The sequence below is a fragment of the Amycolatopsis sp. H20-H5 genome (assembly GCF_035828755.1).
In the GTDB taxonomy this organism is placed as follows: Bacteria; Actinomycetota; Actinomycetes; order Mycobacteriales; family Pseudonocardiaceae; genus Amycolatopsis.
This window is the reverse complement of the sequence record NZ_JAYMZS010000052.1, coordinates 1-57671: the sequence shown is the minus strand read 5'-3', so window position 1 is coordinate 57671 and position 57671 is coordinate 1. Positions and strand designations below refer to the sequence as shown.

At 65.9% G+C, this 57671-nt stretch carries 54 protein-coding genes and 1 tRNA gene (1 of these 55 running past the window's edge); 27 read left to right on the top strand and 28 right to left on the bottom strand.

Translation table 11 applies throughout. From position 1 onward, the window contains the following. The 4 genes from QMK34_RS26160 to QMK34_RS26145 form a co-directional block, all read right to left on the bottom strand. On the bottom strand, positions 1-346 hold the 5' portion of the coding sequence (locus QMK34_RS26160) for a phage tail assembly protein (RefSeq protein ID WP_326417040.1). It extends 89 nt beyond the left edge of the window; 346 of the gene's 435 nt are visible here — the first part of the coding sequence; its start codon is at positions 344-346; its stop codon lies beyond the left edge, outside the window. A gap of 32 nt (positions 347-378) precedes the next feature. Then, complete coding sequence (locus QMK34_RS26155) at positions 379-864, bottom strand: phage tail protein (protein ID WP_326417039.1); 486 nt, start codon at positions 862-864, stop codon at positions 379-381. Between the two features lie 108 nt (positions 865-972). Then, complete coding sequence (locus tag QMK34_RS26150) at positions 973-1398, bottom strand: phage tail protein (RefSeq protein ID WP_326417038.1); 426 nt, start codon at positions 1396-1398, stop codon at positions 973-975. A gap of 70 nt (positions 1399-1468) precedes the next feature. Next, positions 1469-3031 carry a phage tail sheath family protein gene (locus QMK34_RS26145; protein WP_326417036.1) on the bottom strand — a complete coding sequence of 521 codons (1563 nt, stop codon included), beginning with the start codon at positions 3029-3031 and terminating at the stop codon, positions 1469-1471. Between the two features lie 181 nt (positions 3032-3212). Here QMK34_RS26145 and QMK34_RS26140 point away from each other — a divergent pair, with 181 nt between their 5' ends. Both QMK34_RS26140 and QMK34_RS26135 read left to right on the top strand, forming a co-directional pair. Beyond that, positions 3213-3908, top strand: a complete 696-nt coding sequence (locus QMK34_RS26140) for a DUF4255 domain-containing protein (protein WP_326417035.1) — start codon at positions 3213-3215, stop codon at positions 3906-3908. Positions 3909-4262: 354 nt separating this feature from the next. Continuing rightward, positions 4263-7055: a helix-turn-helix transcriptional regulator gene (locus tag QMK34_RS26135; protein ID WP_326417034.1), complete on the top strand. Its 2793-nt coding sequence runs from the start codon at positions 4263-4265 to the stop codon at positions 7053-7055. Here the strand turns inward: QMK34_RS26135 and QMK34_RS26130 are convergent, their stop codons facing one another. Then, on the bottom strand, positions 7056-8369 hold the full coding sequence (locus tag QMK34_RS26130) for a COG1470 family protein (RefSeq protein WP_326417033.1): 1314 nt from the start codon (positions 8367-8369) through the stop codon (positions 7056-7058). A 313-nt stretch (positions 8370-8682) separates the two neighbouring features. Here QMK34_RS26130 and QMK34_RS26125 point away from each other — a divergent pair, with 313 nt between their 5' ends. Further along, the gene (locus tag QMK34_RS26125; protein ID WP_326417032.1) at positions 8683-9159 is read left to right on the top strand and encodes an NUDIX domain-containing protein; all 477 of its coding nucleotides are present in this window, start codon (positions 8683-8685) and stop codon (positions 9157-9159) included. 34 nt (positions 9160-9193) lie between these two features. Here QMK34_RS26125 and QMK34_RS26120 read toward each other — a convergent pair whose 3' ends face one another. From QMK34_RS26120 to QMK34_RS26105, 4 genes are all read right to left on the bottom strand, one after another. Next, positions 9194-9487 (bottom strand): hypothetical protein, encoded by a 294-nt coding sequence (locus QMK34_RS26120; RefSeq protein ID WP_326417030.1) that lies wholly within the window; start codon positions 9485-9487, stop codon positions 9194-9196. 85 nt (positions 9488-9572) lie between these two features. Continuing rightward, a complete protein-coding gene (locus QMK34_RS26115) occupies positions 9573-9962 on the bottom strand; it encodes a PAAR domain-containing protein (protein ID WP_442785218.1) in 390 nt (129 codons plus the stop codon). A gap of 16 nt (positions 9963-9978) precedes the next feature. After that, positions 9979-10881 carry a hypothetical protein gene (locus QMK34_RS26110; protein WP_326417028.1) on the bottom strand — a complete coding sequence of 301 codons (903 nt, stop codon included), beginning with the start codon at positions 10879-10881 and terminating at the stop codon, positions 9979-9981. Between the two features lie 108 nt (positions 10882-10989). After that, positions 10990-13692, bottom strand: a complete 2703-nt coding sequence (locus tag QMK34_RS26105) for a choice-of-anchor D domain-containing protein (RefSeq protein WP_326417027.1) — start codon at positions 13690-13692, stop codon at positions 10990-10992. Between the two features lie 289 nt (positions 13693-13981). Between QMK34_RS26105 and QMK34_RS26100 the strand changes: the two genes are divergently transcribed. Next, positions 13982-14185, top strand: coding sequence for an EF-hand domain-containing protein (locus QMK34_RS26100; RefSeq protein WP_326417026.1), 204 nt, complete (start codon positions 13982-13984; stop codon positions 14183-14185). Between the two features lie 153 nt (positions 14186-14338). Next, positions 14339-15424, top strand: a complete 1086-nt coding sequence (locus tag QMK34_RS26095) for a hypothetical protein (protein ID WP_326417025.1) — start codon at positions 14339-14341, stop codon at positions 15422-15424. 27 nt (positions 15425-15451) lie between these two features. Here QMK34_RS26095 and QMK34_RS26090 read toward each other — a convergent pair whose 3' ends face one another. The 4 genes from QMK34_RS26090 to QMK34_RS26075 all read right to left on the bottom strand — a co-directional run bounded on the left by QMK34_RS26090 (position 15452) and on the right by QMK34_RS26075 (position 23869). Further along, a complete protein-coding gene (locus QMK34_RS26090) occupies positions 15452-17008 on the bottom strand; it encodes a hypothetical protein (RefSeq protein ID WP_326417024.1) in 1557 nt (518 codons plus the stop codon). Positions 17009-17495: 487 nt separating this feature from the next. Further along, on the bottom strand, positions 17496-18983 hold the full coding sequence (locus QMK34_RS26085; protein ID WP_326417023.1) for a Vps62-related protein: 1488 nt from the start codon (positions 18981-18983) through the stop codon (positions 17496-17498). A gap of 346 nt (positions 18984-19329) precedes the next feature. Then, positions 19330-20778 carry a hypothetical protein gene (locus tag QMK34_RS26080; RefSeq protein ID WP_326417021.1) on the bottom strand — a complete coding sequence of 483 codons (1449 nt, stop codon included), beginning with the start codon at positions 20776-20778 and terminating at the stop codon, positions 19330-19332. 268 nt (positions 20779-21046) lie between these two features. Further along, complete coding sequence (locus tag QMK34_RS26075; protein WP_326417020.1) at positions 21047-23869, bottom strand: helix-turn-helix transcriptional regulator; 2823 nt, start codon at positions 23867-23869, stop codon at positions 21047-21049. 342 nt (positions 23870-24211) lie between these two features. Here QMK34_RS26075 and QMK34_RS26070 point away from each other — a divergent pair, with 342 nt between their 5' ends. The 10 genes from QMK34_RS26070 (at position 24212) to QMK34_RS26025 (ending at position 36600) form a co-directional block, all read left to right on the top strand. After that, the gene (locus tag QMK34_RS26070; RefSeq protein ID WP_326417018.1) at positions 24212-25486 is read left to right on the top strand and encodes a hypothetical protein; all 1275 of its coding nucleotides are present in this window, start codon (positions 24212-24214) and stop codon (positions 25484-25486) included. A 394-nt stretch (positions 25487-25880) separates the two neighbouring features. Beyond that, the gene (locus QMK34_RS26065; RefSeq protein ID WP_326417016.1) at positions 25881-26111 is read left to right on the top strand and encodes a hypothetical protein; all 231 of its coding nucleotides are present in this window, start codon (positions 25881-25883) and stop codon (positions 26109-26111) included. Positions 26112-26190: 79 nt separating this feature from the next. Further along, entirely contained in the window at positions 26191-27150 is a 960-nt protein-coding gene (locus tag QMK34_RS26060) for a DEAD/DEAH box helicase (protein WP_326417015.1), read from the top strand. Positions 27151-28013: 863 nt separating this feature from the next. Then, a complete protein-coding gene (locus tag QMK34_RS26055; protein ID WP_326417014.1) occupies positions 28014-28385 on the top strand; it encodes a hypothetical protein in 372 nt (123 codons plus the stop codon). Beyond that, positions 28382-29548: a hypothetical protein gene (locus QMK34_RS26050; RefSeq protein ID WP_326417013.1), complete on the top strand. Its 1167-nt coding sequence runs from the start codon at positions 28382-28384 to the stop codon at positions 29546-29548. Before QMK34_RS26055 ends, QMK34_RS26050 begins: the two co-directional genes overlap by 4 nt. A gap of 23 nt (positions 29549-29571) precedes the next feature. After that, the gene (locus QMK34_RS26045) at positions 29572-31986 is read left to right on the top strand and encodes a TOTE conflict system archaeo-eukaryotic primase domain-containing protein (RefSeq protein ID WP_326417012.1); all 2415 of its coding nucleotides are present in this window, start codon (positions 29572-29574) and stop codon (positions 31984-31986) included. Between the two features lie 448 nt (positions 31987-32434). After that, entirely contained in the window at positions 32435-32719 is a 285-nt protein-coding gene (locus tag QMK34_RS26040; protein ID WP_326417043.1) for a helix-turn-helix domain-containing protein, read from the top strand. Between the two features lie 121 nt (positions 32720-32840). After that, on the top strand, positions 32841-34427 hold the full coding sequence (locus tag QMK34_RS26035) for a plasmid pRiA4b ORF-3 family protein (RefSeq protein WP_326417011.1): 1587 nt from the start codon (positions 32841-32843) through the stop codon (positions 34425-34427). Between the two features lie 3 nt (positions 34428-34430). After that, positions 34431-35228, top strand: coding sequence for a hypothetical protein (locus QMK34_RS26030; protein WP_326417010.1), 798 nt, complete (start codon positions 34431-34433; stop codon positions 35226-35228). A 100-nt stretch (positions 35229-35328) separates the two neighbouring features. Further along, complete coding sequence (locus QMK34_RS26025; RefSeq protein WP_326417009.1) at positions 35329-36600, top strand: plasmid pRiA4b ORF-3 family protein; 1272 nt, start codon at positions 35329-35331, stop codon at positions 36598-36600. 17 nt (positions 36601-36617) lie between these two features. Here the strand turns inward: QMK34_RS26025 and QMK34_RS26020 are convergent, their stop codons facing one another. The 3 genes from QMK34_RS26020 to QMK34_RS26010 all read right to left on the bottom strand — a co-directional run bounded on the left by QMK34_RS26020 (position 36618) and on the right by QMK34_RS26010 (position 38050). Beyond that, the gene (locus QMK34_RS26020; RefSeq protein ID WP_326417008.1) at positions 36618-37055 is read right to left on the bottom strand and encodes a hypothetical protein; all 438 of its coding nucleotides are present in this window, start codon (positions 37053-37055) and stop codon (positions 36618-36620) included. Further along, positions 37004-37249 carry a hypothetical protein gene (locus QMK34_RS26015; protein ID WP_326417007.1) on the bottom strand — a complete coding sequence of 82 codons (246 nt, stop codon included), beginning with the start codon at positions 37247-37249 and terminating at the stop codon, positions 37004-37006. Before QMK34_RS26015 ends, QMK34_RS26020 begins: the two co-directional genes overlap by 52 nt. A gap of 246 nt (positions 37250-37495) precedes the next feature. Continuing rightward, a complete protein-coding gene (locus tag QMK34_RS26010) occupies positions 37496-38050 on the bottom strand; it encodes a hypothetical protein (RefSeq protein ID WP_326417006.1) in 555 nt (184 codons plus the stop codon). A 437-nt stretch (positions 38051-38487) separates the two neighbouring features. Between QMK34_RS26010 and QMK34_RS26005 the strand changes: the two genes are divergently transcribed. Both QMK34_RS26005 and QMK34_RS26000 read left to right on the top strand, forming a co-directional pair. Further along, positions 38488-38940, top strand: a complete 453-nt coding sequence (locus QMK34_RS26005) for a helix-turn-helix domain containing protein (RefSeq protein WP_326417005.1) — start codon at positions 38488-38490, stop codon at positions 38938-38940. After that, complete coding sequence (locus tag QMK34_RS26000) at positions 38937-39719, top strand: hypothetical protein (RefSeq protein WP_326417004.1); 783 nt, start codon at positions 38937-38939, stop codon at positions 39717-39719. Before QMK34_RS26005 ends, QMK34_RS26000 begins: the two co-directional genes overlap by 4 nt. On the opposite strand, the gene QMK34_RS25995 is transcribed toward QMK34_RS26000, so the two are convergent. Next, entirely contained in the window at positions 39701-39886 is a 186-nt protein-coding gene (locus tag QMK34_RS25995; RefSeq protein WP_326417003.1) for a hypothetical protein, read from the bottom strand. The two genes, QMK34_RS26000 and QMK34_RS25995, sit on opposite strands and share 19 nt — an antisense overlap. 561 nt (positions 39887-40447) lie before the next feature. Between QMK34_RS25995 and QMK34_RS25990 the strand changes: the two genes are divergently transcribed. Beyond that, a complete protein-coding gene (locus QMK34_RS25990) occupies positions 40448-41236 on the top strand; it encodes a hypothetical protein (RefSeq protein ID WP_326417001.1) in 789 nt (262 codons plus the stop codon). A gap of 32 nt (positions 41237-41268) precedes the next feature. On the opposite strand, the gene QMK34_RS25985 is transcribed toward QMK34_RS25990, so the two are convergent. Genes QMK34_RS25985 through QMK34_RS25970 form a run of 4 tightly spaced genes read right to left on the bottom strand, consistent with a single transcriptional unit; the run spans position 41269 to position 45794 of the window. Continuing rightward, positions 41269-43041 carry an AAA family ATPase gene (locus QMK34_RS25985; RefSeq protein WP_326417000.1) on the bottom strand — a complete coding sequence of 591 codons (1773 nt, stop codon included), beginning with the start codon at positions 43039-43041 and terminating at the stop codon, positions 41269-41271. Further along, the gene (locus QMK34_RS25980) at positions 43038-44447 is read right to left on the bottom strand and encodes a hypothetical protein (protein WP_326416999.1); all 1410 of its coding nucleotides are present in this window, start codon (positions 44445-44447) and stop codon (positions 43038-43040) included. The genes QMK34_RS25985 and QMK34_RS25980 overlap by 4 nt, the downstream gene beginning before the upstream one ends. Then, positions 44440-45411 (bottom strand): hypothetical protein, encoded by a 972-nt coding sequence (locus QMK34_RS25975; RefSeq protein WP_326416997.1) that lies wholly within the window; start codon positions 45409-45411, stop codon positions 44440-44442. The genes QMK34_RS25980 and QMK34_RS25975 overlap by 8 nt, the downstream gene beginning before the upstream one ends. Continuing rightward, on the bottom strand, positions 45408-45794 hold the full coding sequence (locus QMK34_RS25970) for a hypothetical protein (protein WP_326416996.1): 387 nt from the start codon (positions 45792-45794) through the stop codon (positions 45408-45410). Before QMK34_RS25970 ends, QMK34_RS25975 begins: the two co-directional genes overlap by 4 nt. A gap of 227 nt (positions 45795-46021) precedes the next feature. On the opposite strand from QMK34_RS25970, the gene QMK34_RS25965 reads away from it, so the two are divergent. From QMK34_RS25965 to QMK34_RS25950, 4 genes are all read left to right on the top strand, one after another. Further along, positions 46022-46276 (top strand): multiubiquitin domain-containing protein, encoded by a 255-nt coding sequence (locus QMK34_RS25965; RefSeq protein WP_326416995.1) that lies wholly within the window; start codon positions 46022-46024, stop codon positions 46274-46276. A gap of 17 nt (positions 46277-46293) precedes the next feature. Continuing rightward, on the top strand, positions 46294-46638 hold the full coding sequence (locus QMK34_RS25960; protein ID WP_326416993.1) for a hypothetical protein: 345 nt from the start codon (positions 46294-46296) through the stop codon (positions 46636-46638). A gap of 17 nt (positions 46639-46655) precedes the next feature. Next, positions 46656-48125, top strand: a complete 1470-nt coding sequence (locus QMK34_RS25955) for a ThiF family adenylyltransferase (protein ID WP_326416992.1) — start codon at positions 46656-46658, stop codon at positions 48123-48125. Between the two features lie 260 nt (positions 48126-48385). Beyond that, positions 48386-48967: a hypothetical protein gene (locus QMK34_RS25950; RefSeq protein WP_326416991.1), complete on the top strand. Its 582-nt coding sequence runs from the start codon at positions 48386-48388 to the stop codon at positions 48965-48967. Between the two features lie 276 nt (positions 48968-49243). On the opposite strand, the gene QMK34_RS25945 is transcribed toward QMK34_RS25950, so the two are convergent. From QMK34_RS25945 to QMK34_RS25925, 5 genes are all read right to left on the bottom strand, one after another. Beyond that, a tRNA-Ala gene (locus tag QMK34_RS25945) sits at positions 49244-49316 on the bottom strand. A gap of 50 nt (positions 49317-49366) precedes the next feature. Next, entirely contained in the window at positions 49367-50173 is an 807-nt protein-coding gene (sepX, locus tag QMK34_RS25940; RefSeq protein WP_326416990.1) for a divisome protein SepX/GlpR, read from the bottom strand. 178 nt (positions 50174-50351) lie between these two features. Beyond that, positions 50352-51020, bottom strand: coding sequence for a GNAT family N-acetyltransferase (locus QMK34_RS25935; RefSeq protein WP_326416989.1), 669 nt, complete (start codon positions 51018-51020; stop codon positions 50352-50354). A gap of 9 nt (positions 51021-51029) precedes the next feature. Then, positions 51030-52292, bottom strand: a complete 1263-nt coding sequence (glp, locus tag QMK34_RS25930; RefSeq protein ID WP_326417042.1) for a molybdotransferase-like divisome protein Glp — start codon at positions 52290-52292, stop codon at positions 51030-51032. Between the two features lie 32 nt (positions 52293-52324). Beyond that, the gene (locus tag QMK34_RS25925) at positions 52325-53230 is read right to left on the bottom strand and encodes a UTP--glucose-1-phosphate uridylyltransferase (RefSeq protein WP_326416988.1); all 906 of its coding nucleotides are present in this window, start codon (positions 53228-53230) and stop codon (positions 52325-52327) included. Positions 53231-53254: 24 nt separating this feature from the next. Between QMK34_RS25925 and QMK34_RS25920 the strand changes: the two genes are divergently transcribed. The 4 genes from QMK34_RS25920 to mscL all read left to right on the top strand — a co-directional run bounded on the left by QMK34_RS25920 (position 53255) and on the right by mscL (position 55591). Continuing rightward, the gene (locus QMK34_RS25920; RefSeq protein WP_326416987.1) at positions 53255-53857 is read left to right on the top strand and encodes a 5-formyltetrahydrofolate cyclo-ligase; all 603 of its coding nucleotides are present in this window, start codon (positions 53255-53257) and stop codon (positions 53855-53857) included. 91 nt (positions 53858-53948) lie between these two features. Continuing rightward, on the top strand, positions 53949-54320 hold the full coding sequence (locus tag QMK34_RS25915; protein ID WP_326416986.1) for an FmdB family zinc ribbon protein: 372 nt from the start codon (positions 53949-53951) through the stop codon (positions 54318-54320). Between the two features lie 138 nt (positions 54321-54458). Continuing rightward, on the top strand, positions 54459-55109 hold the full coding sequence (locus QMK34_RS25910; RefSeq protein WP_326416985.1) for an SAF domain-containing protein: 651 nt from the start codon (positions 54459-54461) through the stop codon (positions 55107-55109). Positions 55110-55186: 77 nt separating this feature from the next. After that, positions 55187-55591 (top strand): large conductance mechanosensitive channel protein MscL, encoded by a 405-nt coding sequence (mscL, locus tag QMK34_RS25905; RefSeq protein WP_326416984.1) that lies wholly within the window; start codon positions 55187-55189, stop codon positions 55589-55591. On the opposite strand, the gene QMK34_RS25900 is transcribed toward mscL, so the two are convergent. Next, entirely contained in the window at positions 55588-55764 is a 177-nt protein-coding gene (locus QMK34_RS25900) for a hypothetical protein (RefSeq protein ID WP_326416983.1), read from the bottom strand. The genes mscL and QMK34_RS25900 overlap by 4 nt on opposite strands. A 70-nt stretch (positions 55765-55834) precedes the next feature. Further along, the gene (locus QMK34_RS25895; RefSeq protein WP_326416982.1) at positions 55835-56335 is read right to left on the bottom strand and encodes a MogA/MoaB family molybdenum cofactor biosynthesis protein; all 501 of its coding nucleotides are present in this window, start codon (positions 56333-56335) and stop codon (positions 55835-55837) included. A 122-nt stretch (positions 56336-56457) separates the two neighbouring features. Here QMK34_RS25895 and QMK34_RS25890 point away from each other — a divergent pair, with 122 nt between their 5' ends. Further along, positions 56458-57519 carry an NAD-dependent epimerase/dehydratase family protein gene (locus QMK34_RS25890; RefSeq protein WP_326416981.1) on the top strand — a complete coding sequence of 354 codons (1062 nt, stop codon included), beginning with the start codon at positions 56458-56460 and terminating at the stop codon, positions 57517-57519. Positions 57520-57671: the final 152 nt, after the last annotated feature.

Sequence of the window (57671 nt, the reverse complement as noted above, 5' to 3'; positions counted from 1 at the left end):
CCTGGTTGATCCGGCGATAGAGGTCCTGCAGGAACGCCAGATCGGAGGCGAAGAGACTCTCGATGACGTAGGTGTCGACCGAGCGCGCGGAGCCCAATCTGGTCACCGTACTGGCCAGCAGCAGCACGGTCAGGAACGCCGGGTTCTCCCGCACCCGTGGATCCGACTGCGGTGCTATCTCGTCGCGGGCGGTGGCCAGTCGCATCACGCCGTCGCGGTGGACGACGCCGTCTTCGTCAACGTATCCGCGGGGTAGCACGAACGGATACTCCGTGGGCATTTCCCCGGCCGGTTTAGCCGGTGGCGGCGCCTGCGAGCCCGCGGTCACCAGCGATGCTTGCCTCATCGATGCAACCCTCCTCACTGTTCAATCGCGGATCACGACGACTTGAACTGGACACTGCCGGACAGAATCCGATCGCAGGTGATCTTGGCCTCGATGTAGGACACCTGCCCGTCGCCGGCTTTCATGGGGCTCACGGTCAGTTCCTGGCACCAGGCGTTCTCCAGCAGGTAGGTCACCTCGCTTGCCGCAGCGCCCGAGGCGTCCGAGATCACCAGGCTGACGGACTGGATGACAGCCTTTAGCCGGTCACCGTCCCTGGCGAACCCGTGCCACCTCAGCAACACGTCGTTTCCCTCCAAGTCCAAACCGCGCTTCACCGTCACGGAGGGGGGATCGGTCTTGCCGAACTGCTTCGTGTGCCGGGTTTGGCCCTTGTCGTCGTTGTAGATGTACTCGATCGTGCCGACTGTGGATTTGATGCCGCTGACCTCGGACAGGGCCAGCGCGCCATGTCCTGGCAACTCGAGACGGAATCTCGCCGCACTGATGACCTGACCCTGTTCGTTCGGACCGGGCATGGCGGTCCTCCCTTCCGTTTCGATCCAATTTTCTCGCGGCTCGGTTGGCTTCAGCAATTCTCCGCGAGGCCGTTCACGGGGAACACTTGCTTTCCCTATCGGGCACGGTCACGTCGGTCGTATCGCGTCACATTCGATCGTCGCCCGCATGGAGACCACGGTTCCGCCGCCCGCCTGCGCCGGATCCAGTTCGAGTTTCGAACACCACGCGTTGTCCAGCATGCAGGCGATCATTGTCCCGCCACCGGCGTCCATGATCTCGAAGGTCGCGATCATTTTCGCCGCCGGTGAGTTCTGCCGGGCGAGCGCGTGCCAGGAGAACAGCTGCAGGAACCCGGCGCGGTCCAGCGCCCGCTCCAGCGTGAGCGAAGGCGGTTTGGTGCGACCGAACTGTTTTGAATGGTTGTTACCGAGGAAACTGTTGTAGGAATACTCCTGAGTCTCCACCGTCGAGTTGAAACCGCTCAGTTTGGAAAATCCGATGCCAGTCGACCAGATGGGAACGAAGATCATGAACCGCACGGCACTGGCCACCACCATGGTCTGGCCGAGAGGTTCACCTGGCGAGTGCGACATCAGGTGCTCCGATTCATCTTGCTGGCGATCATTCGGCGAGCTCAGCCCCCTCGGAGAACTGGGAAAGCCGGAAGACCACGAACTCGGCAGGCTTGACCGGTGCGATTCCGATGTCGATCGTGAGAATACCCGCGTCCCGGTTCTCCTCGGGATTGTTGTCCGCGTCGCACTTCACGAAGAAAGCCTGCGCCGGTGACTCGCCGAACAGGGCTCCACTACGCCAGATCCGCCGCAGGAACGCCTCGATCGTACGGCGCACCGAATCCCAGAGGAATCGGTCGTTCGGCTCGAAGACCACCCAGTTCGTGCTCGTCAGGATGGACTTCTCGACGAAGTTGAACAGCCGCCGTACGTTGAGGTAGCGCCATTCCGGATCACTGGACAGCGTCCGCGCCCCCCACACCCGGATGCCCTGGCCGGGGAAGGTGCGGATGCAGTTGACCCCGATCGGGTTGAGCTGGTCGTGCTCGCCGCGCGTCAGACCGGACTGCAGGTCGATCACACCACGGACCACTTCGTTCGCCGGTGCTTTGTAGACACCGCGGGTGCTGTCGTTGCGCGCCCAGACGCCCGCGATGTGGCCGCTCGGCGGGATGAACACCGGTTTGCCGCTGCGCGGGTCCATCACCTTGACCCAGGGCCAGTACACCGTGGCGTACTTGGAGTCGTAGCCCGCGATGTCGTTGCGCCACTCCTTCATCCGCTGTGGCCGCAGGTTCGGTGGCGGGTCCAGGATCGCGACGCGGTCGGCCATCAGCTCGCAGTGCGCGATCATCGCCAGCTGCACGGCTTTGAGGCCGTCGTCGTCGATCATCTTCGACTCGTACGCCGCCATCAGGTCGGGGACGCACACCATCGTGACGTCGTCGATCGCCTCCAGCCCGGAGAAACCGGTGCGGTCGGCCGCGTCACCGACGTAGTCCTCCGGCGAGATCCGGCGCGGCGCGGGATCGGCGCCCCCGCTGAGGAGGACCTCGCCCTTCACCGGCGCGGTGAGCGTGCCGGTCTTGGCGTCGTCACCGCGCACTTCCTCGAGCGCGATCAGCTTGGACTGCTTCACCGCGGTGAGGACATTGGACTGCCCACGTTTCGTCGTGACGTTGTCGTAGACCTCTTCCTGGTCGTCCTTGCTGACCACGAGCTTGAAGACGTCCGGCCCAGGTTCGGAGGCGTCCCGCACCTCGACCCGCACGGCGTTGCCCGCAGAGCCCGCTTCGAGAGCGCGCACCACGATCGGCTTGCCGGAGCCCGCCACGGGCAGTTCGGCCCGCGCCGCGGGCACGGTGCCGTTGTCCAGTGCCTTACCCGACTTGACTTCGGCAGAGCCGTCGGCGCCGACCCGCACCACGTAGGCCGAGCCGCCTCCGTTGAGGAAGTACCCGTACACCGAGTGCGCGAGGTACCCGCCATCGACCGGCCCGCCGAAGGTCGCGACGAACTGCTCCCAGTTCGTCACCAGGACCGGATCGTTGACCGGCCCGTTCTCGGCGAATCCCACAAAGGCGGCCAGCGCCGTTCCCGCGCCCTCGATGGGCTTGGACCCCGACGAGACTTCCTCCATGTAGACGCCGGGTGACAGGTATGTCGGCATGTGCCCTCCCAGCAGTGATGAATAGAGAAGTCCTCACTGTCGCATTAGCGCGAGGCCGGGGAGACGGCCCGACGGCCGAGACGACGCGCACACCCGGGTGCCCCATCAGGCAGCGTCAAGGCCTCAGGTCTTGTCCGCCGCGCCCTGTCTCGGTGCCGGCCACGGCACCGAGACTGACACTGTGTTCCATCACCTCGATTCGGCCCTGCGCTCGTTGCTGATCTCGTCGATGCCGGCCGGCACCGAGATCAGTTTCGACACGCCGTCGCCGGCTTGGGCACGGCACGAGCGCACGGCACCGGCCCTCAACTTGTTCCTGCACCAGATAAGGGACGACGCGAAAGTCCGGCTGGGCAGCTGGATCGAGCGTCGCGACGGCGCGGGCCGTCTGGTCGCCCGCGAACAGGCGCCCCGCGAGTATCGAAGCTGCTATCTGCTGACCGCCTGGGCCACGGACATCGATCAGGAACACAGCCTGCTGGGCTCGGCGTTGGCGATACTGGCGGCCCACGAGACGATCCAGGCGCCGTATCTGCCCGAGGCACTCGCATCGACCGGCTTTCCCGTTACCGTCGCGGTGGCGAATCCCGCGTTGCCGTGCGCCGGAACCGATCTCTGGTCCGCATTGGACATACCGCCGCGGGCCGGGGTGGATCTTGTCATCACCGTGGCGGTCGTGCCGTCGGTGATCACGGACCTCACGCCGCCCGCCCGCCGGATCGAGCTCGGCGTCGCCGGCACGGTTCCCGCGCCCGCGAACGCGCCGGCGAGCGGCCCCATCGACACACAGGTTCGCGAACACGTGAACAGTGACGCCCGCAAGCTTCCGTCAGACGGTCGGGCCGAGCGACCCGACTCGGGGAGTGATGGTCACTGAGAAGGCGTCCGGAACTTGCCGTATGCCCTGATGGGAGCCTTCACGGCGTCTAACGCTGTCATGGTGGCCTTCAGGGGCACGCACGAAACGACCACGGCTTGGTCGCGTCGAGGTCATCGTGTCACGCAGCGCTATCGACCGTGCGCCCGAAATGGCACTCTTTGTAAGGTCCCGTCCATTGACCTTGGGCCAGCATCGAAGCAATACTCCATTTGTCCGACACACTGGTCCAAATGCTGCGACAGATCGACGAACAGGAACGAAAAGTGGTCACCGATTGACGAGAACCGACTTTAGATGGGAGGCCAAGGCGTCCGGACGTGATCGGGGATGAGGGAGCGGAGGCGACACCCCGTGCGTGTCATCGAGGCCAGTCAACCTGCCAATCGCGAAGGGATCGTCGGACGAACCGCCGAGACCGGGCAACTCAACGCGAGTGCGGAGAAGGCCGTCGCGGGCAGTCCCCAACTCGTCCGAGTCGAGGGCGAGGCAGGAATCGGCAAGACCTACCTGGTCAAACACTTCCTGGCAGGCCTTGACAACTTCCAGGTACTCGTGGCGAGCGGCGATCCGGGTGAATCGACGCTCAACTATGGTTTGATCGACCAGCTGCTGTCGCGCGTAGATCGGCAGCTCATCCGCACTTTCAAGCTCCTCGACCGGAGCCGGCCCCAGACGGCCATTCCCTTCGCGATCGGCACCGAGCTGCTGGACCTGATCAGCACGCTCCAGGCGGACCGGCCACTGGCCATCGTGGTGGACGACGCGCAGTGGACGGACCGCTCGTCGGCGCAGGCGTTGGGCTTCGAGCTTCGCAGGCTCTGGGCGGATCAGGTGCTGACTGTCCTGATCGTGCGCACGCCGATCGTCGAGGACGAACCGAACGTCGTCGACCAGTACCTGAGCAGACCCACCATCGAATCGGCGACGATTCACCTGCACGGCTTAACCACCCAGGACATCGTGGCGCTCTCCGCGACCTCGGCGACCGGCAGCAGGCTGCCCCTTCCCGCAGCGGCACGCCTGCGCGACCACACCGGCGGGAACCCGTTGTACGTTCGAGCGCTGCTGGCCGAGACGACTCCTCGCGACCTGATCGCCACGGGGAAGAGCCTGCCGGTACCCCAGTCACTGGCCGCGGCGCTCGGCCGGATCCTCCACCAGCTGCCCGATCCCACCCGCCGGTTGGTGGAAGCCCTCGCCGTGCTCAACACCCGTTGTTCCCTGGCCCGCGTCGCGCAGCTCGCGTCCGTCGACAACCCGAACGAAGCTCTGGCGCCCGCGCTGGAGGTGGGTATCGTCCAATGGTGGCCCAACGAGGCGGCGAACCCAGTGGCCATGCGCCACAGCCTGCACCGCGACGCCGTGTACGAAGCACTCGACCCCGTTCGCCGCGCCGAGCTGCACGCCACCGCGGCGCACCTGGTCGACAGCGGCACGGCGTGGGCGCACCGGGTAGCCGCGGCGCAGACCACCGATGGACCGCTCGCGCGAAAGCTCGAACTGGCCGCCGCCGAGGCAACCGGATCCGGAACACACGATGTGGCCGCGAGGTACCTGTACTGGGCCGCCGAGTTGTCCGAGTCCCGCGACGACTACGAGCCCAGGTTGCTGACCGCCTGTGTTCAGTCGTTGCTGACGTCTCTTCCCGGCTGGGCCGTGAGCATCCAGCCCGAGATGCGGCGGTGCAGTGACACACCGCTGCGCGACTGTGCCCTCGGGCTGACCGCCCTGCTCGGCACCGGCGAGTTGCCGGTCGCCGAAGAACGGCTGCTTCGCGCCGCGGCAGGGACAAGGGTGCCGGACTGGATCACGAGCACGGCGTCAGGCGCGCTGGCCGCGCTACATGTGTGGAGCGGCCGCGACGAAGAGGCGCTTCGGGCAGCTTCGATCGCACTGTCGACGGGCGCGCTCCACGCCAGAATGGAGGATTTCGTGCGCATGATCCGTGCGGTCGCACGAAGCCGCCTGGACGGGATGTCCGCCGGCCTGGCCGAGCTGGACTACCTTCCAGCACTGGGGTCCGCGGTATCCAGGGAGGACGTGGAGGGCCTGGCTTGCCGTGGCTCCCTGCACGTCATGCTCGGTCACTACGGCTCGGGGGTGGACGACCTGACCAACGCCATCGTCCATCAGCGGGCCGGTGCGAGCACGCTGTTCGGGCCGACGCCGCATTCCTACCTCGCCGCGGCACAGCACGCACTCGGCAACTGGAACGACGCCGCGATCACCGTGCACCAGGCGCTGTCCATCCAGTCGACGTTCGAGCAGCCGCAGACCTACACCCTGACACACATGGCCGCCACCCTGGTCCCCGCCGGGCGTGGTGACTGGCAGGTGGCCTCCGGCCATGTGACGGCCGCGCGTCGCTGGGCAGTGAAGATCGGCACTCCGCAGGACGTTCGCTACGCCGCGATCGCCGGTGCGGTACTCGCCCAAGCTCGTGGGGACCATGCCGAGATGGCGAATTCATTGAGGCCGCTGCTGGCCACCGACCAGGACACGGCCGATTCGACCCACACTTGGTGGCTGACCTGGTGGCGACCACTCGCTGTCGAGGCACTCATCGGCGTGGGCGACCTGGATGCGGCCGAGCAGCAGCTGCTCCGGCTACAGAACGCGACACGCGATACCGAACACTTCGAAGACACGCTGAGCAGGCTCCAGGCAGCACTGGCCCGCGAGCACGGGAACCTCGATGACGCGCTGGCCATCTACCGGCGACGTCTGGAAAGTGGCGACCAGCCGGTACTGCCCTTCGCCAGGGCAATGCTCGAACACGAGTTCGGCTTGCTGCTGTCGGCGACCGGAAATCGCCGCGAGGCGGTTCGCTGGCTGCGCCGGGCCCGGGATCGATACGGCCTGCTTTCCGCACATCCGTTCATTCGCCGGGTGGACCACAGCCTCGGCATATCGAACGTCCGGCAAACCAAGAAGCGCTCCGCAAGGCACCTGCCCGATCTCACCGAACGGGAGGAACAGGTCTGTCACCTGGTGTGCCGGGAACTGACCAACAGTGAGATCGCCAAGGAGCTTTACGTGACCTCGAAAACGGTCGAATACCACCTGAGCAACGTCTACGCGAAACTCGGCATCGCGTCCCGTCTCGAGCTTCGCAAGACCTGGAACCCCGGGAGGGCGGACTGACTACTTCTTCGTCAACCTGCCGGAGAACGAGGCGGACGGCGTGCATTGCGCCGAGCCTGATCCAGGAGTCACGCAGTTGACCAGCAGGACGAGCGGCTTGCCCGGCTGAAGACCCAGCGGGACGAGGTAGTGGTAGTCGAGATCCCTGAAGTTGGCGAGACCCACCTCGAGGATCACTGAGTCGTTGAGCGCGATACGGAGAAATCCGGAGTCTCCGCGCGGGTTCTGCAGAACGAGATCGGTGATGTCGAGTGCCTGGCCGTCAGGTGCGATGTAGCTGAAGGGCTTGAAGAAGCCGTCGCTCACCGCGTTCGCCGACGCTTCGATGCGGAAGCTCGTCGGAGTCGGCGCGGGCGCGCTCGGTTGGGGAGCAGGCGAACCTTGACCCGTTGTCTTGCTCTGGCCGCCGTTCGCGCTGTCGGAGGCACCGGTACTCGCCGGATTCTTGGCGCCGCCCGGCGCTCCCCCGGAAGCCTCGCCCGCAGCCTTGTTGGCGCGATCAGCCGCTTGGTCAGCGCGCGACGCCGCCGCGGCCGCTTGTTCACTGGCGACAGTCTGCACGGTCGGTTTGAGCAGCGCGAACCACAGGACGGCGAGCGCCACGATGGCGGCGGTCGCGATCAGCGCCGCCTTGAGCAACCCCTTGGGCAGTAGCTGCGTTTGGATCATCACCCCGTCGACGGTGACGGGCGGCGGGGCCTCGGAGTGCTCGGTAACGGGCTGAACGAACAACTGGAACGGGTGAGTCTTGGCCTCGCCGCGAAGAAAACGCTTGTACGGAGCCACCTTGGCCTTGACGATCGTCGCGGTCCCAGGTTTGGTGCGCAGGGTCGGCGAATCCAGGAGGATCCGCAGCTGGTCCTCCTGGTCGATGCCGACGATCTCGATGGGCTGGTCGTGGTTTCCGTTGTTGTCCACAACGAGCTTGTATCTCGCACGGCGGCGGCCACGTCGGATGGCGGGCACCAGCTCGGCCACCACCTCGGTGAAAGCACCAACCTCGATCTCGCCCTCTTCGACCGCGGACGCGTGCGGGTCCTCGCGAGACTCGGCCCGAACGGCGAACGGCACTCGCCCGGCGAGGACCTCCGATGAGCGGGGCGGCCGGAACGTCACGCGGGCCGTGCTCTCGTCACCCGGCAAGAGGTTGACAATCGGCGGGTCGACCACCGCCCAGTCATGGACCTCCCCGATCACGTGCAGGGTGAACTGATCGACCACCTCACCGGAGTTGACGACCAGAACATCACACGAGGCCGTTTCGCCCGGCTCGACCACGAGGTCATGCACGTCAAAGACAATCTCTGCACCCATAGCGCGAGTATGTTCCGTGCGGTGGATCCTGGAATACCGACAACGGGGAACGGCCCAGGACACGGACATTTGCCCTGTTGGCCCTGCTGTCCACGCCCGCGCCTGCCCGTCTGGGCCAACCCCGTGCCGTCGATGGCCCGCTGGGGCAAAACAGCGGTCAACACGGCGTTTCGGTCGCTTCCAGGCTTGAGATCGCGCGACGGTGGAGAGCAGACTTCCAGGAATGGAACCGGCGACGCCCTGCGCTGGCACAGTGCGGCAGGCGGGTGCCTGAACACAGTCTCAAGAAGGTAGACATGGGAGTGGAATCCGCATGAGTGAGCACCTGGTGATCGGCGCGGCCATCATCAATGACGGCAGACTGCTGCTCGCCAAACGGATATCGTCGTCGTATGCCCCGGCACGGTGGGAAATTCCCGGCGACGAGATGGCGCCTGACGAGGACGAGCAGGCGACCCTGCGGCGCGTGTTCGCCGTCGAGTTCAGCATGTTCCTTGGTTTTCGGGCGGAACGCATCCTCAATGATCGGTGGATGAGCACCTGGCGGGTGGAGAACGGCGAGTCCGTTCCGGCGAACATTCGCCTGCTGCGGTGCGGGATCGACAACGGGACCACCATCAACATGGAGGCCGGGGAGCCCCGCCCGAACCGACTGGTCTACGACGAGTCCAGGTGGGTACCGCTCGACGAGCTGCATGACGTCTACCCGTGGTGCAACCAGCACGACATTCTGGCGGACGAACTCGCGAACCTCTACAACTACAACCGCGAAATGTACTTCCCCTCCTGAAAACAGCCGAATTCGCGCCGCTCTTCTCGACAAATCACGGGCGCCTTGGCGCGAAAACCATTCTTAACCAAGCCTCCTCCTCGGCCGAAGGCGCGCTCTCGTCGTCTGACGATGTGTCGTCATCGTAGTCCGATCCCGTGCCGTCGGTGTCGGTGTCAGTGTCGGTGTCGGTGTCGGTGTCGGTGTCGGTGTCGCCATTCGCCGGTGCCACCGCCGGATGTGGCTGTGGCTGTGGCTGTGGCTGCCAGCCTTGGTCGCCACTGTCATCTTCGCCAGTGAGATATTTGCGCATTACGCCCGAGCTCAGAGGTTCTCCGTAGGTAGCCATGGCACGACACCTTTCTTTCCAGCAATTTCTTGCACATCCGTGGGCATCTCTCAGGTCACTACCAGGTTCTTACCGGTAGCACCCGTCAGCCGCCGATCATCACCGTGCAGGCAGGCACGACGATCATCCCGTTGGGCGCAGGTGCGGGATCGTTGCAGGTGAGCACCTTGTCATCGGCACGTGCGGCCGGGCGGCCCCCGATGAGGACAGTGCCGCTGCCCATCATCACCATGCCCTGATTCGTCGGCGGCGTCTGGAAGTTTCCGCCGGTCGGCACGTGTGGCGGAGTGTTCACCGCGACGCTGCCCACCACCGCCGCCGCTTTGCCGCAGATCAGGACCGTAGCAACGCACCCCGTCATGATCACACCATCGAACACCATCGACGTGGGCCTTGGGACGGTGCCACTGCCCGCCTGGACAAGAACGACGTGAACGTCCGTGCCGCGAACCCGATCGCCCAACTTGGCTGCCAATTTTCCCATCAGACACCTATTCAGTCGTCACACCGTCAAGACAAATAAGATAGAGTCCGAAGTACTTTTCTGTAAGAGCATCCACAGTGTACAGACTCCTGCGGGCACTGACCTCAATCTCACCCTTGTCATCGATCACCCTACTCATTTCGCCTAAGACTAGGAAAATCAGACCGCTAAATCTCCATCGGATAGTGCACAACGACCCAGGAGCTACGTGCACAGATAGTTCCAGGCGTATCTGGTCAGCCTTAAAACGCTTGTATTCCTTCTTCAGCACAAGTGAGAGGTTGTCGAATCGCTTGACTCCGTCAAGGACCCGATAGACAAGATCACCATGATTCGCCCGCTCGACGATGCAGTCCTCAAGTTCGTACTGCAATTCGAAATCGACACGTACCAATTCGACCAGCTCAGACTGACCTACGTGCATAACAACACGGAAGTTCAGGGGGTGATTGATTACAATCTTCGATTCCGAATAGCCGCGAGCCATGCAGGTGTATCGGCCGCCGGGTGCGTCGTACTCAATCGGAATCTGTCTCGGCGAACTGACGGAGTTGAACCCCAAGATCTGGAAATTCGCGTCTCCGGAAAGTAAAAATCCTCCTGCGGTTCCACTGACCGCCTGGTCGCGCGATACCAAAACTGAATCCATAATACTGGGGATCATTTCCCTGTTGGCAAGAGCCATGATCTCGCCCGGCGGATGGACACGCTCAGGTTCGAGATCCGGGTCGCCATCAGGTTCACCCTCCTCGGTCTCCTTTTCCTTCTCCTCCAAGTGCCGATCGGAATTCGAACCACGACGCCGCAGCGACTCGACGGTGCGAGCCACGGCCACCTTCGCCCTATCGTCGAGTTCGTCCGGCCCCGCCGGAACATCTGGCCGAACAAGCTGTTCAAGCAGCATTTCCACGACGCCCACCGAGTTCACGCAGCCGCTCGCCAACCCCGGAGTCCAAACCGCCTATGGAAGACTCTGATTCAGCCTTCCCACTATTTCCCGAATACATTGACTACCCTCCTATCTTCGCTGAGTGAAGTCCGGCGGCGCCACCGACCCGGGAACAACCAGGATCTCCGCGCCCGCGGCGATCGGCGGACTCACGCCCGCGAAGCTCGCGTCGACCCGGCGGATGCCGGACTCCGCGTTCGGAAAAACGACGTACGCCACGGCGAACGTGCCCTGACCGTCGGTGGTGACGGTGTAGCCACCGGCCACGCCGACGGCGCTCACCATGATCACCTGCGCCGGCGGAAAGCCCTTGCCCCTGATCGTGGTGACACCGCCATCCCGCACCACTGTGGGGTTGACCTCAAGGATTGGGGCCGTCCCGCTGCCGTCCAGGCGGATGAGCCTGGCGCCAGTGCTCGCGTTGCTGGTCACGACGAGGACAGCGGGCCGGCTACCGGTTCCCCGCGGCGTTTGGGAGACCGTGATGACACACGAGGTGCCAACGGCCAGCGTGCGCCCCCGGCAGCCGGCGGCCGAGATTGTGTAGTCGCCGGGAAAGGTCACGGCCGGAATGCCTGGATCAGCCTGAAGCCCGACGTCCGCGACGGTCAACGGTGCCGTGCCGAGGTTGCGCACCACCACCGCCTGCGACGGGCTGGTCGTCAGTGCCGCGCGATCGCCGAAGGACAACACGTCCTGATCGACGCCGATGTCAAAGACCGGCAGCACTGTCTTCTCGATGTCACCAGCGCCGGTGAGCGACGCGGCGGCGAGGAGAATTCCGGCGGGGGTGGTCAGCTGCAGCAACGCCGTGCGCACCCCAGTGCCAGTGGGCTTGAAGCGAACCGACACCACGCAGGTGCCGGTGACGTGGAACGTCCTCCCCGCGCAGGTCTCACCGGGAAACACGTCGAAATCCTGCGCGGCCGGTCCGGTGATCGACACCGTTCCGACAGCCAGCGGGCCGAATCCCCCGTGATCGAAGGCCACGGTTGCCAGCTGCTCCTTATCCAGGTTCACCGTGCCGAAGTCGACCGAAGTGGGCGCGGAGGTCATCGTGGGGCTGAACTGACGCACGAAGACGTCGCTCACCTGGTTGTTGTCCGCGGTCACCAGGTCGGCCGCGGCAGAGGCGTAGGCCACGGCATCGCCTGAGGCCGAGAGCGCGGGCCCAGCGCTGTCAGCCCCCGCTTCGCACACCGAGTCGGCAGGCAGTTGCGGTGCGCAGTCGTGACGAAGGCTCGGCGAAGCGAGTTCCGCGGGCAGGCGGTCGAGTCCGAGCCGCTCGCGATCACCATCAGTGACGAGATCCCGGACGACGATGTCGCACACGGAAGTCGAATTCGGGGCCACACAGCCACCACGGTTGTCCGTGGCGTCAATCCCGTTGTGCATCGACCGGCCAAAGGTGACGAACGCCAGGTAGCGGCCGTCCGCCGAGAGCGCGGGTGACAGCCCGCCACCCGGTTGCCCCAGCACGTTTCTGGACGCGACCCGCAGGGAAGACGGCTCGGCGCTACCGGCCGCACTGAGCCTGCCATTTCCGTCCGGGTCGCGGTCGACGACGAGCACCTCGGGCTGGGCCGTCGCCGGGTTGAACCACTTGAAGGCGATCATGCGGCCGTTGCCCGACACTGCCGGCTCGCCAACCGGACCCGATACCGGCGAGCCGTCAGCCATGACGTCCACCCTCGACGCCCGTCGGTCCGGCACCGTCACCGCGATGATGGCGAGGTCGGTGGCCACAGCGCCGTTCGCGCGCAGTTGGGCGGTGGCCACCACCGTCCGGCCGTCCGCGGAAACCGCCGGTTCGCCTGAACTCAGGACGTCGTACCCAGGTGGTCCGACGGTGACGTCGAGATATTGTTGATCGACTCCAGGCTGGTCGAGCCGACCGCCGTCACCTTTGCGGAGCACGGTCGCGACCACCGTCCCCGCCAGCGCGACACCGTCCTGGGCCACGGGCGCCTGTCGTCGCGCCTGCCGGAACGTCGGCTTCTCGAGGACCTGAACCCAGGACACAACCGTGCCGTCAGCGGAGATGCTGGGGTGAGTACCGGTGAACAACCGTGTCCCAAGAGGGGTGTAGTCCCGGCGTCCCACGGTCACGTAGCTGTAGTCGACGAAACCCGCGGGGGTCCGCTCGTCGAAGACGCCGTCGCCGTTGGGGTCCCGGTCCACCACGATGACGTCATCGGAGGGGTCCCGGTCAGCCGTCGTGATGTTCGAGGCCTTCGTCTGAAACGCCACGTAACGTCCGTCAGCCGAGATCGACGGGCTGTGCGATTCGCCATCCGGCTGTATCTCGCTGAGCTTGGTGACAACCAGTGCCCCGGGTGCCGGCCGCGCTCGGCCGAACGGCTGCTCGCGACGCGAGACACCGGGCGCGAACGAGGCGACGTGCAGGGACGCCGCCGGGCCGCCGACGCCGTGGGCGAGGATCTCGTCGGTCACCTGGCCGCGGGAAAGCATGACGGTCTTTCCGGTGACCCGGTCCCGTACATAGACATCCAGGTCCGTGTCGTTGCCATCCAACGGGTCCAGCGATGCGGCGGTCGTGAAAGCGACATAGCGTCCATTGGCCGAAACCGATGGCTCGAACGAGCCCTGGGCCGCCTCGGCTCCGGTGTCGGTAACGGAAATCCGTTCAGTTCGGCCCAGTACCAGCTGCGCCGACACCGGAGCCCCCACGACCACCAGCAGGCCCGACACGAGCACGACGACGAGGCCGAGCACCCACCATCGTCCGCGTACGCGAGATCGCCTGCCCATCGGCCCTCCTTTGGTACACCGGTCGCGCTCGTTGGTTCGATCTCCGGAAGTCAGCAGTCGACTGATTACCTGCACCATCTGCCCCGACCAGACAACGGACAAGGTACGTGCCAGCCACGAATTCGGGCAGGCGCTCTTGCCCAAAGAGGCATTGGTACTACTCGGCTAATTCCCGGTCCGCGGCGTAAAATTGGAAACGCTAGAAGCCGGCCGCCTCGGTGGCTTGCGGACACACGGACGATCAGTCCGCGAGTTCTTGGTACACCCACCCGCGAGCAAAGGGACACTCATGAGGGACAAAGAAGCAACCGAACGCAATTTCAAAGAGCTCGACAGCGACAACGACGGCTACATCACTGCAGCCGAACTGAAGGCAAACCTCCAGAAGAACCCCAAGGTCAGCGCAGAAAACGTGGCCAAGATCGTCCAGCTGGCGGACGAGAACGGGGACAAGAGGATCGACTACAAGGAATACGCGAAATACCTCGGGTAAATATTCCCGTGATCATCTTGGAGTTGTCGTCCGCACGTCGCGCCGGTGCCACACCTGCGCGACGTGCGGACGAGACCATCCACACCTGGCCAATCCGGGCACATATTCAACCTTCACCGGCTCTACCGTACTCAAGAAAGAGAGGACAAGCCAATGAATGGCCGCAATACCGATAACAGCGAACCAGCCACCATCCAGCGTGAGAACGCCACCGAACTCGAGGCGCGGCTCACCGCTTTCCTCCAACGGGTGCTCAGCACCTGGCAGGACCACCCTGGGCTCAATTTAGTTGACGTCCTGGCGATCGTGCAGAATCCCACCGCTCAGGAGCGGCCGGACCAGGCCACCAGCCTACTGCTCGGCAGGCTCACCACAAGAACTGCGCCAACCTCACCGGAGGAGCTGGCCGAGCGCGCCGAGGCGGCCGTGGGCGAGACAATCCAGAGGTTGCTCGCCCACGGTCCGCCAGCGGGCCGGCGCCCGAAGGAAAAGGGTACTGAGGATGAGCGAGAATCTCACGAAGAACAGGGTGAACCCGAATTACCCAGCCGATCGGATATTGTCCTCCCTGCCGCCGAAAAGAGGTTCATCCGTGAAATCCTGCTGAGCATTCGAGCACCACAGGAGCAGCCGCTCAGCGGCACAACAGAGGGTGTCACGCTTGGTGACGGGGACCGCTTCTTCGTCTACGGTTTCAACTCTGTCAGTCCGCCGGAGCAGATTCCGATCGAATACCTGGCCTTCAATGAAAGATACACGGGCACCGCCGCAGCAGATCAGGCGTCGGCCCTGCATATCGCCATCAATCTGACCTTCGAGGTAAAAAAATGGGTCCGTTCCTACATCCTCACTCCCATACCAAGACATGAGATCACTCTCATCAAGGCAGATTTCACGCTGACTTTCGATCGACAGGCCTACTACGTAATGCTGGCCGACCACGTCGATATCAGGCAACTCGAACTCGTGTCGCCAAGGCGATTCGCGGACATCAGCCTCACGCTGGGAACGCAATTCAAGAAGATTCCCGGCGACGTGGCAAACCTTCGTCTTTCCCTACATATTCGACGTGACACGGATGGCGCAATTATCTACTTCATCCGCTGGAGCTGCGTCGGCCAGCTCTTGAATTCCGACCAGATCGCCACGAACGGCCAGATCAGGATCAACACCAACGGGCGACTGGTGGCCGAAGACAAGGCGACTGAAACCTACTTTGGCCTGCCGCGTCCATCCTGATTGAAGATGCCTGATTGCCGTATGACGTTACGCACCGCTTCGAGTCACCGTGAAGTAGGCCGTGGACCGCTCGTCAAGGGAAAGCCCGGTTGTCTGAGGATTCAGCGTGAAGTTTCCGCTTTTCCCTGACGGTTCATCCTGCCCGACCATCGTCTTCTGCGAGTCCCAGGCAATGTCCACGGTCTGCGTCTGCGTCTCGGTCATCTGAGAATCGAACGTCAGCGTGAGCGACTGCAGAAACTTGGACGCTTGGATGACTCTGGTCGCGACGACCGCGACCCTCAGATCACTCAGGCCGAAATACTGCACGCCACTCGCGGCGAACAGGTACTGCCCAATCTCGGGAATCCAGTACGTACAACGCAGGAACGACACTGTGCAGTTGAGGTCGACCAGCGTGTAACGGGAAATCGCCGACAGGTCGAACCTACTACTCCGAGCACGCCCATGCCGCCGATAGCGCAACGCGTATTGGATCGAGGAGTCCCTGATCACCCGACATTCGGCTCGAACTCTCTCGCCAGTGACCAGCTCTACGTGCATCTTCTCCGGTGAGTCAAGCAGAGCCGCAGGGCAGACCCGAACCACACCGTTGTCGAATCCGACCTGGCCGGTGCCACCCTGCCTGCCTCCGGCGCAGCCGAGCACCTGCTTCAACTCGGCTTTTACTCCCGCGCTGGCCAAGTCGATCCATCGCGACCGAAGATCGCCCCTGAGCCGTCGTTTCGGTGGCACCGAGGGTGGTGCCTGCGGGGGCCTCGGTGGCCAGTAGGGGACCGGTGGTGGAACAATCGGCTCAAAACCGCCGAGGGGTTCCCTCTCTTTGCCCTTATCCTCTCCACGCCGTTTCGGTGGCACCGAGGGTGGTGCCTGCACGGGCCTCGGCGGCCAGTAGGGGACCGGTGGCGGAACAATCGGCTCAAAACCGCCGAGGGGTTCCCTATCTTTGCCCTTATCCAGATCCCGTCGCGGTGGGCGCTGGGGCGGCACGAGGCCACCCGGGGCCCCCTGCCCGCCGGCCGAAATATTCTCTCCACGCCGTTCCGCATCCTTGCCAATCCTTGACGGTGGCTCAGGAGGCGGCCGCCGGGGTCGTCGCGGCGATTTCACCGCGAGCACCTCCTGGACCAGCGACTCGATCTGGTTCTCGAGGTCGTTAGGCGTAGGGGGAGCGGCCACTCGACCCCGGAGGAGGTTCAAGAACCTGGCGTGATTCTCGTCCGACCAAATGGCCGATTCCACTGAAAGAACGTCGACGAGTGTCGGGGGCCCGGCGTCGCGCAAATCCGCCCGAAAAGCGACGTATTTCCGACGTAAGTCGTCGTCGACGTCCGTGAGCCTGTTCTGAAGCCAGGTTTCCACAACGATCGTGCCGCTATTACCCTCTTGTCCCCGCTCGTGGTGCCAGCCTTTACCAATCTCCGGATTCACTTCACTTTGCTGCTCTAGGAAGCCCTGAAGAAGCCCCGCTTGATAATTTCGAACCCGCTGCTTCCAGTTTTCCAGCAGCCGCAGCGCATCCTGACGCAAAGCATCCTTTCGGACGTCGACTTGCGAGTCTGGCCGTTCCGGTCCACCCATCATCGGTCATCCACCTGCCTGCCCATCATGGCGCTCCGACGCGGAGTTCGCCCACACCAACAAAGTGTGCCGCTAAGACTGAGGCCAATGCTATCGGCAGCGAATTCACCGGCGGAAGCCGAACGAGATAAGAGATTGGGTAGGAAGACGTTGGGTACGCCGCGACAAGACTGCCCAAAAATTGCACCCCAAGCTCCTTGCCAGCGGCACCATGCCTCTGCTACTCGTGCACACCACAGAGCTTGGCTCTGGGAGTCCACTCCAGCATCAGCCACAGCGTTGTCCCGGCGGCAGCCGCCGCCACTGGTGGCGGAAGGCCGAATCCCCTGCAGCCCCAAGGTTTCCACCCAGCAGGACCGGGTTCGGTCGCCTCCCACGCCGACTGAACCCGGTCCCGCTGTGCAAGATTTCCTTCGCGAGCCGGACTCAGCCCGCGTGGCCGCGAGCCGGTCGCGGCGTCATCGGCCGACCCGCCAGCGGCGGGACAGCCTCATTCCAGCTGCCGGAGAGGCGGTTGCGAGTAGTCCTTGAGCATGGGCCCCTCAGGCCCGTCATCGAGCACGCATTCCCCGGAGATCGGTCCCGAGATCTCGCAACCTGACTTCGGATTGCCCCAGCGACTGGTCAGATTGAGCCAGGACAGCGGCCCGGCGTAGGTGCCCCGGGGCTGCCAAGCGAACGGGACCAGCGCCGGAGCTGTGTCCCAGGCGATCCCGGCCCCTGTGACATCGCTGAGGTTGTCGCCGTTGGGCAGTTCGCGGTACACGTGCACGCCCGTCCCTGGATAGGAACCGTGCGAACCCTTCGCCGAATAGACCTCCGGGCGCCAACCCGCGAGACGCACATGCTTGTCGCCGAAAGTGAACTCCTGCCCGCCGTCGTGCTGACTGTAGAAGATCTTCGCCGGTAGGTTTCCAACGAATCTGAGGGTGACGTGTTCCCAGTCGCCGACATGGTTTCCGAAGGTGCTGTAGCCGCCGACGCAACCCCAACGCGACATCAACCCGACGCAGACCCGTTTACCGCTGTTGTACGGGTAGAACATCCAGTAGACGACGTCGGTGACCTCGGTCGGCCTGCCCTTGTCGGTGCGGTGGACGACTTCGGCATACGCGCTGACGGCCGCGGAGCCCGGGCGCATGCCGTTCAGAAAGGCCGGGTCGGTGCACGAATCGCAACCCAGTGCCTGGTTGGTGACCAGATAGCCATTCGATTGGTGCACGTTGCCGAGATGAAACTCGGCCGTGGAAGGAAAGTAGTACTCAGCCGGATGCAACCGCACTCGCGGCGCGAACTCACCGGCGGTGGCCAAGGTTACCGGCTGCCCGGACAGGGCAGGCACGTCGGTGCGGGTCTTGTCGATCACTCGGTAACGCTGGCCGCCGCCGTTGTCATCGTGCCCCCCACGAGCCACGAAGGTCGACGGGGACAGGCCGAGGTGATCCACGGGGTTGGCCTGCCAGAAACTGACGTCGTGGTGGGCGCCGGATCCGCTGTCGTCCCACTCCTTGCCGGGAGCACCATCGGTCGTATAAGAGGACTGGAGGCAGCGTACGACATCGGTGGACGGCGGGGTGTCGTATCCGTGCTCCGCGACGCTGCCCAGGCAGGTGTAACCCGCCGGAGCCACCGGTTCCCACAGGGACACGTCGTGGTCACCGCCGGAGCCCCGGTCATCCCAGATCAAACGGTAACCGACCGGACGGGCGGCAACACCGGCGTCGTCGCGAACCAGGAAAGTGTTGGACGGCGCACCGTACCCCTTCATGACAACGTCACCAAGAGAACGATAGCCAGAATACCGGCTAACATCCGGACGCCAGATGGACACATCGTGGTCGGCGCCGCTTCCCCCGTCATCCCAGATTCGCTGGAATTGATCAGCTGGTCGCACCGATACAACTTCCGGTCGACCCGTCAACGGTGATGAACGAGCATGGGGCAACGTCCCCGCCGACGTCACTACCAACAGCGACACCAACGCTATTATTGTTTTCATCAGACGAACATGGCACGACGAATCAAATCCGTCAATCCAGCAATTCGCCCATCTTCGAGTACTTCACGATCCAGAAAACGATCGCCCCGCTCGTAGGCAAGAAGGCAAGACCACTGGATGCCTGTTTCTGGGCATTGTTCTAATTCGTCGCTGCCGCCGCACGGAAGGAACATGCCTCTTCAGTCCACTGGGCACGGTGGCGGCCACGATCGCCGCAAGCGCGAAGAAAAGTACGCTGCCCACGTAGACATAGCCGAACGCGCGGTGCGGGGCAGCCGCGGCCGGGGCGCGGCGCTTTCGAGTCTGGTGATGATCAGGCAGTCCATCACCTCCGGATGGTGAAGAAGCCCGGCGTCGCGCCTGTGTAGTCGAGTATCTTGCCTTGGGGACCGCCGATGGCGATCGTGCCGGAGGAATCATCTTTCTTGCCCCCGGCCTCGTCGCGTATCGTATACCGCAGGATCCAGCCCACATCAGCGAAACTGGCCCCGTTCTCGGACGCCTTCATGTCGACACTGAAGGACAGGCTCACCTCTTTGAAAATGGATGAGCAGAAGGTGTTGTCGACGGCAACAGTGAACGCTCGCATCATCTCGAGGTCGGTGCCGCGGACCGAGACGCGGCCTCCGGTGCGAGTGGCGAATCGCTGAGTGATGTAAGTGAACTTCACGTTGGCCGACATGAGGGGGAGTTTGTCACCGTCGATGTACGCACACTTGCTGAATCGAATCGGCACCTCCAGTGTGTCCACCCCCTCCGCCGCGGTCGCCTCATCGGGCTTCCCGCGGCGCGCGTCGTCAAGCTTTTCGCGGTCCGCGTCGTCAAGCTTTTCGCCATCCGAGTCGTCAAGTCCTTCGCCATCCGAGTCGTAGTGCACCAGCCGGACCCTGGACGGGTGTGCGGCACCGTCGAAGCCGTAAATGGTGAGGACCGGACCCGACGCCACCAACTTCCTGGCAGGTACCCGCACCGAAACTGAAGCGGCACCGGGGGCAGCACCGAATCGGATCGCCGCCACCTCTTCGACCTGCGGGGCGACCGCTTCATGATCGAAGTACACCCGATCATCGTCATCCAGCGCCGCCACGTCGTCGGCGATCACGGGAGTGTACTTGTCGAGGAAAGCGAGCGCCGCCGGCAGATTCGCCGGACCAGACGGGGCGAACTCGTCGAGCAGCTGCTTCGCCGCCATCATGACCACGGGTCGTTCGCGCAGCTCTTGCTCCAGGTTTTCCCAGACAACGCTCCAGGGATCCGAGGCATTCGCCCACCCGGTCTCGAGTGCCCGCCGAAGGTCACCAAGCGCCGCCAGGGCGGCTCGCCTCGTGCGCGACCCGGCCGCGCCACCGGGAGACCCGGCCGGTCGGTCATCCGACTCGCCGTGGTCCTCCTTTTCCTTGCCTTTCCCTACCGCCCGCTCGCCTCTGCCAGCCTGCTGGATCGGTACCGGGCGAGACTCGTGAATAGTCTGTTCGATGGCTGCGCTGATTCGGTCGTCGAGTATCTCGTCGTTTTTCGGAGTGCCGTCCTTGGCAAGGGTGGCGAGCAGTGTGTCGATGTCCTCATCATGCTCCCACTGCGGCACGAACTTCTGGGTCGCGGCCCGCATGAGCTGGTCCCAGACGACTGCCTGCCGCGCTGGCCAACTGTCCGCCAAGGAGCGCGCCTGCTGTTCTGACCAAGTGCTCGCCAACCAGCGGGCGACCACCCGCAGTCGAGTTTCCAGGGCATCGCCTTGGTCGGAACCGGTGGAAGCGGAGTCGCCGGATTGCATCGTTCCCCCTGGCTAGGATCGACAGTGGAGGTCAGTGGCCGACTCTAGCTCCGCCCTTCGTACGGAAGAACGTCTCGCGGGGCCAGTCCACAGCGCCACGAACGTCGCCCACAAGGGCATTCCATCGTGCCCTTTGTACTCGCCAGCAGAACGACCGGCACCAGGTCAGGCAAGTGGCGCTGAGCGGTGGAAGCGTCCTACTGGCGCAAGAGCCCCCGCCTGGCGGCGTTTCGACTGTGGACGCAACCAAAACGGCCGGTGTGCTCTCCTACCGCGGTGATCCTCCTGGCCCGGCCCCCTCGGCAGCGGCAAGCTTCTTCGCAAGGTCTGAACGGTTGGTGACACCGAGCTTGGCGTACGCGTTACCAATGTGGTACTCGATGGTCTTGACGCTGACATACAATTCTTTTGCGGCCGACCGGTAGAGAAACCCCCGCGAAATGAGAGTAACTACCTCGCGTTCACGGTCAGTCAGCCCCGATAAGGGATCTGTGGGTTGCGAGTCAATCTGTATGCCGCGAGCACTCAGTTCTTTGGATGAGATTTCCAGAAACGGGCGCGCCCCCATCGCCGCGAAACGCTCTTGGGCACTCCGAAGCCAGCCGATTCCCGCGCGCCGCGTCCCAGGCCGACGAACGAGGAGTCGGCCATAAGCCTGCTCAAGACGAGCGAGGTACAATTGCGAGTTGTCCTTGGGCATGGGAGCTGCCACACCAGTCTGATAGCACGACAGGGCGGTCACGGAATCGCCGCTCTTCTCCGCCAGACGGCCGGACAGCCAAGCCAGCCCGGTCCGCAGGTAGGGCACGTCGGTGGCGAACTCCTTCATCCTGCCGAGAGCCGTCTGCGCCTCGTCGAGCCGCTCAGCGCCGATCAACGCCTCGGCCCTGAGCGGCAACCACCAGGGCTCGAACGCCGCCGTCCAGCCGCTCACGTTCACCGGCAGGGTGACTGGCTGAAGGGCCAGCAACATAGCCACATAGTCGCCACGCGCTTGCGCCAGCATGGCCGCGGCGAGGACGGGAAAGACCAGGAACTGAGGTGGGCCAATGGTCCGGAAGTGCTGTTCAGAGGCGTGAGCGTGCTGCTCCGCGTGGTGCCAGTTCCCGCGGCCTGCCGCGATCATCGCCGCCGCGGAATACGCTGGCGCATACTCCCACGGTGCGCCCGTCGTCTCGGCCAGCACGACAGCGCGGTCCGCGAAAACGGCGGAGTCGTCCCAGCTGCCGAGCACATAGTGCGCGCAAGCGAGCAGTTGATAGGCGTGAGTTTCCAGGTTGACGAGCGCACCGTCACGCGACATCTGCAAGACCACGGTGAGATCATCGATCGCCGCCGTGATACTTCCGGACAGCAGATGGGTGGTCGACCGGTGCACCAGCAGGTCGACCTGGCTCCGCTCAACCTTCCGGCCGGTTTCACCGAGCGAGGTGAGCTCGGCGAAACGTCGAAGTGCCGCCGCCGGTCCCTCCTCGAAGAGAACACAGGCCGCCACATTGCCCTTGGCAATAGCTTGTATCGATGGCGGCATGATCCGCAAGGTCGTCGATCCCAGCTCAATCGCCTCTCGACTTCGGCCCTGCCAGGTGAACAGGCCGAGGAGCTCACCGGCGACCGCGCCGGCGATGTTCGTCAATCCTGGTTGATCGCGTGATGCCTCGTACGCCTCCGAGAGGAGTGACTCAGAGGTGACAAGATCGCCCTTCACCATGGCCAGCCTGCCCAGCAGATAGGTGCGCAGCGCGGACGGAGCGCATTGCGCGATCGCAGGCTCCAGCGTCAGGGCACGGCCTACCAGGCTGAGATTTTGCGCGAGGACCTTGGCGGCGTCGAGCAGCCGGCGCTCGTGCTCGGCGCGGGTCGCCGACAGGTCAGCGGCCCAGCGCAGCATCGTGGCGGCACGGCCCGCTTGACCGAAGTCGAGCAAACCGGTGGCGGCAACCTCGAGTTCGGTGGCCAAGCCGGCGTCGACAGTGTCAGCGGCAGCGACTCGGTGGAGCCAGGCGGAGTTCGGGTCGGCCAAGGCAACAGCGGCCGCATGGAGCTTTCGCCGGGTGACCGGGCCCATCGCTTCGTATACCGCCTCGCGCTGCAGCCGGTGGCGAATCTCGATGGGACTGACAGGTTCGGCAGGCCACCACCGGACCAGGCCGGAGGCCAGGAGTGGTTCAAGAGCGCTCGCCGCGTCCGGTACAGCGGCGACCCTGGCAGCGGTGGCCAACGCCACCCTGGCGTCCAATACCGCCAGGGCGCCGAGCAGACTACGGCTGTCCGGCTGGAGCTTGGTCAACTTTCCCCGTACGGCTTCTGCCATCGTGCGCGGCAACGGCACAGCGGCGGTGAACGGCAGGCCCGACTCCGGGACCTCGGCCAGGACCTCATGGACGTAGAGCGGGTTGCCCTCCGTATGCGCGACTATCCGCGAAGCCGCCGCCGGGCTCAGCGTCTTCCCACTGTGCTTGCCAAGGGCAAGCACGTCCTCCACCGAGAAGCTGGCAAGACTGAGTCGAGTCACCCGGTTCAGCGCCGTCAGCCAGCGGCGCCAGGCTCCCCCGCCCGCGTCGACACCCTCGTAGTCCTCGGTGCGTGCGGTGACCACCACGAGAACGCGGTCCGCGTCCAGCCGGCGCAGCAGAAAGCCGAGCGCCTCGACCGAAGCCGAGTCCGCCCATGGCAGGTCCTCCAGGACCAGGCACACCGGCCCCGCCTCTTGGGCCTCGCCAATCAACTGCAGCAACTGTGCACCGACAGTGGAGGGCGGCGTCTGCGGATGCGGCCCCGACTCCAGCGTGCGAACGCCGCCAAGCCAAGCACGGTCAGCGTGCGCGACAAGCTGCGAGACGGCACCGAATCGGAGGTCACCTTCACTCGGATCCGCCCTAGCCGACCACACTGTCCATTCGGTCAGCGCGGCGGTGAATCTGGTGACCAGCCACGACTTGCCGACTCCTGGCGGACCCTCCAGCAACGCGAACCACAACTGGCCCGCGGCCGCGCCTTCAGCGCACTCATGGAGCAGGTGAAGCTCGCGCTCCCGGCCCACGAATATCTCTGAGGTCGACGCCGCTCCCGGGAGTTCAGAACTGTCCACGGTAATTCACTCCCATCGAATAGCTCGACAATGACGCGCGGAGGTATCCGGCTGGCACCGTTAGTGCCGGTGTGGTCTGGTTCCACCGCCAAAGTTCGCCTGGCGACTGATGAGCCTAACGACACGTTGACAGCCGCAGCACACGTCATAGGCCACTCCGGGGTGTCGCCTACGTGACCCCTTGGGGCATTCCCCGCACCCGAACTGCCCGGCCTCCATCGCCGCCAAGATCAACAACTGCCCCTAGGGGCAAGTGACGGGAGTCAAAATCTTGCCCGCCGGGCCCTCGGTTCTCGCGACCGAGGTCGCTGTACTCAGCAGGTCAATCAATCGAGCCAGTAGGTGAGTGCGCCGATGATCCCGTTGAGCATGCTGAACTTCCACACTAGTGGTCCTCGCGAGAGAATGCTGCGCGACGTCGTCGCCACGCTGACACGGCTCTGGCAGGCGACCAAGAACGGGACGACCTGGGGCGATCTCCTGGAGTACGCGGAAGTGTGCGCCATCCCGGGTTGGCACGACGACGCCACCCGCGTCCTGCTCACTGTGTTGGGCGAGGCATCAGCTCCCAAGGACGTCAACGACCTGACCTATCGGGCACCGGTCGCCCTGGCGACGACCATTCGCCGGTTCGGACCGGACAACGAACCGCAGGGCAAGCGCGTCTATCTGAAAGGCGACCTGCATGAGTCGAAGGACGCCGCCCTCAGCGCCCTTGACCTTTTCCTGAACGAAGTGGTGCACGGCTGGGCTGAGGATCCCCGGTTCGCCTGGCGCACTGTCCTGTACGAAATCTCGGACTCCGTGTACCACGAGCCGATCAACCGCCTGGTCATGACGAAGGTGGTCGATCACTACAAGCGCGACCCGGTGAGCGCGATCGAGGTGCTCACGTATGCGAACAGTTGGCGTGATTCGCTGGCTGCCGAGACGACCAAGCCGCCGGGGACGACCGTTTCGGCCCCTCTCGAGCGGGTTATCCCGACGGGCGTGCGGTTCGGCCCGCACCTTGACACCGACAACCACACGGAGACTTTCGACGCCGACCTCCAGGTGGCCGCGGATGTCCGCGATGTCTTCCTCGTGACCGCACCCGAGCAGGCCGCGCATCCACCCAAGGTGTGGCTTCCCCGACCTGACGGGGCGGGGGGACACACATTCGACGTGGCGACCGCAGCGGAGCGAGGAACGACGAAGCGGGTGCCAGTCAGGTTCCGGCCGCGGACAATGTTCGTGGGCGGGCAGCCCGTGGACATCGCCTCGGCCGACCTGCGGTTCACCTTTACACCACAGCGGTTCGTCAACGATCGGACCGGCGAGCTCATCATGATCGGGAACGTCGTCTTCGAGACGATGCGACCGTTCCGGGTGGACGTCGACCCGCAGTCGATGAGATGCGGGCCCATCGTCGACCGGGCCCTACTGAAGTTCAAGGTCGACATGCTGGCGCTCTCATCCGGAACCAGCGTCGCCGACGTGCGCTGGCGGTTCTCCTACAAGCTCAAAGACCAGTTCGGTGCCAAGGAAAAGAGCGCGACGGGACGGATCGCCATCAGGTGCCCGGACGGCAAGGTACTCGGCTACGACGGCAAGACCTCCCAGTACTTCGCCCTCTAGATATCGCGCAAGGCGAGGAAGGTACCCACAGCAGGTGGACACCTGAATCGTGCGTGGACCTCGGGCAGTGGCTCGAAGGCGTGCGTCGCGATCCAGTACCGCCGCGGACGGTTGAGCGGGCGGGCGAATCCCCGGAACCGATCCGCCGCGCGATGGTTACTCAGACGCGTCATGGCACGAGGTGTTCGGCTTCGTCGCCGTTCGCGACCGGGTCGAGCGGGAGGGCAGGACCGGTGTCGAGTTCACTTCCCGTGCCTTCGCCGGTGCCACAGTGAAGTCGCCTTAATCTGCGGTGATCGCTCCGGCCGGTCACCCTCGGCTCGGCGAACGCCCTGTGGCAAAGCGTATTCCGGCGTCTGTGGCGCGGTTGACCGGCACATGGCGGATCGTGGCGATGAGCGGATGGGACCGCGACGCCATCGACCTGGTGGAACCGGGGTTCATCGAGTTCGCCAGTGACGGGACCGGCCAGTTCGGTTTCATCACCGTTCGGGGTCGGCTGGACTTCCGACCGGCCGAGCGGGACGGCCTGCCCGGTGTCGAGTTCACCTGGGAAGGTGTCGACGAAGGCGACCAGGTCAGCGGACGTGGCTGGGCGGCGCGTGCCGACGACGAGACGATCTAGGGGCAGCTGTTCTTCCACCTGGGCGACGACTCAAGTTCCGGGCAGAACCCTTTACCGGCGCCGATGAACTGGACGGACAGTGAGCGAATACCAGTACTACGAATTCCTCGCCGTCGACAGCCGTCTCGATGTCACCGACGAGCGCCAGCCCGGCGAGCCGCGGGAGCTCACATTCGCCGCGACGCTGACCCGTCAGCAGCAAGACGCCATAAACGATCTACGCGACCATGATCTCGGTGTGCTGGTCGCACCGCCGGGTGCGGGCAAGACCGTGATGGCCTGCGCGGTCATCGCCACCCACGCGACCTCCCCGTATCGCCGCGACAAGCTCGACGATCTGATCGCCCTCCAGCTGGGCCCGGTCCGTCACACCATCACCCACTCCGCCCCACCAGGCAAGGACAGCACGCCCCAACTCGCATTCGAAAACACCACCGTCCGGCCCACGCCGGTGCTCCACGTGCACGACACCGCCTACCGCTACCTCAGTGACGCCGACCCCGTCAAGCCCGGCGGAATGGCGGCCATCTACCGCGATCTCCTCGCCGACGACGCCCGCCTCACCCAGGTCGTCGAGGACGTGATCGCCGCGCTGACACGGGGCCGGCACTGCCTGCCACTCGCCCGGTGGACAGCCCATGTCGAACGGTTCGCGACCGAGCTGCGGCAACGTGGCGTCGACCCAATCGTGCTGCGCGGCGGCATGAACGCCACCACCCGGCGCGATGCCCTCGCCCGACTCAACACTCCCGCCGGAGAGGCGCAGCTATTGGTCGTCGCCACCGGACCATTCGTCGGCGAAGGATTCGACTGCCCCATCCTGGACACCCTGTTTCTCGCCGCACCGATCGCGTTCAAGGGACGCCTGGTCCAGTACGCGGGCCGGATCCTCCGCGCGCACCCCGGCAAGACCACCGCAGAAATCCACGACTACCACGACGTCAACACCGGCGTCCTGGCATCGTCACTGGCCAAACGCGCACCCGGCTACACCAGTCTCGGCTTCACGGATCCCCGCCGCCGCAACAAATCGACCTGAACCTGAGAGCCACCGTCAGCGCACTGGAATGGCGATCTACCGCACTCTTCTGCTGCCGTCGCGAGTTCGCGATGTGGTGATCGATTTACGGCCATGCACGAGTCTGCAAGGCAACCAGCACCTCAAGAACACCTTCGGGGAGTCGAAGCCGGAAACAGCCTCCTAACAGCAAAACTCGTAGGTCGGAACACTAAAATCGAATTTCCCGTGGACCTTGAACTTTCTTATCACAAACACCCGACCACGCTGGATCAGTTACCGAACGCACCCTGGGGGTCTGGGGGCTGGGCCCCCAGAAGCAATGGCGAAACGCAAAAGGCCCGCACCCTTGCGGGCACGAGCCTCCGATGCGTGGACCTTGGGGGGAGCATATTACAACACAAAATCCCAGGTAGAAGCCCTGGAGGCCCTGCTCCGGAAGCTGCCGGACCCCGGCAAACCGATTCACACACCGCCCGTCGACCGCTCCAAGCCACGGCGGGCACGCCGACTCGGCACCGACCAAGTTCAGGAACTCATCGCCGGCTATCAGGCTGGAGCGACGGTGTACGAGCTGGGTGCCCGATTCGGCATCGAACGGCGGACTGTGAGCGCCGTCCTCCGTCGGCATGGCGTGCCGATACGTCACCGCAGCCTCGCCATCGATCAGGTCGACACTGCCATCCATCTTTACGCGCTCGGCTGGTCACTCGCACGGGTCGGCGAACACTTGGGCGTCGACCCGACCACCGTCCTGAACGGCCTTCGGAGACGTGGCGTCCGCACACGGACGACCTCGGTCTTGACATACTGGGGATTCTCCGGCGCACCGTCAAACGGTGGTACTTCGAAGCGATCCCACCGAGTTCAGTACGCTGACACCCATGGCAAGGGCTCCGAAGTTCAGCGCCCGGATGACCGGTCGATGGCGGATCGTGGCGATGAGTGGCTGGGACCGCGACGCGATCGACCTGGTCGAGCCGGGTTACGTCAAGTTCGCCCGGAACGGGACCGGCCAGTTCGGTTTCATCGCCGTCCAGGGTTGGCTGGACTGCCGCCCGGTCGAGCGGGACGGCCGCCCCGGCGTGGAGTTCACCTGGGAAAGTTCCGACGAGGGCGATCAGGTCAGCGGACGCGGCTGGGCGGTCCTGGTCGACGACGACATGATCGAGGGCCATCTGTTCTTCCACCTGGGCGACGACTCGAGTTTCCGGGCGAAGCCGTTCACCGATGCCGACGAACGGGACGGGCAGTGAGCGAGTACCAGTACTACGAGTTCCTGGCGATCGACCGGCCGCTGGACGATGACGAGCAGGCCGAAGTCCGATCATTGTCCACCCGGGCGAGGATCACCTCGTCCAGCTTCGTGAACGAATATCACTGGGGCGACTTCAAAGGTGACCCGCGCAGCCTGATCGAGCACTACTACGACGCGCACCTGTATGTCGCGAACTGGGGTACCCACCGGGTGATGCTTCGGCTGCCGTGCGATCTGCTCGATCCCGATGTCGTCGAGGACTACTGCGTCGGCGACGAGGCGAGCGCCTGGCTTACGGACGAGTTCATCGTGCTCGACTTCACCAGCGAGGACCACGCCGGCGAGTTCGACTTCGACTACGACCCCGAGACCCTGTTGTCAGCGATCGTCGGAGTTCGCACCGAACTCGCCGCCGGTGACCTGCGGCCGCTCTATCTCGCATGGCTGGCGGCCTACGGCGTATGGGAGCGCGACGAGGACGTTTTCGACCGCGACGCCGACGACGATCTCGAACCACCGGTTCCGCCCGGGCTGGGCAGACTCACTGCCGCGCAGCGGGCGCTGGCCGACTTTCTCCGCCTCGACGACGACCTCCTCACAACCGCGGCCCAGGCTTCTCCACCGCTGGAGGAGACCGCCGACAATCCCGGTGACCTCGCCGCTTGGGTGACCCATCTGCCGGTCAGCGAGAAGAACCGGCTCCTCGTGCGGGTCCTGTCGGGAGAGACCACGAGGGTGCGGATGGACCTGCTGCACCGCTTCCGCGGCGAGGCCGCTCCGGCTATCCCCACCCCAGCCCGCCGGACCGTGGCCGACCTGCTCGACGCGGCGGCCCGCCTGCGGGCTGACCGCGAGCGTCGCCTGGCCCTGCAGCGTGTCGAAGACGAGGCACGCCAGGAGCAAGCGTTCGCCCCGGCTCGCGACCGACGACTCGACAAGCTGGCCAAGGACGAAGACACCGCGTGGTCACGCGTCGACACACTGCTCGCCACTCGCAAACCTGCCGACTACGACGCCGCTGTCACACTGCTTACCGACCTCCAAGCGCTCGCCGAACGCGAGGATCACGACGACGCATTCACCTCGCGCACCCTCGCGCTGCGGCAAGCACACGCGCGCAAACCGAGCCTCATCGAACGCTTCAACCGAGCCGGCATCTGACCATTCGCTCTACGGTGGGTTCCGTGGAAGACGATCTCCAGGCAGCGAAGGCGGCGGGGCTCGCCGAGGAACTCGCGGAGCTCCGTGCCTTGACAACGCAGTTGCGTACGGAGAACGCGCGGTTGCTGCGGCTTCTGGAGCTGACGCCGAAACAAGCCTCTCCGCCCGGCCCGGTGCAGACCGGCTTCTTCGAAGCGCACCCCGGCCCGGTCGACCGGCGATCCAGCCCGGAAGTCAAAGTCGACTTCTTCGCCGCCCTGTTCGCCGCGCGCACCGACATCTACGCCACGCGATGGGAGAACACGCGCAGTGGCAAAGCGGGTTGGTTGCCAGCGGTGCGCGGCGGGTGGCGCAAGGGCGTCCAGCACGAGGACCGCGACTATTTGCCGCTGAGCAAGGAGGTGCTGCGCACGCATCTGACCGGTGACGTGCATGTCGGGCTGTATCCGCTGCTGGACGGCGACCTGTGCTGGTGGCTGGCGGCCGACTTCGACGGCCCGATGGCGATGCTGGACGCCCTGGCCTACCTGAAGGCAGCCAGGGCGTGGTCGGTGCCAGCAGCGCTGGAGGTCTCGCGCTCGGGGGTAGGCGCCCATGCGTGGGTTTTCTTGGCTACACCCGTTCCCGCAGAGACAGCTCGCCGACTTGGTACCGCCCTGTTGCGGGAGGCGATGGCGGTGCGTGGTCGCATGGACCTGGCCAGCTACGACCGGCTCTTCCCGTCGCAGGACGTGCTGCCCTCGGGTGGCGTGGGGAATCTGATCGCCGCACCTCTGCACGGCAAGGCCCGCGCACACGGCGCGACGGTGTTCCTCGATCTGGCGACGATGGAACCACACAATGACCAGTGGGCGTACCTGTCCTCGCTCGGCCGAATGAGCCCTGCCGAGGTCAATCGGGTCGCGCGCCGCGCCGGCGGAGTCACTGTCGGCGCCGGCATCGACAAGATCGATGCTGCGGTCTCGACTCGAATCCGTGCCACCGCGGCACCCATCGTGCACGCCCGGGTCGGCTCGGGAATCCACCTGGAATCTGGCGAGTTGACACCGGCGTTGCACGCGACGCTGAAGCATGCGGCATCGATGAAGAATCCAGCATTCTACGAGCGCCAGCGACTCCGGATGTCCACATGGGACACACCGCGGTTCCTGCGCAGTTACGACGAAACTCTCGATGGCGGGCTCATCCTGCCCCGGGGGTTGCACGACGTGGTGGCCTCGCTGGTCGAGCAGGCGGGCAGCCGTCTCGATGTCACCGACGAACGGCAGACCGGCGAGGCGCGAGAGTTCACATTCGCCGCGACGCTGACCCGTCAGCAGCAAGACGCCATAAACGATCTACGCGACCATGATCTCGGTGTGCTGGTCGCACCGCCGGGTGCGGGCAAGACCGTGATGGCCTGCGCGGTCATCGCCACCCACGCGACCTCCACGCTCGTGCTGGTCGACCGCAAGACCCTGGCCGACCAATGGCGCACCCGCATCAGCGAAATGCTGGACGTCAAAGCCGGGCAACTCGGCGGCGGTCGCCGCAAAACTGGCGGCGTGATCGATGTCGTCATGCTGCAAACCTTGGCTCGCAAGAGCGACATCGAGAAGCTCACCAGCGGCTACGGGCTGGTTGTCGTCGACGAGTGCCACCACATCCCCGCCGCCGCGTTCGAGCACGCCGTCAAGCAGATCCCGGCCCGCCGCTGGCTCGGACTCACCGCCACCCCGTACCGACGCGACAAGCTCGACGACTTGATAGCCCTCCAGTTGGGCCCGGTCCGGCACACCATTGTCCACTCCGCCCGCCCCGGCGACGACAGCACACCCCAACTCGAATTGGACACGACCGCGCAACGCCCGATGCCCGTGCTTCACGTGCACGACACCGCCTACCGCTATGCCGGTGATGCCGACCCGATCAAGCCCGGCGGGATGGCGGCGATCTACCGCGATCTCGTGGCCGACGACACCCGCCTCACCCAGGTCGTCGACGACGTGGTCGCTGCGCTGGAGCGGGGTCGGCACTGCCTGCTGCTCACCCAGTGGACCACCCACGTCGAACGGTTCGCCGACGAGCTCAGGCGACGTTCGCTCGACGTGATCGTGCTGCGCGGCGGCATGACCACGACCGCCCGCCGCGACGCCCTCGCCCGCCTCCGACCCGCGGAAGGAATACCCCTACTGGTCGTGGCCACTGGACCATTCGTCGGCGAAGGATTCGATTGCCCCGCACTGGACACGCTCTTCCTCGCCGCACCGATCGCGTTCAAGGGACGCCTGGTCCAGTACGCGGGCCGGATCCTCCGCGCGCACGCCGGCAAGGCCACTGCCGAAGTCCACGACTACCACGACATCAACACCGGCGTCCTGGCCTCGTCACTGGCCAAACGCGCACCCGGCTACGTCAGCCTCGGCTTCCCCGACCCCCGCCGAGCAGCAATACGTTGAGCAGGAGCGGCAAGCTACAGACAGGCGCATGCGCAATGCTGACCACGAGCACCACGTCCGGCCAGCTGATCTTGACCAGACGACCAGGCGACAACCCGCCCCGTCCACGGGGATACACACGATTGAGTGGCGATACCAAGCCAAGTGCTGGTTCATAGCCAAAGGTGGGGTATTGGACGGCAAGCCAGATTCGAAGCAGGGTCGTCGCGGGGTTCAACGTCGCGTGGATTCAACACAGCTCCGTGTTCGTGGTGTCCGTCATGACCCGCCCGATGCCAAGAAGATCGCGAAGGCACTCGTCGAACTCGCGCGAGAACAGATGGCTGACAAGCCAGGTCACCGTCACGATCCCCACGCGATTAGTGGCGAGAGTTCACCCCTGCCGTCTCTGCCCGCCAACCGGCCCAAGCCACGGCGGGCGCGACAGCTCGATCAAGACCAAGTCCAGATGCTGGTACACGGCTACGCCGCGGGCGCGACGACCTACGAACTGGGTACCCGGTTCGGCATCGAACGACGGACGGTCAGCAACATCCTCAATCGACACGACGTACCGATGCGCCGCCGCGGCCTCTCCCCCGACCAGGTCGACACCGCCATCCATCTCTACAACATCGGCTGGTCACTTGTGCGAGTCGGCGCGCGCCTGGGCGTCGACCACGCCACCGTGCTGACCAAACTCCGGGAACGCGGCGTCCCCACCCGCGACGCCCACGGACGACCACGATCTTGAACCTATTTACTTCACGCTCGTCGTGAGGGAAGCCATCTCATGCCGCCTTTGCCCTTGGCGTAGGCGGCTGGCAAGAGCCGGGCGAGTCCGCCGGTGATATTCGCGGCGGTATCTTCGCCGGGTGCCTTCCGATCTTTCCAGCGTCGCCAGTGCCTGTCCTGTGGTGGAGGCGGCTGTTCGCCTGGCCGGGTGGGTGGGCAAGGACGGCATACCCGTCACAGCGGGTCGGTCGCTTCGGCCCGCCGATGTGGTCGATGCCGCGCGGGCGCTGGGCGTATCAGCGCGGACGAAGGTCCGACGGGCCGCCGACGTGCCCGAGGTCCACCGGCCGTGGCTTATGGCGGTCGCCGCGGGCCTGGTCGTTGTCGCGGACAACCGGGCGGTCCGGGGAGGCCGCCTGGACGACCCGCAAGCCGCCTGGTGGGCGGGATTGCAGGCGCTGCTTGTCACCGAGGCCGCCGACACTTTCGGCGTCGATCCCCGCATCACCGCCCTCGTGACACTGACCGTGGTGGCCAGTGAGCAACTGCGTGAAGGGTGGACCTTGCAGCACCGCGTCGAAGGCATCATGCACGATCGCGCCGACTGGGACAGTCACGCAGACCCTCAGCGTCACGGCCGTGTCCACCCGGCCGAGGCCGCCTTGGCCGTACTGCGCCTGTTCGGCGCCATCGAGGGAACGCGGCTGACGCCACTGGGCGTTTGGGCCGGCTCAGAGTTGCGGCGGGTGGTGCCGCCGCAGGTCACCCCCGAACTGCCGGCGAAAGATCTGCTTGGCCTGCTGGCCGGGACCGATGAGGTCGACGCCTGGAACCGGGCCACTCACTGGTTCGGCGAGCGCACGAGCGCCCAGATCGTCGCCGAGTTGGCCCAGTGCGCAGCCGAAGCGACCCCCGCCCAGCGAGTAATGGCGATCGGCCTGATCAGCGCATTGGGAGACGATGCGGTGGCCGCGTTGCGCACCTTCGAACGATCCCCGAACCTCGCCGCTCATGTCCGGGTCGTGGCCCACCAGCACGAGCAGGCGCCGGAACCCCGTACCGAGGACCTGGTTTGGCTGGCCACCGAGTACGCCCACGCCGACCTCTCCTGCCACGATGTCGCCACGGCGCGCTACATCGCGACGGACTTTCTGGACGCCGCCGGGATCGACCTGGCGGCCGACGGGATCGAACGGATCACCGGCAGCGGACACCCAGACGCGACCATGGTCGCCGAGGCTCTCACCGCCGTGGCCAGATCGGCCGTGCCGGTTCACCAACTCAAGATCTCACTCGCCGGGCATGGCTGGCGCAGGGTGCTGATCGCGGAGAACGCCACGCTGGCGCAGCTCCACCGCGTGATCATCGCATTGTTCGGTTGGGACAACGACCACCTGCATGTGTTCACGGTAGGGCGCCGCAGCTACTCCGATCCCTTCTACGATCTCGAGGAGACGGTGTCCGAGGACACGATCGGGTTGCACCAGGCACTACCTCAGCCCAAAGCGACGATGTCCTACACCTATGACCTGGGTGCGACCTGGCGCCACCAAATCGTGCTGGAAAAGGTCCTGGACGATCACCCGCTATCGCACCCGGAATGCCTCATCGGCCAGGGTGATCACCCGATCGAGTACTACGACCCGGACGACCCGACGGATCCAGTGCCCTTCGACGTCACAGCCGTCAACAAGACACTTAATGAGCTGGGCACGAAGGGTTACTGAGGCATGCGCTCACGCGACGAAGAGTCACTGGTGGATGTCGCCGACGCGCCCGATGCCCAACAACTGTGGCGGCTGCTGGTGACCGCAACCGGTGGGCGTGAGCAGGCACCGTCAGTGGCGATCGACACCTTCCGGCGCCTGCACGACGCGGGACAGCCGGAACCGGTCGACTCGGCGCTGTTGCTGTGCACGGACTGGCGGTGGCGGCGCACCAGCGCCCGCGTACTGACCGGCATCCTGGCCTCAGGGATCCTCGACGACGAACAGCAGGACCAGCTTGCCGAAGATTTGCTATGGCCCGACAAGGCGCAATACGTGTATCCGCTCGGCTGGCTCGGCAGCAGCTTCGTCGAGATCGAACTCCGCTCGAGGTCGGGGTCGCGCGCGCCGCGACAGCCCACCGTCCATGCCGATCCGAAGACTCCAGCGACCGCCGAGCGCAACGTTTGGCCACCGTTGCGCTCGTGGGCCGCGGAGCGAGTTCTCGCCCGGCACCGGGCGACCCCCACGGACGTAGTGGCTCGTGCCCGTGAGCTACCGGCCCGAGATGGCGCGGCCGTGGTAACGGGTGCGGTGCACGCCGCGGACGAACTGGATCTGGCACAAGCACGCGCGGTGGTGGACGCCGCCCTACGGTGGGGCCACAAGACGCCACGCAAGGCGGCGCTGGAACAACTGACCACATGGGGCGAGCACGATCGCGCGCACGCCTTGGCCGCCGACGATCCCGACGCCGCCATCCGAGCCTGGGGCCAAAAACCCAGCACGGAGGCCGCCACCCAGAGCAGCCTGTTCGACTGACAGCCTTGTTGTACCCGCATCGCTCGCCGTGCCACCGGCGACATGCATGGGGCCCGGCATCCAAGCATCGACGTTTCTCGTGTGGATGAGAAGATGTGTCATGGACCTGACGGCGGCGAACTCGGAACTGATCGGGCAGGTGCGTGGGTTCGTCCATTGGGTGGGCGCGGGTCGCAAACTCACCCAGACAGGGCGCATCACCCGGACAGACGCTCGAACATTGGTACCGGCGCTGGGCACCGACGACGTGATCGACCCGACGATCGGCGATCGCGTGTTCCGGACCACATCGAGCCAGGAACTGCTCCACCTGACCCTCATCGTGGAATGGGCCAAGTCGGCGCGGCTTGTCCGCAAGACAGGCAACCGGCTGGTGCCGGTGAAGAAGAACGCTGCACTGCTCGATGACGCGCCGGGGCTGTGGCTCGCGCTGTTCACCGTGTTCGATCAGCTGGGCGACGCATTCCTGCCCACCGGCATCGGCGAATCGCTGATGCGCCTGGAGTTCGCCACCGGCATCCGCTCCGTGCTGATCTCGTTGCACCGCGCCGAGGATGCCGTCGCCACGGCGAGCCTCTGTGCGACGGCCTGGGATACCGTGACCGCGCCATACGTCCTGGACCACGTCACCGAGACCCAACTCACGCACTGGCGCGCCTACAACGACCGCGACATGGATCGGGCACTCAACGTCCTGTGCCGGTTGGGCGCGGTGATGATCGACGATGGGGCGGTCGAGCTGACCGAACTCGGCCGGAGCGGTATCAGCCTGCTGCTGGGCGAGCCAGCGCCCGGCGACCCCATCTACCAGGTCAACGTCACCCTACTGGAGATGGAGAATCCACCGGTGTGGCGGCGAGTACTGGTTCCGGCCACCATCCGGCTCGACCGCCTGCACGAGATCATCCAAGCCGCGATGGGCTGGCAGAACGCACACCTGCACGCCTTCATCGACGGACAGACCTACTACGGCGTTCCCGACCCCGAGCTACCGCACCACGACGAGCGCAAAACAAGGTTGAACGAACTCGTGAAGCCAGGCGACCACCTCCAGTACACCTACGACTTCGGCGATGACTGGGAACACGACATCACCATCGAGGAAGCGACCGTCGCCAAGCCCGGTACGAGTTACCCCCTGTGCGTCGCCGGCCAGGGCGCCTGCCCACCGGAGGACGCCGGGGGCTGGCCGGGCTATACCCGGTTGGTCCAGATCCTCACCGATCCCGGTCATGAGGGACACCAGGACATGCTCGACTGGCTCGGCCTGGACAACCGCGACCAGTTCGACCCCACTCGCTTCGCCCCCGATGACGCCAACCAGCGGCTGTCCGCCGTGTCGCACACCGGTCCCATCGTCTCGCGACGCTGAAGCAGCTCGCCGTCGGCTCAGTTGCCGCCCCTGTTCGCGGCAGGCTTCGGCGGTAGCCAGTGGGTGCGGTACGCCCGCTCGATGTTCGGGTTCCCTGACTCGGAGAACCGCAGTCGCCTGCGATCCCTGGTCCAGCTGACGTAAACCGTTTCGCTCGGTCGTAGTCCCGCGCTCTGGGCCCAAGGCCGAAAGGCCAGCATCGCCGCACTGATCTTGGGCAGGCTGGCGACCATCACCTGCTCCAGGTACGGCACACGCCCGCGCCGCCATTCCTCAACCGTCTTAGGCCGAACCCATCCGATGCCCAATACCACATCGATCGCGGTGGCGTAGCCGTTCCTGGTGATCGCGGCGCTGCCAGCGGCGACGATATCGCGCAGCAGCTTCGCTTGATTCTGAGGATTCATCGAGATCCTCGGGCGTCCAAGCTCGACCAGATCGCCTGGCGTGCCCACGTCGAACGGTCGGTCAATTCCAGCGCGAGCGCCACCACCTCACCGTGCGACAGCGCGGCAAGACGATCGACGAGCTCGGAATCGTCGCCAAGGAACGCCGACGCCACGGCCACCATATGCGCGCACAGTTCGGTGGCACGGCCGTCCGGGCGCGGGCATTCGCCGGTCAATGGCCGACCCGCGTGGTGGAACACGAGTTCCCCTGCCCCGATCCCCTCGCCTGGCAACGAGCCCCAAAAGCGAATACTCGTCCCAGTCAACGTCCTCGACGTGCATAACGAGCCCCTGACCACGCGTCAGCGCTTCGGGCGTCGTGGCGCCGTGCACGTCACGGCGAGTGAAATCCGGTGCGAACAAGACCAGTTTCCTTTCGGCATTGCGTCCGACGGCTGTGCCCGAGCACGGATCACAGTCGCTCGACTACGGCAGTTCTCACGCTGTCATCGGGAGGGCTTGCCGAGTAGCGCCTCGAACTCGGCCAGACCCTCCACGCCCAGAACATCGACGTACTCTTCCAGCACGTCCAGATAGGGCTCCCCTGCCGCATCCCCGACCAGTTTCGCCAACCGTGCTGCCAACTCAAGCAGCATGGGATCGTGCACCTGACACAGCCGCAGATGAACGTCAGCCAGAGCGGACCCAACCTCCCGCGGCTCGGTTTCGAAGATCTCCCACGCGTCATTCAGGTAACCTGACAGCGCGGCCCACACAGCAATGGCCTCCACGACTACGGCCAGAAACTCGTTCGTGGACGGTTGGACCGCGAGTAGCCGTAGCTCTGTGACCATCCTTCTGCCAGCATTGACGATGTCATGCAGATCCCACCGGCGGCGTTGGCTCGGAATATCAGCCGCAGCCCGTCGAGCCACCAGACCGATCAACACATGAGGGGCGAGCTCCGCGGCGATCTCAGCGAACCGTCTCTCGTCGGGATCACCACTGTGGCCCCGCGACGAGATTGATGAGAACGTGAACTCGATCTCCAGCGCCTTCAACGCGACCGCGACCGCAGGCCCGCACAAACGACCGGGGACTCAGTCAACGCAGTCACACTCCCCGGTCAGCACGCCATCGATCACCCCGACCCACACCCGGAGGAGCCCGCCATCGGGATCGGTAACCACTGCACGCGCACCGCCGTCCTCGGCGTCAAGGTCACGAATCCACTTCCGCGCAAGGCATTTCTGCGCCCACTCGGACAGGTCAGGCTCGACGGATGCCAACAGTGTCTCAGAATCAAGTCGGACAGCCACGCGAACATCCAACCGCACGCAGCGCGCCGCTGGGTGCTGCGAGTGGCCACAAGCCGACACCTGAGGTGAGTTAGAATCCCCTAAATCGCACTCTGGCCTGGCGTTCTGTCGAACGCCAGGCCAGATGCTAGAGCCACGAAGAGCCAAAGCTGCAGGTCAACAGCAATTATAACCCTTAAGTGGGCCTAACGTGGCACAACCCGAACACCCAAGTGCTCGCCGAAGGTCCTGAGCTGACGATCCAGCCACCCACCCTCCGCCACTCCGGGCCAACAGACAGTACCCATCGTTTCCGGCTCGACGACGCCCAGACCCAGCAGCTCATCGCCAGCTACCAGGCCGGCTCCACGGTCTACCAACTCGCCGACCAGTTCGACATCGAACGCCGCACCGTCAGCGCGATCCTCCACCGCCACGAAGTGCCCATGAGACGGCGCGGCCTCACCGACAACCAGATCGACGACGCCAAGCGCCTCTACCAGCAAGGCTGGTCACTCGCCCGCATCGGCAACCACATGAACGTCACCGCCGACACCGTCCGCGCACGGCTCCTCGAACGCGACGTCATCATGCGCGACACCCAAGGACGCCCCCGGACCGAGACATCCACCGCAGCAGGTGAGTCTCGATGACCAAGTCCATCGTCGAGGCATCGGCCCGACCAGATCCGGACACCGCACCCGTCGTACAGACCGTCACCGTCATCATGGGCATCGTCGTCGGCCTCACCTTCCTCTTCGGCTTCGGCAACGTCCTCAACCTCGCACTCCGACTCGGCATCCCCACCTGGGTCGCACCACTCGTCGCACCCGCCGTCGACCTATCCATCCTCGGCCTACTGCTCGGCACCCGACACCTCGCCCTGCACGGCGCCACACCGGAGCAACTCCGACCAGCCCGCCGACTACTCATCTTCGCCAGTCTCACCACCCTCGCCCTCAACATCGCCGACCCACTCATCACCAGCGCCTACGGCAAGGCCGCGTTCGACGCCGTCGGCCCACTCCTGCTCATCGGCTGGGCTGAAGTCGGCCCCGGACTGCTACAGGCCATCAGCACCATCAGCCCCCAACTGAAGGAGACAATCCACGCAAACTCCAACGGCACCGATGCCAACACGGACGCCACCAGCGCAAACACCGTCGTGCCCAGGCCGAGCGAAGGACCGGCCAGCGATACCACCAGCCGACCAGTAGCCATCACGCCCAACGGCGACCTGCTTGACCGCGCTCGGCACGAAGACGCCCGCCACTGGACCCTCCACCAGCGGCCCATCTCGGCCGAGACGCTCCGGAAGAAACTGCGCATCAGCGCGACGCGCTCGCGGGAGCTCGTCTCGGTCGTCCGAGCAGAACAGTCCAGTGATCGAACCGCGGCCGCGGTGGCAGCTGGTCAATCCGCTTCCGGATGACCAGGTGTCATTCCGCTGTGCCCGCGGAGGCCCGTCGTCCATTCAACGATCAAGGTAGCCAATGCGTTGACCGCCTGCTCGTACTGCTCAGCAGTCATCGGCACCGTCTCGACGCGCTCAACCACGCAGTCCCTCCGACTGCGCCTGACACCGGAATCGTCACTCATACCGCAGATCGTGAGCCGCCAGCACAACATCGGCCAGCACTGACAGATCACCCGCCTGAGCTACCCGCTGCCTGAGATCAAGACCCCCAGTCACCCGATTCGCGTGCTGGCAGAATCCGGTTCGTCATGCAGCCGAACTGCGTGAACGTCGGTAGCACCGACAGAGGGCCTTCCGCCCGCAGCCGGTGGACAGATGCCTGAAGCAGACAGAGCCAGGGAGAAGACGGGAGTCTCGTGTCGGTTCGTCGGCGGTTCTGGGGCAACATTGTGATCACGACTGTTGGAGTCGCGTCGGTCGCTGGCTACGTGATGCTGTCTCTCGTAATTAACTCCCAACCGTCCACGTCTGTGAATCCCGGGTGGGTGGCGTTGCTGCAGCCGGGGAACCCGTTAGGTTCCGGAGAGATCCTTCTGCGAGTCGAGCCCGCAGTGCCCGGCGCACCCGGCGACCACCCTGCCGCGAGCTATTCCGTTCTAGCGTGCGGGGATAAGCCGTTCCGCGGAGTCCTCCTCCTTGGCGGCCAAGCCCGAGTCGAGGCTCCGATCGTCCGCGACCAGCACATGATCACGAACGCCGACCGAGTACCCACCGCGCCGCACGTGACCACGATTCCCGACCTTACGCTCGGACTTGCCGACACGATCTGGCGTCTCGGCCCCGTCCAGGAGATCCCAATCGTCATAGATCAACCCACGCCCTGCCTGGAACCCGCAGGCGCTGACAAGCCGTTCGGGAGTGGAACCGGCACGACGGTCATCGGCTCCCTGCAAGGCTCCATCCAGCGAACTGGCAGCTTCTGGGGAATCGACGGACCCCACACGAGCCAGGTATGGCCGCTCGTCGGCGAATTCCCCACCTCGCTGCCGGGTATCGCTGGCCTCTTCACTGGAATCAGCGGCCTGCAGGGCACGTGGTCCGTTCCCGCTGTGCTGCACAAGCAGATCAGCGGCGGAAGCCTAACCGCACGAGCAACCGTCGATGTTGCGATCCCACCTTTATCCGACACCAGCAAGGTCGTTTGGGACAGCGCCACGCCAATCCGCGCAACTGCGCGCGTCACCAACATCGACGATATGGAGCAGTGGCAGAGCTGGCTCGTCGGAAGCGGTGTCTTCCTCGGCATTGGAGCTTCGCTGCTGGCCAGCCTCTTGTTCGAATGGCTACGACGTGCACGCGAGGCGAGCACCACTGGCCTCATGACCACCACGGATCTCAATACAGATGTCGGGGAAACCGAGCCACCCAGCCACGAACCCCTACCGACATCGGCACCCCGGCGCGCGACCACCCTTGTGACCATCGGCATTCTCACTATTGTCGCCTATGTCCTCGGACGAACACGCCGCTGAACCAGCTGGCTTCCCGCTCGCTCGCAGGCCGATCATGAGGCCTGCCGAACGTCGATGAGGTGCACGCGTTGCACGTCCCGCGCATGAAGATGGTGGGCTAGCTGCTCTTCGTACGTGGTCACGACCACCTGCCGAAGCGGTCCCTCCCCGCTGGTCGCACGGGAGAGTACGTTCGCCACGCGTCGGCGGACCTCCGGATCGAGATGCTCAAGCGGCTCGTCGAACCAGCAGAAGTCCGCCCCCGTGGCCATCTGGGCAGCCAGCAGCCGGACGATGATGGCTGCTCCCATGCTCTCTCCAGTGCTGAACGCATCGAAAGGCAGTTCATAACCGCTGATCGATCTGGTGATGTCGCCATTCGCAGAGGTGCGCAGGTCACCGCGGGTCGGAAACAGGGCTTTCCAGCGCTGGTTCACCTCATTGGCCAGCGGACGGACAGTCTCTTCAAGCAGCTCGTCGCGGGTGGCTTCGGTCGCCTGCAGGGCGACGGTCAAAGTCGCTTCCTGACGGAACAGCGCTTCCAGCCTCCGCATCGCGTCGTCGGCCTCCCGCGCCTGAGCGAGATCCGTCTCCAGCCGGGACTGCTCGGTTCGCGCATCGACCAGGGCGTCGAGTGCCACCCGGGACATCTCATCCAGCTCGGCGGAAGCAGTAGCGTCACCATCACCGTCTGCGGACTGTGGCCGATTTCCAGGACGACGCAGCCGCCTCCACCGAGCCCGGATTTCAGTCAAGCTTTCTCGCCGAGCGACGATGTCTTCTTCGATGTCGCACCGTTGCCTGATGACATCTCGGACTACTTCAACGTCTTGCTCGTTCGTCTGATGGGCCGATGCGATCGTCGATTCGTCGACCGGGCGCCGGCACACCGGGCAGTCGTCGTGAACTGTGCCGAGGCGCTGGTCATTCCGCTTCAACGCAGCTTCCCGTTCACGGGCGACAGCGATCTCGACCCGAACAGCCTCCAGCTGTCGATCCAGATCGGTCAAGCGCTCGTCAAGCACGCTCTCGGCGTCCTCGACGCCGACGTCGCGACCAATCGCCTGCGCGATCGACCGAGTCAGGTTTGTCGCTGCCTCAACCCAAGCGGTCTGTTCCCCCTCCCAGGTCCGCAACGCGGCTTCAGCACGTTCACGTTCGTGCGCTCGATCAAGCCTTTCTCGCACAGTCTGGTGCTCCGCGCTGGCAGCTGAGACATCCACTGCAGCGCGATCAGTCGCTGCCTTCAGATCATCGAGCCGCTTGGCAGTGACCGAGTTCTCACCCTTGATCTGCTTGATGCCGTTCTGAACCTGCTTGCGAAGCACAGTGAGCCGTTCCACGGCCGCACTGAGCGCGTCGATTCCGTAGTAGCGACCGAGGTGATCGGCGAAGTCGAGCTTTGCCGCACCGCTCTGCTGTCCCCTGACCTCCGGCACCGTCAAATTGGCCAAGAAGGTCGGCTCGGTTTGGTAGATCTCACCCAGCTGACGTTCAAGCTGCTCCTGCGTCAGAGCCTCGCCATCGAGCCACACCATCGGCTCGGACGTTGCACCCTGCTGCTTTTTATAGAGGATTCGCTCAACTGTCAGGGTTCGCCTGTCGGGAAGGTCGAGTTCGACAGCTGCAGTGGCTGAGGCAGCACCGACACGGATCGCAGCGTGACCGTCGCGAGCTATCTTGCCGAACAGCGCCCAGCGCAAAGCCTCCATCAGCGAAGACTTGCCGATTCCATTGGAGGCGACGACAAAGGTTGTCCCAGGTCCAAACGGGATGGTGACGTCCTCGTAGCTGCGCCAGTTGGTCAGCGTTAGTTTCTTGATCACCGGAGATCCTCCTCCAGCCCGAGTTCGTCCAACGCCTCGTCAGCCGGATGGTTGTTGACGACCGCGTCGACGAATCGCGCCACCTGTTCGGCCAAGCCGGCCGGAACCGCTTGCCATGCCGCCTTCTTCGCTGCCTGATGAGCGCGCCGGCCCTGTTCTCTGACCGCCTCGATGGCTGCCTCGGCATGTGCTGAGACGACTCGGCGCAGGTCCCAACCGTCCTTACGGTCGACGAGCTGTTCTGTCAGGTCCCACACCGTTGTCGCTCCGTCGAAGTGCTTGGCGAGTGTGTCGACGAGATGATGCCCCTCGAACACCGCTTGCGGTCCAATATCTGCACCGTGAGGAAGCCCAATCGCCTGACGCAGTGAGGAGCTGGTGAAGAGCGACGTCAGCCAATTCATTCCGGGAATGGTGACGGCAACTGCTTCCACGTCGTTCTCGTGTTGGATCATTTTCTTGCACGCCTCGACGATCTCACTCGTCTCGTACGGCCCGCCCTCGATCATCACGATGAGCACGGCGGTGTCCAGGCAGCTGACCTTCAGAACGGCGCGAGCCGACGCTCCATCGTTCAACGCAGACGAGTATTCGTCGACAGTTCGACACTGCACGCCGTCCACGCGCTCGATGAGAAGCTCCGTGGCCCCGTCAAGCCTGCTGGGAGACTTCTCGGCGAATTGTCGCTCGCCTGCCAGTTGAACCTCGGCGGACGTGATTTCGGCCCAGGCATCGGGCGTGAGCTCGCTGAGGAAGTCTCGGAGTGCTTGTCGGTATTCGATCCGGCGGTCGCTGTCGTCCTCGATCGGCGGCCCAACTGGCACGCCACTCGGCCGCCGGCCTTCCCTGACAGCGGTCATGACCTCGTTGACCTCCTTGTGCAGGTCGAGATCTCCGATCCTGTTGATGAAGGCGCCGAGGTCGATGTGGGTCCGGAGCGCGACCATGGCCGCGAGTTTGGTGGCGAGCGGGGTGGCATCCGCCCCGACCAAGACCGATTCGTCGTCGGCCAGCTCGATGTCGAGGACCAATGGGACGACATCGGCGATGCCGTCGTCGAAGACCCTTCGAGTCCATACCAGCAACGCCTCGTCTCGACCAACCCGCCACACTTCGCCCGGTTGGGGATCTCCGTCTCGCTCGGCTCGGATGAGCTCTCCCAGGCCGTCCGGAAGTGGCGACGACGCGGCCAAGACGCGTTGCAGGCTGTCGTTGTCCGGTGGCTCGAAACCCAGGTCACGGCTGATGCGTGCAAGTCGAACACGGCAGGCGACGCAGTTATGGATGTGGTCGAGTATGGCGGCAGCTCGTTCGGGATCCCGCGCCGCGATCCCGAGTTCGCCGGATGTGGGATGGACGTTTGCGGCCATGTCGTTTCTCCCCGGATAGTTGGACGCATCAGTCATCAGACGTCGCACCGTTCGCCGGTGTCCACTTCCGGATCCACTCTCCGCAGAGGTAGGCCAGGCGGGCAACCACCGCATCGATGTCGTCTTCGCCGTCGAGGTCGCACCGCAGTCGGTCGAACAGCCGCTCACGCAGCAGAGCCGCCTGCGATTTGCCTACATCGAGCTGTTGCGCCAGAGCGCGCACCGTGGCCTGTGGGTCGGCGGCGAGGATGATCCGCTCTCGGTCGGAGAGGGTGTTGAAGAGGTCGGCGGCGTGAAGTTCCGCGACGGCCGAGGTGCCCGAATCACCTTCCACCAGCGCACGCTCGGACACGTACTCCTCGATGTCCATGGTTGTCGCGAGCGCGGTCCGGCGGTGATCCAGACGCGAGGTGAGCACGCGGGCAAGATCGTCGGTGTCCAGGCTCCCTTCCGCCGCGGTGAGCACACGAGTCATCAGCAGCACGAACGATGGCCGGTCAGCCAGCGGAGCGTCCCGCCGGTCACTCGACCATTTGGGGACGTTGATCTTAGTCCCGGCGATCGCGGCGGTCAGGGCCCCGGGCGAGACCGTGCTCGGCTGGGACTCGCCACCAGCGAGCGTCCACCGATTGGATTTGCCAGGCACCTGCTCGAACTCGGCCTCGTCCCGGAGGATCTCCTTCACCCGCAGGATGAGCTTGCCGAAGTCGGTCTGCCGGGAGAGGTCTCGCAGGAAGTTGTGGACGGCGGCGTCCAGCAGGCGTTCGAACGATCGGTCGTCCACCGACCGGATGGCGATGTCCCGGAGCCGGCGAGCGCCCCGTTCACCTTCGAGGAAGCCGTGCGCGATCTCGATCCCCGCGCTCTCGTCCCACCTCTGCGAACCTCGCGGCGGCGGAAATCCGTGCCCGACCGCGACCAACCGCACTGTCCGGTACAGGAGCTCAGCTCCCTCCCGCCCGAGCCAGCCGGTGCCCAGGAGCTCCTCGCGCGCCGTCATGAGTAGAACCTCTCAATTACCTGAGCCAGGTACGGTTCGGGCAGCACGCCCAGCAGCTCGACGTTCTCCGGCCTCCAGAGCTGCTGCTCGACCGAGACCAGGACGGAGAACGTGCCGTCGCGGTTGAGATTCAACGACTTGTCGGCGGGATGCTTGATCCCCCGTTCGTGCTTCGACGTCCTGGTGACGATGCGAATCGGGCTCTTCGATGCCTGGCTCGGCGGCACGCAGACGACCACGGCGGGCCGGGCGGCAGCCTTGTCCTGGCCGTAGATCAAGGTGTTGACCCGGTAGAGCTGTCCCGCCTCCGGCAGGAACGGCTCACCCCGCTCGCCCGTCAGTCGGGCCAGCAGGGCATGCGGCCGTCGTTGGTCTCGCGCCATGTCTCCGGTGGTCCTCCTCAGCGGGACCAGCCGGAAGCCAGCCCTTTCCTTTCCAGGCCCCCAAACGTCGCATCGCGCCGCCCTGTCCGGTCACCGTCCGCATCGAACGGTAGCCGTTCGGCCCCGATGTCGCCGCCGGGACAGCGGCACGCGGTGCGACGTCGCGACTGGTTGAAGCGGGCTCCAGGGCATCAGCCCGGAGCCGCTACCGACGAGAGGAGTCGACCGTGTCCATCGAAGACGGACGCCATGGCGACCACGGCAAGATCCACATCACTATCGACGGACGCCCCTTCACTGTGGAAGGCCACCGCCACACCGCGGCGGAGTTGCTGGGCCTTGCCGGTCTGCCTGCGGCGGGCTATGACCTGACGCGCGTCGGCGACCGTGGCCATGTGGAGACCTTCCGGGACAACCAGGAGATCGACATCAAGAACGGCGACGTGTTCGTCAGCGTCAACCAGCAGGGCACAGTGGCGTGACCCTCAACGTCACCCCCGTGACCGGCGTCGAGGCTTTCGTGGCCGCGCTCGGGGCCTTCGACGTCGGTCCCGTGGTGGAGTCGGGCTTGGTGCTCTACATCGTGGTGCCGGTCTCGGGCGCGCTCGCGGGCAAGGCCGTACGCACCGGGGTCCTGCTGGACGAGGTCGCGCCCTGGCCCACGGCGCCGCCGCATTGGATCCACTTGCCCGGGGAGATCACGTTCTCGGCGACGAACATAAGCGCCTCGCCCAAGCCGGGCTGGCGGTCGCATTCCCGTGAGATCAAATGTTGGGGTACGGCCCCGTCGCTAGCGGCGGCGTGGCTCGCCCATGTCCGCGGTGTCCTGGGCGGTGCACAGTGATCAGGAAGTCGGTGGCGATGACCACCGACCTCGACGCGCGGGGCGCCGAACACCTGCTCCGGGCCGACGGCCAGGAGGAGGTCTGCCTGGCCTTGTACCGGCCTTCAACTGGTTCTCGCCGCACCACCGCCCTTCTTGCTGGCCTGGTGCTTCCTCTGCCTGGTGAGCGAACGGTGCACGGCACCGCGTCGTTCCAGGGCAGCTACGTCGTCAGAGCGGCTAGCTTGGCCGCCGCGAACGACCTCGGCGTCGCTCTGCTCCACTCCCATCCGGGCGGCATCGGCTGGCAGGGGATGAGCCGGGTTGACCGCGACACAGAGCGGTCTTACGCCCACGTCGCGGAGATCATCACCGGGCAGCCGCTCATCGGTATGACGCTGGCGGGCGACCGGACCTGGTCGGCAAGGACATGGGACCCCGACCGGGGGCACCGCGACGCGGAGAGCGTCCGCGTCGTCGGCCCCGGGTTCCGAATCCATTGGAACAACGTGGTCCGGCCTGCACCCGTCGTCACCAACTCGCAGGTGCGGACTGTCTCGGCCTGGGGCGAGGCCATTCAGCGCGACCTGGCGCGGCTTAGGATCCTCGTCGTCGGAGCCGGCACGGTCGGGCTCGACCTCGCTATCCGCTTGGCGCAGGCCGGCGTCCAGAACGTCGCCGTGATGGACTTTGACACGGTCGAGGAGGTCAATCTCGACCGTCTCGTCACGGCGACCCGGCTGGACGCTCGCCTGTTCCGCGGCAAGGTGTACGTGGCGCGGCGAGCCCTGCGCGCGGCGACGACCACCGCCATACCCGAGATCGAGAGCTTCGACCTCAGCGTGTGCGAGCCCGACGGTGAGCAGCTCGCGCTGGACTACGACATCATCTTTAGCTGCGTCGACCGCCCATGGCCGAGAGCGGTCCTCAACCAGCTCGCCTACAGCGACCTGATCCCGGTAATCGACGGTGGCCTGGCGATCACCCCGTTCGCCGACCACGGCATGCGCAACGCGACGTGGCGGACCCACGTGATCAGCCCCGGCCGGCCTTGCCTGATGTGCAACGGCCAGATCGACGGCGCCCAGGTCGCCCGCGACCGCGCCGGGCTCTTCGACGACGACGCCTATATCAAGCGCGCCGGTCTCGACGCGCCCGCACGCGAGAACGTCTCCCTGCTGGCCCCCTCGGTCACCGCGTCCATGCTCAGCCAATTCGTCAGCCTTGTGGTGGCTCCGGGAGGCCTCAGCGCACCGAGTCCTCTGCGCTACTCGCTTGCAACTCATACCCTTGAGCACCTCCAGGTCGAGTCCCGGGCCGGGTGCATGTATGAGCCGATGACTGGAGCTGGCGACATGCGAGCCAAGCTCACCAAAGCGCACGCTGCAGCTGAAGCGTCCCGCCTTGCCCGGGCGGCCAACGCACGTCGCCCATTTGTCCGTCTGGGCCGATCTGCGCAGAACATCCTTCAGCGAGCTTCCGCTGCCCTCCAGCAGACGTCGCCCTGACCGGCGCCCTCTCCCCCTCGGCCGCTACCGAACGTCGGGATCGACGCCGGCGGCGGTTGGGCTCTTTGCGCCGTGCTGGTGCGCATGGTCGGAGGTGTTAACGATGCCCGCCGGGATCCTTGGCGTCGAGGCACCGACGTCGATTTCGGACGGATTCGCCGCGGCCACGGGCCGCCGCGTCACCAAGCCCCTCCATCCCGCCGTTAGATCGACGTGCGTCCGGGGCATGCGGTTCGATCGACTTGGTATAGAACAGCTCAATGACCGGGTTGTCAGTGGACTACGCAGCGTTGGTACAGGGCTCAGAAGTGCCACTGCCCGACGCGGATCTTGGTCGGAGACTGCTCGATGCGGTAGCAGAGCGCTACGAGCGCGAGTGGTCGAACTGCTCACTAGTCCTGTTCGAACAGGCCGGAGCCACCTACTTATTCGACCTGGCCAGCGCCGTAGGTGCGGCGCAGGAGGATCGGACCGTGGCCGCGTGGGCGATCACACCATCTGCCGTCGGCAGCCGTGATGCCTCTTACCAGCGTGGATTTCCGCTGCCACCGGACCCTGACGGCACCCCAGTGGACCGAGGACATCTGATCCCACATCTGTCCGGCGGAGAGTTCGGCCCCAACATCTTCCGACAGCATCGAGCCCTGAACCGAGGCTGGTCAGAGCAGGGCAAGCGGTTCCGTGCCCTGGAACGTGAAGCTGCCGCCGTGCCCGGCACGTTCTACTTCGGTCATCTCCTCTACGAGGACGACACCGCATATCCCGCAGAGATCGAGAGCGGACTACTTCGTGGCACCGAACTGCACATAGAGCGATTCCGCAACCGGTTTCCATCGAGCTGATCTAGCCGAACGCGCGTGCCTGACGGTGGCCCCTAATCGTGTTGTTCACCCGGAGCGACCCCGCCGGAGGACTGGCCTGAAGATCCTGACCCTGCTGAAGATCAAAGCGAGGCGCACACAGGGCTATGCACGTGCCGCTCGTCTCCTAACGTGACGCTCGCGGCGAGCCGCACCAGGCCGGATCACGCACTCAGCGCTTGGACCAAGTCCATAACGAATAGACAAATATCGCAGGCGCCTGTCCAAAAGCCCGGGAGTTCGGGTTGTGAAACGTTGTGGAGCTGAGGGGAATCGAACCCCTGACCTTCTCGATGCGAACGAGACGCGCTACCAACTGCGCTACAGCCCCTTAGTGCTCGATGAGCTTATCAGGGCTCATCGAGCACCAATGCCGGGGGGTCACTCGCCAACGGCACGGCGGAAGCTCCTGGTCCCGGGCTCGTCGAGCTCGTGGAACGCGGGGTCTTCGTCGTCGAGGTCGACGACCACGGCGTGCCTGCGGACGCGGGACATCGGCGAGGGTTTGCGCTCGACGATCTCGCGACGTTCGGCGGCGACGACCTGGATGTCCTCGATCGGCTCGTCCTCGATGACCGCGCGGCTGGGCTCGTAAGCGGACTCGTGGGCGGGCCGGGTGTTGTAGCGGGCGAGGCGGCGCTGGCGGATCTCCTCCTCGATGCGCACCTGGCGGCGCAGGTACGCGAGGTAGCCGACGAGCACGGCGTCGGCCAGTGCGTTGGCCCACCACACGATCGGGAACAGGAAGCCGGCCACCGCGGCCGTCGCGACGGCGACGACGAGCAGGGCGACCACCACTCGCTGGCGGAACGCGTACTTGGCGCGGGCCGCGATCTCGGCGGCCTCGGGGTCGAACCCGCCGCGGCCTGGCCGGTAGCCGTGGTGCCGGCGTTCGGTCTCGGCGCGTTCCCGGCGCGTAGGCTGGGGCAGGGGCTCGGGTTCGAGCTCCTCCTCCAGGTCCTCGTCCAGTTCGGCCTCGAGTTCGGCCAGGTCGTCCTCTACCGACGGCTCTTCGGACATGGCGAAATTCTCCCGTCCCTCGCTGCGTGTGCTCCCGCTGCGCACCACACGGGCGGCGAGCGCCGAGTCGGCCGTCCTCGCGACCTGCTGGCGCTTGCGCGCGACCATGGGCACGAGAACGACGAGCCATGCCGCGGCGAGCGCGACGATGATCACCGAACTGGGCATCTCCCGTCACCTCCCCCGATCCTTCGCTGTTGTCACGCTAGCCACAACAGTCACACACGCGCCGCAGACTCGCCGACCTTATTCGCGGAAATACGTCACCAAATTAGGTGAAACTCACGGCATGTGGTAACGCGATTACGGCCCTGAGACGGTCACCCTCGGGTGCCGGCGGGCGGTCTCAGGCGTACTCGGCGCGCCCGGCGGCGATCAGCCGGGCGACCAGGCCACGGCCGGTTTCTTCCTGGGTCATCGCGAAACAGAAGTGGTCGCGCCAGGCCCCGTCGACGTCGAGGTAGCGCTCGAACAGGCCCTCCTGCCGGAACCCCGCCTTGGTGAGAACCCGCAGGCTGGGGGTGTTTTCCGGACGAACCGTCGCCTCCAGCCGGTGCAGCCCGGCGGCGCCGAACGCGTGATCGGCGACCAGCGCGACCGCGGCCGTCGCCACCCCGCCGCGGACGAAGTCCGTCGAAACCCAGTAGCCGATCCAGGCCGAGCGGAGTGACGCACGGATGACGTTACCCACAGTGATCTGGCCCGCAAATTTTCCCTCGACCGTGATCGTGAACGGGAGGCACTGGCCGCGCCTGGCGAGCGCTCGCAGCGCCGCCCACTGCGACGGCCAGGACCAGAACGCGTTGCGGTCGGGCCAGGGGCCGACGCCGGTCGGCTCCCACATCTCCAGATGGGCCCGGTCGCGAAGGCGGATCCGGCTCCAGTCGCCGGCGTCGCGCAGCCGCACCGGACGGACCGAAACCACCCCGGCCGGGACCCGCAGCGAGCCGGGCTTGCCGGGCCAGCCCGGATGCCTGCTCTCGAGCTGCATGGAAATCCCGGACACCGAACTCATCCGTCCCCGCTACGCCCGCTGCGCCAGGAAAGTCACCTTGACCTGCTCGCCCGCGGCCACCTCGGTGAGATCCTCGTCGACGTTGACCAGGCAGTTCGCCTCGGCCAGCGACGCGAGCAAATGCGCGCCGGACGTGCCGAGCGGCTGCACCAGGTACTCGCCGTTGGCCTCGTCACGCAGCAGCTGGCCGCGCAGGAAGCCCTTGCGGCCCTTCGTCGAGGTGATCGGCGAAAGCAGCTTCGCGCTGACGATCCGCCGATGCGGGTTGCGGGTGCCCCTTGCCGCACGGATCAGTGGCCTGACCAGCACCTCGAACACCACGAGCGCGCTCATCGGGTTGCCGGGGATGAGGAAGGTCGGCACCGAGTCCGGGCCGAGGCGCCCGAAGCCCTGGACCGAGCCGGGGTGCATCGCGACGCGGGTCATGTCGATCCGGCCGAGGTCGGACAGCGCGGCGTGCACCTCGTCGCCCGAACCGCCGCCCGCGCCACCGGCGACCACGACGATCTCCGACATCAGGAGCCGTCCCTCGACGATCTCCCGCAGCCGCTTCGGCTCGCTCGACACGATGCCGACGCGGCTGACCTCGGCGCCCGCGTCGCGTGCGGCCGCTGACAGCGCGTAGGAGTTTACGTCGTAGACCTGCCCGATCGAGGGCGTCCGGTCGATGTCGACCAGCTCGTCGCCCACGGACACGATCGACACCCGCGGCCGCGGGTAGACCAGCACCTTCGCGCGGCCGACCGCGGCCAGGAGGCCGACCTGAGCCGACCCGATCGTGTCCCCTTTCCGGACCGCGACATCGCCGATCTGGACGTCTTCGCCCGCGCGGCGCACGTACCCGGCCGACGGCACCGAGCGGTGCACGGTGACCTTGGCCTGGTGCCCGTCGGTGTAGCCGGTCGGCACCACGGCGTCCGCGAGCGTCGGCAGGGGCGCGCCGGTCTCGACCCGGACGGCCTGGCCGGGCTGCAGCCGCCGCGGCTGGCGCGAACCGGCGGCGATCTCGCCGACCACCGGCAGCTGCACGGCCTCCTGCCCGGCGGTGTGGACGTCGACGCTGCGCACCGCGTAGCCGTCGACCGCCGCCTGGTCGAACCCGGGCAGCGCGTGCTCGGCGACGACCTCCTCGGCGCACAGCAGGCCCTGGGCCTCGGAGATGGCGACCCGGACCGGCCTCGGGCGCACGGCGGCGTCCAGGGTCAGCGCGATCTGGGCGTCGACCGAGCGGAAGTCGCCGCCTGCTTCGTCGTCGGTGGGCACCAGGGTCATCTCCGGGCCGGACCCGGCGTCGATGGAGTCCGTCATGGGCGTTCGGTCCCGATCCGCTCGATCAACCAGTCTCGTAGAGCCGGCCCGTACTCGGGCGTCTCCAGCGCGAAGTCCACCGCGGCCTTCAGGAAGCCACCCGGGTTGCCGAGGTCGTGCCTGCCGCCGCGGTGCACGACGATGTGCACCGGGTGCCCCTCCTCGATCAGCAGCGCGACGGCGTCGGTGAGCTGCAGCTCGCCGCCGGAGCCGGGGGTGATCCGCCGCAGCGCGTCGAAGATCGCGCGGTCGAGCAGGTAGCGGCCCGCCGCGGCGTACGTCGACGGCGCGTCCTCGGGCTTCGGCTTCTCCACCATGCCGTGGACCCGCTTGACGTCCGGGTCGTCGGTGTCGGAGACGTCGAACACGCCGTAGGGCGAGATCTGGGCCTTGGGGATGTCGAACGCGCAGAGCACGCTGCCGCCGTACTGCGCGCGCACGGCGGACATCGTGTCGAGGGCCCCGGCGGGCAGCACGAGGTCGTCCGGCAGCAGGACCGCGACGGCCTCGTCCTCGTCGGTCAGGTTCGGCTCGGCCTGCGCGACGGCGTGTCCCAGCCCGAGCGCTTCCTTTTGGATCGCGACTTCGACCTGCAGGAGCGCGGGCGCGCGGCGCACTTTCTCCAGCAGCTCGATCTTGCCCTTCTCCTCGAGGCGCCGCTCGAGCTCGGGCTGCGGTTCGAAGTACTTGACCACCGATTCCTTGCCCGGTGAGGTGACGATCACCAGTCGGGTCGCGCCGGCCTGTGCGGCCTCGGCCGCGACCAGCTCGATCCCTGGTGTGTCGACCACCGGGAGCAGCTCCTTGGGGACCGCTTTGGTGGTCGGCAGGAATCGGGTGCCGAGGCCTGCGGCCGGCACGATGGCGGTTCTGAACGTGTGGGTGGTTGCGGCGCCCGTCATGGGCGCAAAGCCTAACCTGGTCGCATGCACGGGCCGGGCAATGAGCACCTGAGCAAGCCGGAGTGGCGCGCACTGCTCCTGCGCGAGCGGTCCGCGGTGAGCGCCGGGCAGCACGCCGCCGACGCCGCCGCGCTCGCCGCCGCGGCCGCCGAACTGGTCGGGAAGACGTCCCCCGCGACGGTGTGCGCGTACGTGCCGTTCGGGTCCGAACCCGGCTCATCGTCCCTGCTAGAAGCCCTACAGGAGGCCGGAGCGCGGGTGCTGCTGCCGGTGATCCCGCCGGTGCCGGGACCGCTCGACTGGGCGGAGTACGCCGGTCCGGACACGCTCGTCCCGGGGCGGCTGCGCGGGGTGCGCGAGCCCGCGGGCCCACGACTGGGTTCACCCACCCTGGGTGAGGCCGGGCTGGTGCTGGTGCCCGCGCTCGCGGTGGACAGGCGCGGGACGAGGCTGGGCCGCGGCGCCGGGTTCTACGACCGCTCGCTGGTCCATCTCTCACCCGATGCGGACCTGCTGGCCGTCGTGCGGGATCCTGAACTGGTCGAACGACTGCCCGGCGAACCCCATGACGTGCGGGTCTCCGGTGCCCTCACCCCCGGCCTCGGCGTGGTCCGCTGGGCAGTGTGAGCAACCGGGGTTTGCGCTGGGGGAATGCCGTCAAGCACAATTGGTGTTAGCACTCAGATAGCGAGAGTGCCAGCGCACGAAGGAGCAAGCAGTGCCCACCTACCAGTACGCCTGCAAGGAATGCGACCACCGCTTCGAAGCCGTGCAGTCGTTCTCCGACGCGAGCCTGACCGTTTGCCCGCAGTGCTCCGGTGTGCTGCGCAAGGTCTTCAGCTCGGTCGGGGTGGTTTTCAAGGGCAGCGGCTTCTACCGCACCGACTCCCGCGAGTCCTCGAACAAGGCCGCCGCCGCCGCGACCACCGCCGCCCCGGCCAAGAGCGAGACCGCGAAATCGGACTCGTCCTCCTCGTCGGCCACGGCGAAGTCGGATTCGAGCAGCTCGGGCAGTTCCAGCAGCAGCTCGAGCACGAGCTCGGCATCATCCTCCCCTGGTACGACAAAAACCGCCGCGGCCTCTTCCTGACGGCTCAGGTTGTCCACATCCCCCCACTTGTCCACAGGTGGGGGGATCAGTGCTTCCAGGGGCCACGCCGGCGGCCCTAACGTCGATCAGGCGAGGACGGACCCGTACCTCGCCGGGATCGGACGAGGGGGAACACCCATGGACGCCGTGGCGCCGCTCAAGACCGCTCTGCTGAGACTGCACGGCCGCCCCAGCCGCCTGCTGCGGCGCTGGCTGGCCGCCGCACTCCTGCTCACCGGCGGCGCACTCCTGCTCCGGCCCACGCCCGCCCGTGGTGCCCCCGCGACAGCCACGGTGGTGTCGGCGCGCGACCTGCCCGCGGGCACCGTGCTGCACGCGCCGGACGTCAAGCTGGTCGACCTGCCGGACGCCGTGCGGCCGCAGGGCTCGACCGGAGCTGTCGAGGCGTTCGAAGGCCGTCTCCTCGCCGGGGCCGCCCGCGCGGGCGAGCCGCTCACCGACGTCCGGCTGGTCGGCCCGGGTATCCCTGGGCCGGGTGATCCGGGGACGGCGACGCTGCCCGTCCGGCTGGCGGACCCCGGGGTCGCGGACCTGCTGCGGCCCGGTCAGCGGGTGGACGTCGTGGCCGCCGGGGAAGCCGGGCACGGGAAGTCCGTGCTGGCCAGCATGGCCGTGGTGGTCACCGCGAAACGGCCGGACCCCGGCGGGCGAGCCGGGCCGGGCGGGCCGGACAAAGGGCCACTGGTGCTGCTCGCGCTACCCACGGACGTCGCGGCGCAAGTGGCCGCGACTTCGCTGGAACGACCGGTAACCGTTACTCTCCGCTAGCCCGGCCTGCCACGGTGGGCGCGGTCCCCCCGGAGAACGGGGTGGTGGACGAACCGCCCCCGGCTAAAGGAGTTCGAGTGCTCAAGGGATTCAAAGACTTTCTGATGCGCGGCAACGTCGTCGACCTGGCGGTCGCGGTGGTCATCGGCGCGGCGTTCACCACGATCGTCACCGCCTTCACCAACGGCCTGGTCAAGCCGCTGATCAGCGCGATCGGCGGTTCGGACGCGGCGCAGGGCCTCGGTTTCCGCATCCTCGGCGCGAACCAGGCGACGTTCATGGACTTCGGTGGCGTGATCAACGCCGCGATCAACTTCGTGATCGTGGCGGCCGTGGTCTACTTCGCGATCGTGCTGCCGGTCAAGCACGTGCAGGAGCGGCGCAAGCGCGGCGAAGAGGCGGGCCCGGCCGAGCCGACCGACGTCGAGCTGCTCATCGAGATCCGCGACCTGCTGCGCGCCCAGCAGGGCAACCGCGGCTAGCGATCGTGGTGGGGCGGCCGGTTCTCCAGGTACCAGGAGTCCGAGTCCGGCGTGCGGGGCTCCGGCTCCCGCTCGTCGGAGGTGGTTTCGGGCAGCACGTCACCGAAGACCTCGTCGACCCGGCGGCGGCTCGGCCGCTCGGGCTGGGTGCTCTTGTCGTCTGCGCCTGGCATGGACCCATCGTCCCACCAGCGCGCGGGGCCGGGTCCGGGCGGCCTGGCCCGGCCCGTCCGCAGGGGCCGCTCAGACCTCGTCGAGGCCGGAGAGCTCGTCGATCACGTGCGGGACGAGGGAGGAGAGCGTCGCCATGCCGTCGCGGACAGCGGCGCGTGAACCGGCCAGGTTGACGACCAGGGTGCTGCCGGAGACCCCGGCGAGGCCACGGGAGATCCCCGCGTCCACGGCGCCCGCCGCCAGCCCGGAGGCGCGCAGCGCCTCGCCGATGCCAGGGATGGGCCGGTCGAGCACGCCCGCCGTCGCGTCGGGGGTGCGGTCCCGCGGGGAGACCCCGGTCCCGCCGACGGTGATCACCAGGTCGGCGCCACCGATCACGGCCGTGTTGAGCGCGTTGCGGATGCCGGTCGTCTCGGCGTCGACCACCACGACGCCGTCGACGATGAACCCCGTCTCTTCGAGCAGCTCCGTGACCAAGGGGCCCGTGCTGTCCTCGTGCTCCCCGTGCGCGGTGCGATCGTCCACGATGACCACGAGAGCGCGGCCGAGCCGCTGTGCACTGCGTTCCATGAGCCCAGACTAGTCACTTCGCCGGAAGATCGACTGGAGGTGCCCGCCCGAGTTCTGACGAAACCATGACGTGCCGCCGCTCGGCCCGGCGAGGAGCCACGGACCCGCCTACGGTGAGCCAGGTGCGCGTACTGGTAACCGGAGGAGCCGGGTTCATCGGCTCCCACATCGCCGACCTGCTGGCCGACTCCGGCGACGAGGTGGTGGTGCTCGACAGCCTGCTGCCGACCGCCCACGGCTCGTCCACCCCACCGGCCTACACCGGCCGTCACCGTTTCCTGCGCGGCGACGTGACGGACACCGAGATGGTTGCCGAACTGCTCGCCGACGTCGACGTCGTGTGTCATCAGGCCGCGGTGGTCGGGCACGGCATCGACCCGTCCGACGCGCCGTCGTACGCGCTGAACAACGACTACGGCACCGCGGTGCTGCTGGCCGGGATGCACGCGGCCGGGGTGTCGAAGCTGGTGATGGCCTCGTCGATGGTCGTCTACGGCGAAGGCCGGTACTCCTGCTCCGAGCACGGCGTCGTCCCGCCGTCACCGCGGCGGCAGTCCGATGTGGACGCAGGACGGTTCGAACCCACCTGCGGCACCTGCGGGCTCGACCTGGCCTGGCAGCTGGTGCCCGAGGACGCCCCGCTGGCGCCGCGCAGCACCTACGCCGCGACCAAGCTCGCCCAGGAACACCTGGCGGGCGCGTGGGCCAGGCAGACCGGCGGCACGGTCTGGGCGATGCGCTACCACAACGTCTACGGCCCGCGGATGCCGCAGAACACGCCGTACGCGGGCGTCGCGTCGCTGTTCCGCTCGTCGCTCCTGCGCGGCGAAGCGCCGACAGTGCTGGAAGACGGCCGTCAGCAGCGGGACTTCGTGCACGTCCACGACGTGGCCGAGGCCAACGTCCTCGCGCTGCGTGCCGAAGGCCCGGCCGGGGAGATCACGCCGCTCAACATCTGTTCCGGCCAGCCGCACACCGTCGGCGAACTGGCCGAGGAGCTCGCCAGGGCGTGCGACGGCCCCGCGCCCAAGGTGCTCGGCGGCGCCCGCCCGGCCGACGTCCGGCACGTGGTCGCGGACCCCGCGCTGGCCGGACGCCTGCTCGGGTTCAAGGCCAAGACCAGCTTCGCCGACGGCATCAAGGGCTTCGCCACGGCGAAGCTCCGCGAGCCGGTCAACGTGTGACGCGCAGTACCGGCGCGAACCGCTCAGCTTGTTGTTTAACCTGTTTGGTTCGTTGCGTTTGTGGCTCTTGTGTCCGTTTTGGGGTTCTTTCCGACGTGGCATACGACAGCGCGGTGGGTGTTTCGTGAGCCTGGTGGGCGGCCTGGGCCTGG

What these genes read in the sequence shown, in the direction of transcription:
- QMK34_RS26100 (WP_326417026.1), top strand. Translation starts at nt 13,982, where the DNA reads ATGAGGGACAAAGAAGCAACCGAACGCAATTTCAAAGAGCTCGACAGC.
- QMK34_RS25910 (WP_326416985.1), top strand. Translation starts at nt 54,459, where the DNA reads ATGGACGCCGTGGCGCCGCTCAAGACCGCTCTGCTGAGACTGCACGGC.
- glp (WP_326417042.1), bottom strand. Translation starts at nt 52,292, where the DNA reads ATGACCCTGGTGCCCACCGACGACGAAGCAGGCGGCGACTTCCGCTCG.
- QMK34_RS25980 (WP_326416999.1), bottom strand. Translation starts at nt 44,447, where the DNA reads ATGACTGATGCGTCCAACTATCCGGGGAGAAACGACATGGCCGCAAAC.
- QMK34_RS26145 (WP_326417036.1), bottom strand. Translation starts at nt 3,031, where the DNA reads ATGCCGACATACCTGTCACCCGGCGTCTACATGGAGGAAGTCTCGTCG.
- QMK34_RS25970 (WP_326416996.1), bottom strand. Translation starts at nt 45,794, where the DNA reads ATGGCGCGAGACCAACGACGGCCGCATGCCCTGCTGGCCCGACTGACG.
- QMK34_RS25975 (WP_326416997.1), bottom strand. Translation starts at nt 45,411, where the DNA reads ATGACGGCGCGCGAGGAGCTCCTGGGCACCGGCTGGCTCGGGCGGGAG.
- QMK34_RS25955 (WP_326416992.1), top strand. Translation starts at nt 46,656, where the DNA reads ATGACCACCGACCTCGACGCGCGGGGCGCCGAACACCTGCTCCGGGCC.
- QMK34_RS25935 (WP_326416989.1), bottom strand. Translation starts at nt 51,020, where the DNA reads ATGAGTTCGGTGTCCGGGATTTCCATGCAGCTCGAGAGCAGGCATCCG.
- QMK34_RS26120 (WP_326417030.1), bottom strand. Translation starts at nt 9,487, where the DNA reads ATGGCTACCTACGGAGAACCTCTGAGCTCGGGCGTAATGCGCAAATAT.
- QMK34_RS26080 (WP_326417021.1), bottom strand. Translation starts at nt 20,778, where the DNA reads ATGCAATCCGGCGACTCCGCTTCCACCGGTTCCGACCAAGGCGATGCC.
- QMK34_RS25995 (WP_326417003.1), bottom strand. Translation starts at nt 39,886, where the DNA reads ATGAGTGACGATTCCGGTGTCAGGCGCAGTCGGAGGGACTGCGTGGTT.
- sepX (WP_326416990.1), bottom strand. Translation starts at nt 50,173, where the DNA reads ATGCCCAGTTCGGTGATCATCGTCGCGCTCGCCGCGGCATGGCTCGTC.
- QMK34_RS26030 (WP_326417010.1), top strand. Translation starts at nt 34,431, where the DNA reads ATGCGCTCACGCGACGAAGAGTCACTGGTGGATGTCGCCGACGCGCCC.
- QMK34_RS26040 (WP_326417043.1), top strand. Translation starts at nt 32,435, where the DNA reads ATGCTGGTACACGGCTACGCCGCGGGCGCGACGACCTACGAACTGGGT.
- QMK34_RS25925 (WP_326416988.1), bottom strand. Translation starts at nt 53,230, where the DNA reads ATGACGGGCGCCGCAACCACCCACACGTTCAGAACCGCCATCGTGCCG.
- QMK34_RS26090 (WP_326417024.1), bottom strand. Translation starts at nt 17,008, where the DNA reads ATGATGGGTGGACCGGAACGGCCAGACTCGCAAGTCGACGTCCGAAAG.
- QMK34_RS25895 (WP_326416982.1), bottom strand. Translation starts at nt 56,335, where the DNA reads ATGGAACGCAGTGCACAGCGGCTCGGCCGCGCTCTCGTGGTCATCGTG.
- QMK34_RS26065 (WP_326417016.1), top strand. Translation starts at nt 25,881, where the DNA reads ATGAGCGGATGGGACCGCGACGCCATCGACCTGGTGGAACCGGGGTTC.
- QMK34_RS26055 (WP_326417014.1), top strand. Translation starts at nt 28,014, where the DNA reads ATGGCAAGGGCTCCGAAGTTCAGCGCCCGGATGACCGGTCGATGGCGG.
- QMK34_RS26155 (WP_326417039.1), bottom strand. Translation starts at nt 864, where the DNA reads ATGCCCGGTCCGAACGAACAGGGTCAGGTCATCAGTGCGGCGAGATTC.
- QMK34_RS26000 (WP_326417004.1), top strand. Translation starts at nt 38,937, where the DNA reads ATGACCAAGTCCATCGTCGAGGCATCGGCCCGACCAGATCCGGACACC.
- QMK34_RS26125 (WP_326417032.1), top strand. Translation starts at nt 8,683, where the DNA reads ATGAGTGAGCACCTGGTGATCGGCGCGGCCATCATCAATGACGGCAGA.
- QMK34_RS26130 (WP_326417033.1), bottom strand. Translation starts at nt 8,369, where the DNA reads ATGGGTGCAGAGATTGTCTTTGACGTGCATGACCTCGTGGTCGAGCCG.
- QMK34_RS25950 (WP_326416991.1), top strand. Translation starts at nt 48,386, where the DNA reads ATGACCGGGTTGTCAGTGGACTACGCAGCGTTGGTACAGGGCTCAGAA.
- QMK34_RS26095 (WP_326417025.1), top strand. Translation starts at nt 14,339, where the DNA reads ATGAATGGCCGCAATACCGATAACAGCGAACCAGCCACCATCCAGCGT.
- QMK34_RS25900 (WP_326416983.1), bottom strand. Translation starts at nt 55,764, where the DNA reads ATGCCAGGCGCAGACGACAAGAGCACCCAGCCCGAGCGGCCGAGCCGC.
- QMK34_RS26025 (WP_326417009.1), top strand. Translation starts at nt 35,329, where the DNA reads ATGGACCTGACGGCGGCGAACTCGGAACTGATCGGGCAGGTGCGTGGG.
- QMK34_RS25990 (WP_326417001.1), top strand. Translation starts at nt 40,448, where the DNA reads ATGATCACGAACGCCGACCGAGTACCCACCGCGCCGCACGTGACCACG.
- QMK34_RS26105 (WP_326417027.1), bottom strand. Translation starts at nt 13,692, where the DNA reads ATGGGCAGGCGATCTCGCGTACGCGGACGATGGTGGGTGCTCGGCCTC.
- QMK34_RS25920 (WP_326416987.1), top strand. Translation starts at nt 53,255, where the DNA reads ATGCACGGGCCGGGCAATGAGCACCTGAGCAAGCCGGAGTGGCGCGCA.